The following is a 57,671-nucleotide window of genomic DNA, read 5'->3' as shown; positions in this document are numbered from 1 at the left end:
CGCGCGACAGTACGCTGCGTCGAATGACGGGCACCAGGCGTCCCGCCCTCACGTCCTGCAGCACCAGGGCAGCGCGGCCCATGGCGATGCCCTGGCCCGCCAGGGCGGCACCCAGGGCCAGCTGTGACAGGTTGAACTGCTGCCCGCCTGCCCACGGCGGTGGGGCAGCGCCTACTTGGGCAAACCAGTGTTGCCATTCCTCATACGCATCGGCGCCGTCCCATGCGCTGCTGTCATGCAGCAGCCACTCGGATGAAAGGTTTGCCGCGTCGATGATGGGCGGATGCCGTGCCAGGAATTCAGGGCTCGCCACCGGTATGAGCCATTCGTCGAGAAACACCGTCGCGTTCAGATCGCGGTAGCCACCCAGATCGAACCGCACCGCAGCCTCGACCCCGTCCCGCACCATGCGGGTGCGGTCCAGCCGGTGAAACTCTCCGAAGACCCGCAGCCCCATGCTCGGGTATTGGCGAAAAAATTCGCCGAGTCGGGGCGTGAGCCAGCTCATGGCGAAGGAGGGCGAGCAACTCAGGGTGGCCGTCGCGGTCTCTTGCGGCCGGCGCATCTGGGCCAGCGTGCTTTCGATGGCGGTAAAGCTCTCGCGCAGCACCACGGCCAGCCACTGGCCTTCGGGCGTGGGCACCAGCGCACGTGGCGTGCGAAGGAACAGGGGGCGGGACAGCCAGTCTTCGAGTTGCTTGACCTGCTGGCTGACCGCGCCCTGGGTGATGCACAGTTCGGCGGCAGCCTTGGTAAAGCTGCCGTGGCGAGCCGCTGCATCAAAACAGCGCAGCCAGGCGAGAAGGGAGGCGGAGAGGCGAATGTCCATTACTTTGACTAATGCGGTCGCCACTATAAATGCGTTGTGACAACCCCGTGACGGGCGAAGAATGCATCGCAAGGGGTGCGTTGCGACCCCCGACCAACGAACGCCTCCATTGCTGCATCGACTCGATATGTCCCCGATTCAAGAACATCCCTTGCCGGCCGGTGGCACTTTTGGCACTCCGCTGGCAATGCATCTGCGTGACGCGGAGCCCTGCCTGTGGACCAATCCCGCGCGCCAGGAAAATCCGCCGGCCGCCTTGCAGGCATTGGGGCGCAGCATTAGTCTGGATGATACGAAAGCGGCGGCCGCCCGCTTGCAGCGGTTCGAGACGTTGCTGGGCGAGGTGTTCACCGAATTAACTCCCACCGGCGGCGTGGTGGAGTCGCCCCTGTTGGCTGCCGCAGCGCTAAAGCCTGCCATCGGACTGCAGCCAGGGCAGGGTCGCCTCTTCATCAAGGCCGATCACTGCCTGCCCGTGGCGGGCTCCATCAAGGCACGGGGCGGTATGCACGAGGTGCTGGAGTTTGCCGAGCAATTGGCGCTGCAGCATGGATTGGTGCAAGAGGGCGATGACGCCCGTGCCTACCTGGCATTGGCCGGCGCCGAAGCACGCGAAGTGCTGGGGCGCTATCAGGTGGCGGTAGGGTCCACCGGAAACCTGGGGCTGAGCATCGGTGTCGTGGCCTCCGCTCTGGGGTTCAAGGCGGCAGTGCACATGTCGGCCGATGCCAAGGAATGGAAAAAGGAGCGCCTGCGCCAGCGCGGCGTGCAAGTGGTGGAGCATGCGGGCGACTACGAGCGTGCCGTGGCCGCCGGACGTGCCCAGGCCCATGCCGATCCGATGTGCCACTTCGTGGACGACGAGCAGTCTTTTTCCCTGCTATTGGGCTACAGCGCTGCAGCCCTGCACCTGCAAAAGCAGCTGGCCGAGCAAAGCATTGCGGTGGATGCCGAGCACCCCTTGATCGTCTATCTGCCCTGCGGCGTGGGTGGTGCGCCGGCGGGCATCACGTTTGGCCTGCGACAACTGCTGGGCCCGCACGTGCATTGTTTTTTTGCCGAGCCGTTGCAGTCACCGTGTTTCCTGGTGCAGATGCTGGCCGGGCAAGTCGGGGCATCGGGCGGGGCATCGCACCCGTCGGTGTATGACTGGGGCTTGACCAACCAGACCGAAGCCGATGGGCTGGCCGTGCCGCGCGCCTCGCTGCTGGCGGCCGAACTGATGGCGCCATTGCTGTCCGGTGTGTTCACGGTGGCGGACGACACTCTCTTCGCCCATCTGGTGCAGGTGCTGGACATGCTGGGCGAGCGCATCGAACCTTCGGCTGCCGCAGGCTTCAGTGGCCCGGGCATGCTGACCGGCACCGATGCAGGCCAAGCCTGGCTGCGCAGTACTGGCGTGGGTGCAGTGCTGCCCCAAGCCACTCATTTGGTGTGGACCACCGGCGGACTGCTGGTGCCCGACGCGCAATTCCAAGGGTTCGTGCAACGCGGGCGGGCTGTGCTCGCGGCACGTGGCTGACCCGTCGTTTCCCTTCCGATCCTTCGACCTTTTAGAGAGAACGCCATGAACCGCAAGAAGCTGCTTTTGTCTGCCGTGATCTGTGCCGTGGGCGCAGCTTCGTGGGCGCCTGCCATGGCACAGGAGGCGCCGTTTCCGACCAAACCCATCACGCTGGTGATTCCGTTCCCGCCTGGGGGTGCCACCGACGTGCTGGGCCGGCTGATCGGCAAGAAGATGGGCGATCTACTCGGGCAAAGCGTGGTCATCGACAACCGTGCCGGCGCGGGAACCACCATCGGGGCCGCGTATGCGGCCAAGGCTGCGCCCGACGGTTACACGCTGCTCATGAGTTCAGGCACCACCTTCACCGTGAATCCTGCCGTGCGGCCCAAGCTGGCGTACGACCCCGTCAAGAGCTTCGAGCCCATCGGCATCGCCGGGCGCACGGGGCTGATTCTGCTGGCCAGCAAGGACGTGCCTGCAACGGACCTGAAGCAGTTCGTGAGCTTGGTGAAGGCCGCGCCTGACAAGTATTCATACGGCTCCTTCGGTGCCGGTACCACGTCGCAGTTCGCGGGCGAAATGTTTTTCCATGCGGCGGGCTTGAAGATCCAACACGTGCCCTACAAGGGCAGCGCGCCTGCCATGACCGACCTGATGGGCGGGCAGATTCCTTTCACGGTCGACACCGTGTCGGCCGCCTTGCCCCAGCTCAAGGACGGCAAGATCAAAGCCATTGCCGTCACGTCGGGCAAACGCTCAGCCCTGCTGCCCAAGGTGCCTACGCTGGTGGAAAGCGGCTATCCGGGGCTGGAGATGGACACGTGGCTGGCCATGGTGGCGCCGCGTGGTTTGCCACCTGCCGTTAAATCGCGGCTGGAGTTGACCCTGGCGCAAGTGGTCTCTGACCCGGAAACCCGCGACAAGATGATCGCGGTGGGTTTCGAACCCTCCTATGCTTCGGCCAAGGCAGTGGCAGAGTTGATCGACAAGGAACTGCCCCTGATGCGCGCCATCGCCCAGCGAGCCAGCATCACGGCCGATTGATCCATCCACGGGCTGGCGCTCCGCGGTCTCCCATGCGTTGGCGGTTGATGCCAACGCAACAGAACCCGAGAGCGCTTGCCATCGAACAGGAGACAAGCACTCATGAGCACCAGCAGCCCTTTGGTCGAGCTGACCGCCAACGAACTGCGCCATCGCATCGGCACCCGCGAGGTATCGCCCGTAGAGCTGTTGGAAGCCTGCATCGACCGCATCGAGGCGGTGAATCCGTCCATCAACGCCATCACCGCCACCTGTTACGACCGCGCACGGGCCGAGGCCAAAGTGGCTGAGCAGGCCGTGGTGCGCGGCGAGCCGCTGGGCCTGCTGCACGGCCTGCCGCTGGGCGTGAAAGACCTGGAGGCCACGGCCGGGCTGCTGACCACCTACGGATCGGAAATCTACCGCGACCACATACCTGCGCAAGACAACGTGCTAGTGGCGCGCCTGCGGGCTGCGGGCGCCATCGTGACCGGCAAGACCAATATTCCCGAGATGGGCGCTGGCGCCAATTCACGCAACACGGTGTGGGGGGCCACGGGCAACCCTTTCAACCCCAACCTGAATGCGGGTGGGTCGTCGGGAGGGTCGGCGGCAGCGCTGGCTTGCGACATGCTGCCCGTGTGTACAGGTTCCGACACAGGTGGCTCTCTGCGCATCCCGGCGTCCATCTGCGGGGTGGTGGGTTTTCGGCCATCACCCGGCGTGGTGCCCAGTTCGCGCAAGCTGCTGGGCTGGACGCCTATTTCGGTCGTGGGTCCGATGGGCCGCACCGTGGAAGAAGCCTGCTTGCAATTGGCCGCCACGGCCGGCATGTCGGCCGGCGACCCCTTGAGCTATCCGCTGGATCCCACCAGCTTCCTGCTACCGGAGACCGTGGAACTGGGCCGACTGCGCGTCGCCACTACGGAGGACTTCGGTGCCTGCGCAGTGGACAACGGCATCCGCTCCGTGTTCCAGAAAAAGGTGCAGGCCATGAAGCATCTGTTCGGGGCCTGCGATGCCATCGACATCGACCTTGGTGATGTACACCGCTGTTTCGACGTGCTGCGCGCCGAGGCTTTCGTGGCCGGCATGCGTGAAGCCTATGAGCGCGATCCCGCCAGCCTGGGGCCCAACACCCGCGCCAACTACGAGATGGGTGCCGCCATGTCGCTGCTGGACAGCGCCTGGGCCCAGGCCGAGCAAACGCGGATCCTCGCCCGATTCCAGAAGTTGTTCGAGCAGTACGACGTGATCCTGTCGCCCACCACGCCCGTGTCGCCCTTTGCGTGGACACAGCTATTTGCAAGCCACATCAATGGCGAGCCGCAGGCCAACTATTACCGCTGGCTGGCACCGACCTATGTGACCACGCTCACGACCCATCCTTCACTGAGCCTGCCGTGCGGGCTGGACGACGTGGGCATGCCCTTCGGTTTGCAGATCGTGGGAGGCTTTCGCGCCGACCGCCACACGCTCGGCGTAGGCCATGCGATGGAAAAGGCCTTCAAGGGCATTGCCGGGTTGGAGCGCCCCCGACCGGATCTGGCAAAGTTGGCGGCGACACGCGCCGAACCAGCGCTGACCTCCATCGTGACGGGTGCACCAGACCCGCGCGATGCCCGCAGCCTTCCTCGCGAAGACCGCGCGGGCTCGTCAGCGCAGGTATCGGCCGTATAAGGTCAGGAGATTCAAAACCATGCAAGCAGTGGATTACGTCGTCATCGGCGCAGGCATCGCGGGTGCCTCGTTGGCTTGGCAACTGGTAAATGGCGAGGGTGATCAAACCCGACGCGCCAGCGTGATGCTGCTGGAGCGCGAATCGCAGCCCGGCTACCACACCACCGGCCGCTCGGCAGCGCTGTACATGGCCACGTACGGAACGCCCAACATCCAGGCGCTCACCCGGGCAAGTCGTGCCTTCTACGACGCCCCTCCGCCGGAGTTCGGAACCGATCCCATCCTGTCTCCACGCGGCGTGGTCTACGTGGCTGGCCCCGATCAACTCGATCTGCTGAAAAAAGCATACGAGGAAGCCCGTGCCGCTTCGCCCAATGTGGAATGGGTCGAGAAAGCCGCGTTGCTGGCGCAATTACCTTGCCTGAAATCCGACGCCGTGGCTGCGGGCATGAGCGAGCCCGAGGCTGCCGACATCGACGTGCATGCACTGCACCAGGGTTACCTGCGCGGTTTGCGGCAGCGCGGCGGCCAGGTGTTGATCCATGCTGATGTCACGGCCCTGCAGCGCGAAGGCGATGTGTGGCAGGTCACGCTGGCAGACGGCCGGCAATTGCAGGCGACCACCATCGTGAACGCAGCAGGCGCCTGGGCCGACGTCGTAGCGGGTTTGGCGGGCGTGCCTCCCATCGGGCTGGAGCCGCGCAGGCGCACTGCTTTCACCTTCCCGGTGCCTGCAGGTTGGGATGCCACCCACTGGCCAGCCGTGATCGGCATCGACGAAAGCTTCTACTTCAAACCCGACGCTGGCCAGCTGCTGGGCTCTCCTGCCAACGCCGACCCAACCCACCCGCACGACGTCGTGCCCGAAGAACTGGACGTGGCCACCGGCATCTATCACATCGAGGAAATGACGACCTTCCAGATTCGCCGCCCTTCCCACATCTGGGCAGGGTTGCGCTCCTTTGCGCCGGATGGCGACATGGTCATCGGCTGGGATGCGCATGTGCCCGGCTTTTTCTGGCTGGCGGGGCAGGGCGGTTATGGCATTCAGAGTGCCGCTGGGGCATCGCTGCTGGCAGCGCAATTGCTGCGTGGCGAGCCACTGGCCGATGAACTGGCGCGGGAGGGCCTGGTGCTGGAGGGGCTGTCGCCCGCACGGTTCTCTCTCGGCGATGGATAGGCCCCAGCGGCGCTGCGGCAAAGGGAAGGCCGCTGCCGGGCCAAGTCGGAAGCAGTGGCACTGGCGGGTAGCGCGGGGGCTGCAAAAAATAGCGCTTGTCCCACCTTTTTCCTGGCGATGGCAGGCGAAGGTACGCCATCACCACCAGCTTCCACCATGCCCAGCACACCAAAGAGCGCTGCCCCTTACGAAGGGTTCATCCGCGTGCGCGGTGCCCGCGAACACAACCTGAAAAATGTGGATGTCGAGATACCGCGCAACGCCATCGTGGTGTTCACCGGTGTCTCGGGCTCCGGCAAGTCGTCATTGGCTTTCGGCACCATCTATGCGGAAGCGCAGCGGAGGTACTTCGAATCGGTAGCGCCCTATGCCCGGAGGTTGATTGATCAGGTGGGCGTGCCCCAGGTCGACGCCATCGAGGGCTTGCCGCCAGCCGTGGCGCTGCAACAGCAACGCGGCACCCCCACCGCCCGGTCTTCCTTAGGCAGCGTCACCACCCTCTCCAGCCTGGTTCGCATGCTGTATTCCCGTGCAGGGGTGTATCCGCCGGACCAGCCCATGCTGTATGCCGAAGACTTTTCGCCCAACACGCCACAAGGCGCCTGCACGCACTGCCACGGACTGGGGCGTGTCTATGAGGTGACCGAGGCGTCGATGGTGCCCGACGATTCGCTCACGCTGCGCGAACGGGCTGTCGCAGCCTGGCCGAGTGCGTGGCAGGGGCAGAACCTGCGCGACATCCTCACGACGCTGGGACATGACATCGACGTGCCTTGGCGCGACCTGCCACGCAAGACACGGGAGTGGATCCTTTTCACTGAGGAGCAGCCGACGGTACCCGTGTACCCAGGTTCCACCATGGAGGAGGTGCGCCGAGCCAGGCGTTCAGGCCAGCAACCGAGCTACATGGGCACGTTCACCGGCGCCCGCCGCTATGTGATGCAGACCTTTGCGACGAGCCAGAGCGCCATGATGAAACGCAAGGTGTCCCGGTTCATGGTGGGAGCGCCCTGTCCGATCTGCCATGGCAAGCGCTTGAAACCTGAAGCACTGTCCGTCACGTTTTGCGGGCTGGACATCGGCGACTTCACGCATCTGCCACTGGCTGCGCTGGCAGATGTGCTCGACCCCGTGGCGAAAGGCTCGCCCGGCGAAAAGGGCGCGGGCAGGGCACTGTTCAAGGCGGCTCGCTCGCGTGCGGCCGAGCAACGAAAGGTCGATGGAGCATCTAGCCACGCAGCCGCACCCGACATTCGCCGCACGCCCAATCAGTCCGTCGAAAAACAACTGGCCGCGCAACGCATCGCGCAAGAGTTGCTGGGCCGCATTCGGGCATTGACGGATTTGGGTCTGGGGTATCTCTCCCTGGACCGGGCCACACCGACCTTGTCGCCGGGCGAGTTGCAGCGATTGCGCCTGGCCACGCAATTGGCGTCGCAACTCTTCGGGGTCGTCTATGTGCTGGACGAGCCTTCTGCAGGGTTGCACCCGGCCGATAACGCCTCGCTCCTGGCCGCCCTGGAACGCCTGAAGTTAGCTGGCAATTCGATCTTCGTGGTGGAGCATGACATCGCCACCATGCGCTGCGCCGATTGGCTGGTGGACGTCGGGCCGGACGCTGGAGAGCGCGGCGGCCAGGTGCTTTACAGCGGCCCACCCGACGGCCTTGCGGCCGTGCCAGCGTCTAAGACACGCCGGTATCTTTTCGATGCGGATTCGCGCCCTCGGCGTGCACAGCGTGCTCCGCAGGCTTGGCTGACGCTGGAGGAGGTGCATCGCCACAATTTGCGTGGGGTGGACGCGGCCTTTCCCGTCGGTTGCCTTACGGCAGTGACCGGTGTATCGGGCTCCGGCAAGTCGAGCTTGGTCAGCCAGGCCCTCATCGAGCTGGTCAGTGCCCATCTCGGCCAGTCCGTGCTTCCTGCGGATGACGACATCGAAGCCGAGGGGCCGCCCGGCAGCGCCGCCAGCGATGACGATCCAGGTGCGGCGGGAGCCTCGGACGATGCGGGTCCCACCACTGGCAGGTTGGGTGGGGCGACCGATCTGGTGCGCCGGCTGGTGCGTGTGGATCAAAAACCCATCGGCCGCACGCCCCGATCCAACCTCGCCACATACACGGGGTTGTTCGATGCGGTTCGCAAGTTGTTCGCTGCCACGCCTGCAGCGCGCAAGAAGCGCTACGACGTAGGTCGCTTTTCATTCAATGTCGCCAAAGGGCGGTGCCCTACCTGCGAAGGCGAAGGCTTCGTCAGTGTGGAGTTGCTGTTTCTGCCCAGCGTTTATTCCCCGTGCCCGACGTGCCACGGAACGCGCTACAACCCGCAGACGCTGGCTGTCACCTGGAACGGCCTGACGATTGCTGACGTGCTGGAACTCACGGTGGATGCAGCGTGCGAGGCGTTTGCCAACGAGCCCGCCGTATCGCGATCGCTGAATGTCTTGCGGGATATCGGCCTGGGCTATTTGCGCCTCGGGCAGCCAGCGACCGAGTTATCGGGCGGGGAAGCACAGCGCATCAAGCTTGCTACGGAACTGCAGCGCGTGCAGCGTGGGCACACGCTCTATGTACTCGATGAACCCACCACTGGGCTGCACCCGGCCGATGTCGATCGGCTTGTGCACCAGCTGGATGCGCTGGTTCAGTCGGGCAATACGGTGGTCGTGGTGGAACACGACATGCATTTCGTCGCATCCAGCGACTGGGTGATCGATATGGGCCCGGGGGCAGGGGCACAAGGAGGCCGCATCGTTGCAAGTGGCACCCCACATGACGTGGCAGCTTGCGCAGACTCGCGCACTGCAGCGTATTTGCGTGCCGCGCTGGACGGTTAAAACCAGGTGGTTCAGATCATGGCGATGCATGCGCCTGCTGGGTCAGCGTTGTAGCGATGTGCTAGCATGAGAATAGTTCTCATATGCAATAGTAGGTCCGCGACGCTGGACTGGAGGTAGCGATGTCAGTCGTGGACACGGCGGTGCAACTGCAGATGCATGCGCTGTATTGCGAACATCACGGATGGTTGTTTGGCTGGCTGCGGCGTCGGCTGGGTTGCGGCCACCATGCCGCCGATGTGGCGCAGGACACGTTTGTGCGAATCTTGGGCTCGCGTGATGCGCTGCTGGCGATGCGAGAGCCCAGGGCTTATCTGGTCACCACCGCCAAGCGCCTGTTGATCGACGAGACGCGGCGCCAGTCGATCGAAAAAGCCTACCTGGAAGCCTTGACGGCGGAAGCGACGTCCCACCAAGTTGCGCCATCGGCCGAGGAGGTGGCACAGACCGTTCAAGCCCTCATGCAGATCGAAGCCGCGCTCGACGGCCTTTCGGCCAAGGCGCGGCAGGCCTTTCTGCTGTGCTACCTGGAGGGCCACACGCATGCGGTGGCCGCAGGCGAACTGGGGGTGTCCACCAAGATGGTGCAGAAGTACCTGGTTCAGGCCCTGGCGTACTGTCATCGCTCTGTTCAAGGCTGATATGCGACCGTTGGATGTGGCCGACGACATTGCCGAGCAGGCTGCCTCGTGGATCGTTTTGCTCGACAGCGAAGACGAGGCGGAGCGAATTCAGGCCCGGCAAGGCTTTGCCGCCTGGAAGGCACAGAGCCCGCAACATGCCGAGGCCGCGACCCGCCTGCAGGCTTTCATCGGACAGGTGCAACAGGTGCGCGGCACCGGTTTCGAAGGGGCTCGTGCAGCCCACGCAGCGCTGGATACGGCACCACCCGGTGCGCGGCAAGGGCGATCGCACCGTGCAGTGGCCCGCGCGGCCACGGTGCTCGCGGCGGTGCTGGTGCTGGCCGTTCCGTCCTGGCACGCCATGCACAGCCATCCACCGGCCAATCTGCTGGCAGACCTGCGCAGCAGCAGTGGGGAATGGAACACCCACGCCCTGGCCGATGGTTCGAAGGTGACGCTCAGTGGCGTGAGCGCGATCAATTGGCACATGGACGACGGCCAGCGCGTGGTGGAATTGGTTCGCGGAAGCATCCTTGTGGACGTGGCGAAAGATGCGGCACGCCCCTTCTATGTACAAACCCCTGTCGGCCGGGTTCGTGCAATGGGCACGCGATTCACAGTGACCTATGGCGACGATGGCATGACGCTGGAAATGCTGGAGTCCCGTGTCGCTTTGCAGACGCCTGACCAATGGAAGGCCAATTCCCGTGGTGCCCTGGTCGTGCAGGCGGGCCAGCGCGTGCACGTGGGTTCGGAAGGTGTGGGGGCGGTAGAGGCCATGAACCCGAGCGGCGTGGAGGAGGGGTGGCGGCAGCACCAGTTGCTGGTGGACGATAGGCCACTGCCCGAGGTGCTGGACCAACTGGCCCGCCACCATGCAGGACCGCTGTATTTCGATCGCACGGCGCTTGCGCACCTTCGGGTCTCTGGCGTGCTGCCGCTGGACGACACTGCGCGGGCTTTGCAGTTGCTGCAGCAGAACTTTCCCCAGCTGCGCATGCGCTCTTTGGCGTCGCGCTGGGTCTGGCTCGACCTGCAACCGGCGTCCTGAGCCCGGGCACACGTTTTTTTCTTGTAAAAAAATCGGGTGGAGGGTTCCACTTTTCCGTTCTGGTTCGTCAATGCCAATGAACTCAACGGATAAGGACCTTTTCCCATGCGCGATGCAAAGCGTTTCAGGCCGCGTGGCTTTTTCTCGCCTTTGGCTGTTTCTCTGTCCCTGGCAGTAACGGCCTCCGCAACGGTTGCGCAAACCCGGGCGGACGCCACAGTCAGCCCCCGCAGTTTCAGCATCCCTGCCGGACCGCTGGCCCCAGCGCTCAGTCGGTTTGCGCAAGAGATGGGCGTGGCTCTGGTGATCGACGCCAGCCGCGTTGCAGGTCTCAAAACCCAGGGCCTCAATGGTCACTATGGCGTCGATGAAGGCTTTGCCCAGCTCCTCCAGGGGACCGGCTATGCCATTCAAAAGACGAATGCGGGCTACTTGCTTGCTCCCACCAAACCGGCCGTTGCGGCGGCTCGCAATGTGCCCGAGACCTTGGCGACGCCCGCCGGAAGCGCGTTGGCGTCCTCGCCCACCGCATCTGTAGCCGATACCCCAGTTGCCTCCGCGTCCATGGCCGAAGCTGAAACGATGGAAACGGTGATTGTTCAGGCCTCGCGATCCAACATCGAGGCAGAGAAGGCGCCGCAGACGGTGCAGATCATTGGCAAGGCCGACATCGAGCGGCAACTGGCGCTGTCGACCAATTCATCGGATGTCCTGAGCAATCTGATCCCTTCCTATACCCCGAGCCGGGGAAAGATGAACGGTAGCGGCGAGACGCTGCGCGGGCGCACACCCTTGATCCTGATCGATGGCGTCCCCCAGTCCAACCCTATCCGACCAACGGGGCGAGAAGCCCATACGATCGATTTTTCGATGGTCGAGCGCATCGAAGTGGTGCAGGGAGCCAATGCCGTCAATGGCCTGGGCGCCACTGGGGGCACGATCAATCTGATCACCAAGCGGCCCGAGAACGGCGCATTCAACCAGCATGTGGATGTGCAGGCCACGATGCCGACCTCGAACATCGGTAGCGATGTGATGGGCTACAAGACCACCTACCGCGCCAGCGGACGCCAGGACCGGCTGGACTATCTGTTCGCCATCGCCGCCGAGGACCAGGGGCTGTACCGCGATGCGAAGGGCCGCTCCATTGGAGCAGACAACACGCAGGGCGATCTGATGGATTCGCGCAGCTACGACCTGCTGGGCAAGATCGGCTATTGGCTGGACGACAACCAGCGCGTGCAGTTCTCGCTGAACAGGTACCGGATCAAGTCCGAGGCCAACTACATCGCCGTGGCTGGCAACCGCACTCTCGGCACCCCCACCACATCGCTGCGTGGCACACCCGAAGGGACACCGCCGTGGAACGATGTCTGGACGTCCAGCGTCAGCTACAACCACTACGATCTGGCGGGCATGGAGCTTTCTGCCATGGCCTTCCACCAGGACTTCGAAGGGCTGTTCGGCGCTGACAACTCCGCGACGTTTCAGGACGCTGCCATCGCGCCCGTGGGCACGCTGTACGACCAGTCGCGCGCTGTCTCGAAGAAATTCGGCAGCAAGGTCACACTGACCAAAGCGGACCTGTTGGATCACCGGCTCAAGTTCACGACCGGCTTCGATACGCTCGTGGACAAAGGCAAACAGGACCTGTACGGAACGGGCCGCACTTATGTGCCCGAATCGGAGTACCGAAATCTGTCGCTGTTCCTGCAGGGCGAGTACAAGCCCATCGACCGATGGACGTTGCATGGCGGTGTGCGCAAGGAGTATGCCGAATTGAGCATCGACTCTTACCGGACCCTGGCGCGCTACAACCGCGTGGCAGTGCAGGGGGGAACGCTGGACTTCAACCAAACGCTCTACAACGCAGGCGTGGTGTTCGAGCCGACGAAGGACTGGAACTTGTTCGCCAGCTACTCCGAGGGATTCGGAATGCCCGACGTGGGCCGCGTTCTGCGCGCCATCAATACGCCTGGCCAGAATGTGGACGATATGCAGAGCCTGGGACCCATCGTCACCAAAAGCGTGGAGTTGGGCGCGCGCTTCAAGCGCGGTGCCTGGGAGGCCGAGGCAAGCTACTTCCGCTCGAACTCCGACTATGGCAGCCGGGTGATTCGCGTGAACGATGCCTTCATGCTGGCACGCGAGAAGAACCGCATCGAAGGTGTGGAGGGCAGCCTGGGCTACCGCTTCAATCGGGCCCACAAAGGCAAGCTTTCGTATGCGCGCACCAAGGGCCGCTACGACAGCGACGACAACGGCAGTCTGGACGCCAAGCTCGACGGCCTGAATGTTGCCCCCGACCGCCTTCTGGCGTCGTGGACGGCCCAATGGGACGACCGCCTGTCTTCGTTCGTGCAGGTGCAGCATGCCTTCAGCAAAACCTTCGACGATCCGGCCAAGCGCTTCACCGGTTACACGTTGGTGGATGCCAGTCTGAACTACAAGCTCAACAAGGGAACGCTGCGGCTGGCTGTGGCCAACCTTTTCAATCGCGACTACATCACCTACTACTCACAGAGCGCGCTGGTCGAGCCGTTGCGCTATTTCGCAGGACGTGGCCGCACGCTGACGGTGGGCTACTCCATCGACTTCTGATGGCAAAGGCCTTGGCACAGCGGGTCGTGTTGGTGGCGATAGTGCGCGCAATCGTCGCCGTCGCGGGCGGCTACGCGGCCACTGCGCTGGGTGTGATGGGACTGGCGGCGTGCCTTTCCCGCTGGGGCATGGTCCGGTCGGACGCTGTCGTAGTCGCTGCCATGCTGGGGTTTCCGGCCTACCTCGCGGTACTGATGTGGGCCTTGGCATGTACCAGCCTCCGCAGGCTGGCAGCGGGCCTTGGCATCTGGACAGTTGCCTTCGCATTGCTCGCGTGGTTGGCCGGTGCGGGGCCATCAGTGTGAGTCGTTATCGAAAGCGCATGAGCGGCGTGCACACCTGGGTCGGCATTGTCCTCAGCGCCCTGTTGCTCGTCATTTTCTGGATGGGTACGCTCAGCGTGTTCGATCGCGAACTGGACCGTTGGATGATGCCCGCTACCCGGCTTTCTCCGCCCCAAGTTCCGCCGCGGCTCGACGCGATACTGCCGCTTGTGCAGGCGAGAGTGCCCCAAGGCGCACGCCAGTGGAGGGTTGATTGGCCGACGGTGCGCACGCCTGTGCTGCGCCTGTCTTGGCAGACCCGTGATGGTCAGCGCGAGCAAATCCATTTGAACCCCTCCACGCTGGAAGTACTGCCGGACGCGGGCACCTGGGGCGCCACCGGTTTCTTCTTTCCTTTCCATTACGGACTGCACATCGACTGGAAGGATATCGGGAAATGGCTGGTCGGCATGGCCGGCATGGGCATGCTTGTGCTGCTGGTCAGTGGGGTCTTCATCCATCGCAAGCTTCTCGCCGACTTCTTCACATTCCGCCCTGGAAAACGACTGCCGCGCAGCAGCCTGGACTTGCACAACCTGACCGGCGTGACTGGCCTCGTGTTTCACTTCGCCATTACGTTGTCGGGGCTGATCATTTTCTGGGCGACGTATTTTCCGCAGGCGCACTACGGTGTCTACGGTGCAGGGGCAAAAGCCCGGGCAACGGTGCAGGCCGAAGGCTATGGCCGCTACAGCCCTAAGTCCGCCGGTGCAAAAGTGGCGGGAGTCTCCCTGTCCACGGCGTCGCTCGATGCCATGGCCGAAGATGCCCGACGGATCTGGGGCAATGGCGCCGAGCCCTATTTCATACGCGTCTGGAGGCCCGGCACGAGCGACAGCTACGTGGAATTGCGTCGCTCTTATGCGCGTGAGGTATCGATGAATCTCGATCAGCTCTACTTCGACGCCGCAACGGGCCAGTGGCTTCACCAGTTCGAAGCCACTCCTGCGATGGCCGTACAGCGCTTCTTCTCGGGCATGCATTTCGTGCAGTTCGACCACTGGCTTTTGCGCTGGCTGTATTTCGGGCTCGGGCTGTCTGGCTGCGTGATGATCGCCACCGGCATGGTCCATTGGCTGGCCGCACGCCGGGCTGGTGCTTCTGCCGTGCATTGGCGATGGATGGAGGCACTGTGTGTTGCCAGCATGCCTGGTTTGATCGTTGCCACCTTGGCCTATCTGGCGGCCAACCGGCTGATACCGCCAAGCGCCCAATGGGAAGGGTTGGATCGGGGTGCTCTGGAAGTCGCAGCCTTTTTCGTAGTATGGGCAATGGGGTTCGTGCACGCACTCGCCCGCGGCGTGCGTGCTTGGCGCGAGCAAGCCTGGACCGTCGCACTGCTGGGTTCGCTGTGCGTTGCACTCAATGCGTGGACCACGGGGGCTTATGGCGCTGCCATAGCGCAAACGCCTGCAGCGGTATGGGGCGTAGACCTCGGTCTGCTGGCGGTGGCGGTAATGGGAGGCTATGCTGGTCGGAGGCTATCAGCCAGAGCGATGTATCCCAGGCCACAGTCTTGAATCGGGATGCAGAGCCTTTGCTACTTTTCTGACGTTGAGGCAACGTAGTCCAGTGAGGCGAAGAGGGCCAACGTCTCGGGATTACGACCCGCCGCGCATGCAATGAAGAGAACCCAATACGATGACCCTGGAAACCTTTCACCACGACGCCGCTGTTCAAAATTTGCGTGTATTGGCTGCCAGTGACGCATTGAAGGAGCGGGTCACGGAACTGTTCATTGCCAGCCTCGGAACAGGGACGCGACGGGCCATGACGCCCATCATGGCTTACTACTCGGCAAGCCAGCTACCGAACCATCCATGGGAGGCGTTCGATTTCGCGGCCCACCAGCGTCGCTACTACGACGAAGCTTCTGTTCCCTGTGCTATTTGCGGCATTCCCAAAAGTCATTCCGACAGCAGAGATGCCCAGATTGCGGACTTTGCCAGGGCGGGGCGCTGTTCGATGACACCCTCTTTTAGCCATCAGATCGATCTGGAAGACGTGGGAAACATCGACCTGGCGTATCACGCCGAGCATGCCGAAGTCTTGTGGGCACTGCTCAGATTCGTCGAATCAGTGCCGGTGGATGTCTCATCCTCCGAGTTGGAAAAGCGGCTTTCCGCTGCAAAGCTGATGCCCAAAAGCAATCTTGCGGCCCGGCTCTGGTGCCTGCGAATTCTTTCGGAACTGGGCGTTGTCACCAACGCCAGTGTTCCGGATTATTCGGGTGCTTTTCAGTTCTACAGTTTTCTGCAACGTATCGAGAAAGAGAACGAAGCTTTTGCGCACCTGCCCCATCGCGCCGATCCCGTTTGGCCACTCTCTGCTGGACGGGGCAGCCCGGCGGTGAACTGGGCGCTGGCACACCGGATCTTTCCACAGTTGAGCCGTTAGGCTGACTGGCAGTGCGTCTTCCGGTTCATCGCTTTACCAAGCCGTTCCCTGACCCTGCAGCGCGCGACGTGCCAGGAGGAAGGTCGCTGCATTCCAACTCTGTCCTGCCATGCCCGCCGGTGCCAATGTGCGGCCATGGAACCACTCGGTGAATCGCCAGTCGTCGAGCGCGTTGATGCGTGCAAGCTTCACCAGCTCCCCCCAGCCTTCGCCCTGCAGGCCCAGCTTTGCAAGTGCCATCACCCAGAACCCCCCCACAAAGGGCCAGATTCCTCCGTTGTGATACTGGTGGACCAGATTCTGCTGGTGCCTGCCCATATAGGCCCGCCACAGGTCGTGCTGCTCCGACAGAGGATGCAGCACCACCCGCACCGGGTAGGGATCTTCAGCATGCGCGGCTCCGATGACATTGGCAATGCTGTGCGCCATGGCTTCGTCGGCCACGCCGCACTGAATGGCCAGGAGGTTGCCGAATACGTCGCCTTCGTCGCCGACCACCGCCAGGTTCACGAAGCTCAGATACAAGCCGATATCCCGGCGCCCGCGGCGCGCGTAATGCTGTAGCAGGCGAGCGCGGTGGTATTCGTGCAAGTCGCGTTGGAAAGGGTTGAAGAGATGGTTGAAGTGGTGGTGCGTTTCGTCTGAATGGCACAGCGCAAATCGGCGCTTCACATCGAACCATAGTGCGTTGGTGTACAGCACATAGCCCGACCTCGGCATGATGTCCGCCCAGTCGCTTGCCTCGTTTTGCTGTAGCAGGCGAAAGTGCTGGTGTTCCTGCGCTAGCAGCCACTGGAGAGCGCGCTCGACGCTGTCAGCCCAGCGGTCCGCTCCCACATCGCCATGCCTTCGCACATGGTCCACGGCGATCAGCCACCACAGCGTCGCATCGATGCAGCCCAGGTACCAGAAGTCGGCGTCTTGCCCTTCCGGATCCACGTATTTTGGAATCTGCCCGTTGGTCGCCTGCTGTGCTGCCAGCGCGTCCAAGCTGGCCACGGCGCCTTCTTCGAGCGCCGGAACTCCACTGCCGCACATGGCCATGACGCAAATGGCGGCATCGCGTCCAAAAATCCGTGTGTAGCGCCGTGCCACCGCGGCTGGAGTGCGGCTTGCGGCCAGGATGCCGTGCTCTGTGAGATTGGTTTCCAGCAGCGCAAGCGATGCCTCTGAACAGGTATCGATCAGGGTCAGTGAGGAGGAATCAATGGTGTGGTCGGTCATGGCCATCCAGCACGGGGGCTACTTGTTGAAATGGCGAGGTCATCAGGCTAGCGCTACGACGCGCTCGTGGCTACCCCAGGCTTTTACCTGATGCTTACAGGACACGTCGGAGGGGAGTTGGCGACGGAGCATGAGATGCCAGCAGCGCTAATCATGACTTAACGAGGCCTTGATCGATGCCCCTTGTTAGCAGCAGATGGATATTTCAAAGAAATCCATTTAATAGCCATTAGAGAAAATGAGATATGCGAAGAATATTTTCTGTTGCGAAGCATAAAAAAATCTTGTGATTAATTTTTACATGCATAAATAATTTTCTGAATTTCAATAAACGAAAATTTCTCAAAATTCCCCACCATGCATAAGCCATTGAGCTAATTGAGAAAATTGAAATAGAGCTCCTTGTCGGTAACATTTTGTCAAGTAAGATTTTGACGCGTGAAGCTGCTGCCTCGATGTCTTTTTGCTATTGGCAATGAATATTTTATGGGTTTAAAAAAATTAAATTATTTCGAAAATGAATAATAAGGGTAAACCCTTGGTTGATAACTTTAGTTCCCTACTAAAATTTTAAACATAAATGCATTAAGGCGATAAAGCCTAGATGGCAAAAAAGGGAGGATTGATGCTGAAATGCGAACAGGTGCGCTCAATGTGGTCATTGAGCGGTATGGTTATTTGTCATTCGTCGCGCACGCCAGTTGGCTGTCTCAATGGGCGGCAGTGCTTTCGTGCTCGCGCACCATTGGCTTCTCGCAGGGGTGGCGTAAAGCGTCCGCCCTGATCCCATCGAAGGGTGGGCGCCTTTGGTCTTGAACAGGTCCATATTTCCCCCGCTTTTTCTTTGTCGCCATCGCTTTCGCGAATGCGCTTGCGTTCCGCCTCTTGCTGAGGGGGTGTCATCTTCGTTTCATTGAAGTGATGCCATGCCTGACAACGATGGGCGAGACGCCGCTCGGTGTTCAGCGCATTGGTTTCTCAGCGGCCATCGGATGGGTCCATTGGGTTCACCCGCGACTGGTTCGTGCTGAATGTCCTGATTGGCGAAAGACGAATGCAAGCGCCTAACAACCGGCCGCTAAAGCGCCGGTGAAGTGGTCCGGACATCAAGTCCGACCGCCCCTCCAGAAATCCGTACTGCCTTGAATGGGCAGCGTCGGGGCTGGCTGCGTCCATACGACAGGGAGAATTGCATGAATACGCTCGATCAGTTTGGTGGCTTCGCCCCTTTATTGGCAGGACAGATGGCGATGTGGCTGGGCGTGCAATTCGCCTCGCCTGACACCAACTTCAATCTGGCCGAGGCCATCGACATCGATGGCGCAGTGGACCCTGCACTGTTCGCTGAAGCTGTGCGCCGAGTGACCGCGGAGGTGGAAGTCACGCGCCTGAATTTCGTCGATGCGGGACAGGGGCCGAAACAGGTTTTGGCGCCAGTGTTCACTGGCGACTTGCCTTTTCTCGATTTCAGTGGCACTGCTGATCCGCAAGGAGAGGCCCAGGCGTGGATGCATGCGGATTTCAGCCGCACGATTGATCTGGCGACAGGGCAGTTGTGGCTCTGCGCACTGATCCGCGTCTTGCCCGGACAGCATATTTGCTACCAGCGAAGCCATCACATCTTGCTGGACGGCTTCGGCGGTGGCTTGGTCGCGCGGCGCATCGCTGTACTTTATACGGCGCTGGCACAACGAGGTGACATCCCGTCCGCTTCACGCCTCGCACCGCTGGCCCAGTTGGCAGAGGAAGAACACGCCTATCGCGAGTCAGGCCGGTTTCCAAGGGATCGCCAATATTGGCGGGACCGTTTTGCCGACGTACCGGAACCTCTTACCCTCGCGTCGCGCCAATCGGTTAACAAGGGCGGTCTTTTGCGGCAGACCGTGCATCTGCCGGCGGCCAGCGTGCAGGCACTGCAGTCCGTTGCCCAAGCCTGGGGAAGCACGCTGCCTCAGATGCTCATCGCTGCTACGGCGGCCTATCTGTATCGCTCGACAGGGGTCGAAGACATGGTGATCGGCATCCCCGTGACTGCGCGCCACAACGATCGCATGAGACAAGTCCCCGCGATGGTGGCAAATGCGTTGCCGCTGCGCCTCGCGATGCGCCCGGACTTGCCTTTTCCCGAACTGGTTCGCGAGGTAGGGCGCCAGATGCGCCAGATTCTTCGCCATCAGTGCTATCGCTACGAGACATTGCGCAGCGATCTGAATCTGCTGCTGAACCATCGCCAGTTGTTCACCACGGTCGTGAATGTCGAGCCTTTCGACTACGACTTCCGTTTTGCCGGGCATGCCGCCAAGCCCCGCAATCTGTCCAACGGCACGGCCGAGGACCTGGGCATCTTTCTGTACGAGCGCGGCAACGGCCAAGACCTGCAGATCGACTTCGATGCCAACCCAGCGCTATATACCGCTCAGACGTTGGCAGACCATCAACAAAGGCTGCTGACCTTGATCGCCGCGGTGATTCGGCAGCCTGATCAGTCGGTGGGTCGGATCGAACTGCTGGCTGAACAGCAGCGCTGGCAGGTCCTGTCGGAATGGAACGACACCCGTCATGCGGTGCCAGACCGACACTTGGCAGAAAGTATCGAAGCCGGGCTGCTGGCAGAGCCGCAGGGGATCGCACTGCGTTACGAGGGACAGGTGTTGAGCCGTGGGGAACTCGACCGGAGAGCGAACCGGCTGGCGCACTTGCTGCGGGCGCGCGGCGCTGGACCTGAACGCGTCGTGGCTTTGGCACTGCCGCGGTCGCTGGACCTGATGGTGGCCCTGTTGGCCATTCTGAAGACCGGGGCGGCCTATTTGCCGGTAGACCCAGACTTCCCGCCAGACCGGATCGCTTTCATGCTTGGCGATGCGCAACCGGTGTGCCTGATCACGACTCAGGCGCTGGCACCGTCCCTGCCGACCGCCTTGTTCTTGGTCATCCTGGACGGTTTCGAAACCCTTTCACAGTTGGCACAGTTTGCAGAAACCCGGCCGCAGCCGCTATCCGAACTCCATACGGCCCAGCCGGCATATGTGATCTACACATCCGGGTCGACGGGCAATCCTAAGGGGGTTGCTGTCTCGCACCACGCCATCGTGAATCGGCTGCGGTGGATGCAGGACCGATACGGCCTGCAGACGGATGACCGGGTACTGCAAAAAACCCCCTCCAGCTTCGACGTGTCGGTGTGGGAATTTTTCTGGCCGTTGATCGACGGAGCCACATTGGTTCTGGCCAAACCCGGCGGCCACAAGGACGCGGCATACCTCGCTGAACTGATAGTCAGCGAAGGCATTACCACCCTGCATTTCGTACCTTCGATGCTCGAGGTTTTCCTGCTGGAGCCTTCGGTCTCCGGCTGCGCCAGCCTGAGGCGCGTGATCTGCAGCGGGGAAGCGTTGTCTTCCGCCTTGCAGCGCAAGTTTCAGCAGCAACTGGGCTGCGAACTTCACAACCTGTATGGCCCGACCGAGGCGGCCGTCGATGTCACCGCTTGGGAATGCATGCGCGCGTTTCCCACGGACCCGGTGACTGAGGGAGTACCCATCGGTTACCCGATCTGGAACACTCAGATGCTGGTGCTGGACAGCGGCCTGCAGCCGATACCGATGGGTGTGACGGGCGAGCTGTACATCGCAGGCACAGGCTTGGCCCGGGGCTATCTGGGCCGTCCAGTGCTGAGCGCTGAGCGCTTCGTAGCCAACCCGCATGGTGAGCCGGGCAGCCGCATGTACCGCACGGGGGACTTGGCCCGCTGGCGTGCAGATGGAAGCCTGGACTTCCTGGGGAGAGCGGACCACCAGGTCAAGATTCGCGGCCTTCGCATCGAGCCGGGAGAGATCGAGTCGGCGCTTTTGCAGCATCCGCAAGTGGCACAAGCGGCAGTGATCGCGCGCGAAGACGTGGCGGGAGACAAGCGCTTGGTGGCGTATGTAGTGCCGGCCGGGCTGGACGAACTCGTTGCTGGCGAGTTGCGCAGCCATCTGGCGCTATCGCTCCCGGACTACATGGTGCCTTCGGCCTTCGTGCCCTTACCTGCGCTGCCACTGGGGCCGAGCGGCAAGCTGGACCGCAAGGCGTTGCCTGCGCCAGAGGTGCAAAGCGCTGCTTCTTACGCAGCGCCTCGTACGCCCACCGAGCAAAAGCTGGCGGACTTGTGGGCCGAAACCCTGCACCTTCCCCGGGTCGGCATCCATGACAATTTCTTCGAACTGGGCGGGCACTCGCTCATGATCGTGCAGCTGGTTTCGATGATCCGCCAGCAGTTCATGATCGATCTGCCGTTGGATACGCTGTTCCAGGTGTCCACCATTGCAGGGTTGGCAGAACGGTTGGATCAAGAGTCCGTCGATCGACCTCGCATGGCTCCCATGGCGCGTCCGGCACGGATTCCCTTGTCATCAGCACAGCGCCGCCTGTGGCTCATGAATCAGCTCGACGGGCACAACCCTGCTTACAACATGCCCCTGGCATTGCGCCTGTCCGGGTTGCTTGACCGCGCAGCGTTGCATGCAGCCTTGGCTGATCTGGTGCATCGCCACGAGAGCCTGCGCACGGTCTACCCCCACGAAGGCGGTCTGCCCTACCAGCAAATTCTGGACGGCGCCGAGGCGCAACCGACAGTGATCGAGACCGATGCCAGCGAAGACGATCTTGCTGTGCTGCTGCACGCAGCCGCTGGCCACGCCTTCGACCTGTGTCTTGCCATGCCTCTGCGGGTATCGCTTTTCCGATTGACCGATGACGAGCATGTGCTGCTCTTGCTGACCCACCACATTGCAGGCGATGGCGCTTCGCTGCTGCCGCTGGCCCGCGACCTGAGCGTGGCCTACGGCGCGCGTGGTGGTGGCGTGGCGCCAAGCTGGGAACCGCTGCCGCTGCAATACGCAGACTACGCGCTTTGGCAGGCGGCACTCCTCGGCAGCGAAGACGATCCCCACAGTCTGGCCGGCCGCCAGCGTGCCTTTTGGCAGGACGCTCTGCGTGATCTGCCCGAGCAGATGACCTTGCCGGTGGACCGCCCCCGTCCGCTGGTGCCAAGCCATCGGGGCGATGTCGTGCTCGTGCATATTCCGGCCAATGTTCATGCGCGCATGCTTCACTTGGCCCGCGACGGACAGGCCAGCGTATTCATGGTGTTGCAAGCGGCATTGGCAGGCTTGTTGAGCCGATTGGGTGCCGGTCACGATATCGTGATTGGAAGTCCGGTCGCGGGGCGCAGCGACCATGCGCTGGACGGGTTGATCGGCTGCTTCGTGAACACCCTTGTGCTGCGCACCGACACGTCGGGCGAGCCTGGACTGCGTGAACTCCTGTCGCGCGTGCGCACCACGAATCTGGCGGCTTACGCGAATCAGGACTTTCCTTACGACCGTTTGGTGGAGTTGCTGCGGCCGGGTCGCTCACGGGCCAATCTTCCACTGTTCCAAGTCATGCTCGGCTTCCAGAACAGCAGCAGGCTTTCATTCAGCTTGCCAGGTCTTTCGATCACTCCGCAGCCGGTGGACATCGACACCGCGAAATTCGACCTGTCCTTCATCCTTACCGAGCAGCGCACCAATGAAGGCTTGCCGGGCGGGATTGAGGGCGGCATTCAATACAGCACCGATCTGTTCGATCGCGCGACGGTGGAATCGCTTGCAGCACGCTTGGTGCGCTGGTTGGAGCAAGCCTGCGATGCCCCTGACGAAGTACTGGGCCGCCTCGACATTCTGCAGGAGCAAGAGCGAAGCCGCCTGCTGCAGGACTGGAGCGGCTCGGTGCACCCCGTGGCTGTTCAGAGCATCGCGACGATGGTGGAAGGCCATGCCAGGAAGAGCCCTCAGGCGCCCGCACTGATCCTGGAAGGCTCCACCGTCAGCTATGGGGAGCTCGACGCACGGGCCAATCGACTGGCGCACCTGCTTCAAGGGCGAGGCGTTGTTCCGGGCGCTATCGTCGCAACGGTTTTGCCGCGCTCCCTCGACCTGATCGTTGCCCATCTGGCCATCGTGAAGGCGGGCGCAGCGTATTTACCGCTCGATCCCAATCACCTCGCGGGACGCAGCGCTCTCATATTTGAAGAGGCCGCAGCGGCAGCTGTTCTGACCCATGCTTCGATGCTTCCACGGCTGAGCGGAATTCCCCATTGCCTGGTGCTGGACAGCGACCTGATCGTCGCTGCCTTGGCGATCCAATCCGACAGCCCGCTGGTGAAACTCGGTGGAGCGCAACGGTCGAGCCCACATCCCCAGGAGGCGGCTTATCTCATCTACACCTCTGGCTCTACCGGTATTCCCAAAGGGGTCGTGGTGCCGCACGCGGGCTTGAACAGTTTGGCGATGGCCATGGCGGAAAGGATGTCCATCACTTCGGATTCACGGGTGCTGCAGTTTTCTTCCAGCGGTTTCGATGCTTCCGTGATGGACCAGCTGATGGCGTTTTACGCTGGAGCTGCTCTGATGGTGCCTGGGCCCGCTCCATGGCTGGGACAGGATTTGGCAGATGGGCTTGTCCGCCACTCGATCAGCCATGCACTGATTCCTCCTGCTGCGCTTTCCACGGTACCGCCCGGCGATTTCCCGGCCCTTAAAACACTGGTGGTGGGCGGTGATGTCTGTGCACCAGCGCTTGCGGCGCGATGGGCGGCAGGCCGCCGCATGATCAATGCCTATGGACCCACGGAGATCACGATCTGTGCCAGCTTGAGCGAGCCGATGCAGCCCGATGCTGCTCCGTCGATCGGACACCCGATCCTCAACACGCGCATGTACGTGCTGGACGACGGTCTTCAGCCGGTACCGATGGGTGTGACGGGCGAGCTGTACATCGCAGGCACAGGCTTGGCCCGGGGCTATCTGGGCCGTCCAGTGCTGAGCGCGGAGCGCTTCGTGGCCAACCCGCATGGTGAGCCGGGCAGCCGCATGTACCGCACGGGGGACCTGGCCCGCTGGCGTGCAGACGGAAGCCTGGACTTCCTGGGGAGAGCGGACCACCAGGTCAAGATTCGCGGCCTTCGCATCGAGCCGGGAGAGATCGAGTCGGTGCTTTTGCAACATCCGCAAGTGGCACAAGCGGCAGTGATCGCGCGCGAAGACGTGGGGGGAGACAAGCGCCTAGTGGCGTATGTGGTCTTTGCCGGTCCAGACGAGATCGCTACCGGCGAGTTGCGCACTCACCTGGCGCTGTCGCTGCCAGACTACATGGTGCCTTCGGCCGTCGTGGTTTTGCCCACGATGCCGCTCAGTTCAAGCGGCAAGCTCGATCGGCAGGCGCTGCCGATTCCTTCGGCGCAACACGCGCAGGGCGATCAACCTTATGCAGCACCGCGCAATTCCACCGAAGCGGCGCTGGCCACGCTGTGGGCCGAAATTCTGAACGTGCCGCAGGTCGGCATCCACGACAACTTCTTCGAAATAGGTGGCCATTCGCTGATGGCGATTCAGCTCGGCATGCGGATCAGGGAAAAGATTCACCCGGAGTTCCCCCATGCCGAGGTCTACAACCGCCCGTCGATCGCGCAACTGGCAGGCTGGATCGATAAAGAGGGTCATACCGCCGAGGCGCTGGATCTATCGCGCGAAATCGATCTGCCAGAACACATCCGCGGTTCTGCAGCGGTTCCCAGTTTGGCGCCAACGCGGGTGTTTCTCACCGGAGCCAGCGGCTTCGTAGGCAGCCATTTGCTGGCTGCGTTGTTGCGAGACACTTCCGCCAGCGTGGTGTGCCATGTGCGCGCCGCCGACGGCGCGCAGGGGCGACAGCGCCTGCAACGCGCCATGGCTGACCGCCAACTGGGCCAGGCGTGGGACGACAAGCGCATTCAGGTGGTTACCGGCGATCTGGGGTCCGAGCAACTCGGGCTGGATGACAGCGCGGTGCGCCTGGTTCGCGATGGTTGCGATGCCATCTACCACTGCGCGGCGCAGGTGGATTTCTTGCACCCTTATGCAAGTCTCAAGGGACCAAACGTCGACAGCCTGGTCACGCTGCTCGAATGGACCGTGCAAGGACGTGCCAAAAGCCTGCATTACGTCTCGACGCTGGCCGTGATCGGGCAGAACGAAGAGGGCGGCACGGTCACGGAACGTTCGGAGCTGGCTTCCTGGAGCGGCCTGGTGGACGGATACAGCCAGAGCAAATGGGTCGCCGACGGGATCGCCCGGCAAGCGCAGGCCCGGGGGCTACCCGTAGCGATCTACCGGCTGGGAGCCGTTACAGGAGACCACGACCACGCCATCTGCAATGCTGCCGACCTGATCTGGCGGGTGGCCCATCTGTACGCAGATCTGCAGGCGATTCCCGACATGGACCTGCCCCTCAACATGACGCCGGTTGACGATGTCGCACGCGCCATTCTGGGTCTGGCGGGGCAGGCTTCTTCGTGGGGGCAGGTGTTCCATTTGATGAGCCCTGCACCTTTGCGCGTACGCGACATTCCGCCCGTTTTCGAGCGGTTGGGCCTGCGTCTCGAATCGGTGGAACTGGAGCATTGGCTGCGCCGCGCGCACGGGCGCCTGGCTGAAGGGCAGGATCGCGACTTGGCCGCCGTGCTGGCCATCCTGGACCGCTACGACGCCTCAGCCAAGCCCCCCAAAGTCTCTGGCGTGGCCACCCATGCGCAACTGGAAGCCATCGGTGCTGCGATCCGGCCGGTGGATCGCGATCTGTTGCACCGTTACTTCGTCGATCTGGGCATCGACACCAAGGCACGCCGTGCCTTGGAACCCAGCATTTCATAAAGAGGAGGAAACCATGGCACGTTATCTCATCGCAGCGACCCCTTTACCGGGGCATGTGCTTCCCATGCTGGCGATCGCCCAGCATTTGGTGAGACAGGGGCATGAAGTGCGGGTGCACACCGCCAGCCACTTCCGGGAGCAAGCGTTATCGACGGGCGCTTCGTTCACGGCGTTTCACAGATCCATCGATTTCGATCACCATCAGCTGGACCAGCGGTTCCCGCAGCGGCTGCAACTGGCTTCTGCCCACGCACAACTGTGTTTTGGACTCAAGCACTTCTTCGCCGACGCCATGGCGCCCCAAATGGAGGGGCTGCGCGGCATTCTCGAGCACTTCGAGGCGGACGCGATTTTGGTGGACACCATGTTCTGCGGAACGTTTCCTCTGCTGCTGGGCCCTCGTGAAGATCGGCCGCCCATCGTGTCCATCGGCATTTCGGCGCTGGCACTGTCCAGCCGGGACACCGCTTTCTTCGGGACGGCACTGCCGCCTTCCTCCACTCCCGAAGGGCGCGTGCGCAATCAGTCCATGAACCGGAATCTCCAGCAGGCGATGTTTGGCGACGTGCAGCGCCATTTCGACGGGCTGTTGTTGCGCCTGGGATCGCGGCCGCTGCCGGGGTTCTTCGTCGATGCAATGGTGACATTGCCGGATCTGTACCTGCAGCTGACTTCCGCGGCATTCGAATACCCAAGAAGCGACTTGCCAGCTTCCGTGCGGTTTGTCGGTCCGCTGCTGGCGCCCGCGCGCTCCGGGTTCAATCCGCCTGACTGGTGGGGTGAACTGGACGATGGGCGCGCGGTCGTGCTGGTCACGCAAGGCACGCTGGCCAATCAGAACCCTGCGCAACTCATCGCCCCTGCGGTGCAGGCGCTGGCAAAGTTCGACGACATCCAGGTGATAGCGACCACGGGCGGGCCGGTACCGCCAGGCCTTGCGGCCGCGATGCTCCCTGCCAATGCCCGGGTCGTACCCTTTTTGCCGTACGACCAGTTGCTGCCCAAGGTGCATGCGATGGTGACCAATGGCGGATATGGGTCGGTCAACCATGCGCTCAGCCTTGGTGTGCCTCTGCTCGTGGCAGGTGGCACCGAGGAAAAGCCGGAAATTGCCGCGCGGGTGGCTTGGTCGGGTGCGGGTATCAACCTTTGCACCGGTCAGCCGAGTGCGCGTCAGATCAGCGACGCCGTGCGCAAGCTGCTTGACGAGCCCTCGTATCGGCAGCGGGCTCAGGCATTGCGCCAGAACTTCGCGCAACACTGCGCCTTGACCGAGATTGCAGAGGCTCTGGCCATCGTCCAAGAAACCGCCTCCGCCCCTGCGGAATTTGCCTGAACCTTAAGGAGATCCCTGATGAGCAATCCCTTCGACGACGAGAACGCCAAATTTCTGGTGTTGATCAATCCAGAAGGCCAGCATTCCTTGTGGCCTGCTTTCATTGACGTGCCGGCTGGCTGGGACGTAGCTTTGCCAGCAGCCGACAAAGCGGCTTGCCGGACGTTCATCGAAACCGGCTGGACCGACATGCGCCCACGATCACTCGTTGCCGCGATGGGGGGATGATCGAATATGGGTCGCGGGCGCTAGCGGCGGCGGGTGGCTCGGCGATCTTCTCAATCGCCGAGGTCCGGGCGCACATCGAAGAGTTCATCACCCGCCCAGCGCTGCTCCGCCGGCACTGCACCGCTTGGCTGTGCACGCATCGCCACATCGGGGCTCAACTGGCTCAGCACGCGAGGGAAAGCGCGGCAGTAGGTCTTTGACACCCCTGCGAGCTCGGCAAGCTGACGATATTCGATGAATTGGCCCGAAGGAACTTGCTGAACGATGTTCGCGACGCGCAGTTTCCAGTCATCGCTCATGGGTGTAATGGGCGATGGGCTTAGGCCAACAAGGTCGCCCACTCGAAGTGTTCCGCCTTCGAGAACCCGTGCCAGCACGCCACGGCGACGCTTCAGTGCTTTTGCCAAGCCCGGTTGATGACGTTCCAGCCGCACGCATGGCTCGCACTGGAACGTGATCCACAACACCACATCGGCACCGATCCGTAGCAGGGAACCCGAGCGGAGTTCATTGGTCGGGAAGTCGATCAACAGGCTCTCCCGAAGCGAAAAGGCTGGCAGATCGAGTTCACCATAGACGCGTTCTTCTGCGATCAACATCTGGCGCGGCGAGTGCATGCCGGCGTGCCTGTCGCCGGACAACCCCTCATGGGCGACCGCAACCGCCTCTTGAACAGATTGCGGCCCAGGCGAGCCTGGGCTGCGCAGGCGCAGCGCTTTCAATCTCCCTACATGGCGCCATTGCCTAAGGGGTGAAAGGGGGCTGTCGGAGAAAGCGTTCTGACCAATTCGCGTCATGGCTGCATTAAGGCTGCTGGTGGGAGGGCGGAGGCAGAGGCAAAGGCTGTGGTCTTACTACCCCGTGGCATGTCCGGGTCCACAGGCTGCAGCGTAACTGCCCAAGCATGGGCGCCGATCCATTCGGTCAAGAGCGCGCGCAATTCCTACAACCCTGCTGGAGGTCATCCCAGCAAACTGGGCCGCCGCCACAGGCCGAGAAGGAAGCCCGATGAACTCCAGCCACCTCCCGTCCGCAGTGCGCAGCGAGCACGCTGCTGATGCCTGCACCTCTGTCCACTCCGTGCATTTGCGCGTGAATGGGCAGCCTCACGACATCGAAATTCCCAGTTGGGTCACGCTGCTCGACCTGCTGCGAGAGCGCCTTCACCTGACGGGCACCAAAAAAGGCTGCGACCACGGGCAATGTGGCGCATGCACGGTGTTGGCCGATGGACAGCGCATCAACGCTTGCCTCACGCTCGCCGTCATGCAGGAGGGGATAAATATCACCACGGTGGAAGGACTGCCCGCGCTGGCCGGGGAGGAAGCCAGCGGCAATGGGCTGCACCCCTTGCAGCAGGCCTTCATGGACCATGACGCCTTTCAGTGCGGCTATTGCACACCAGGGCAGCTTTGTTCAGCGGTTGGCTTGCTGAACGAGGGTGGAGCCCGAACCGCCAATGATGTGCGAGAGCGCATGAGCGGCAACCTGTGCCGTTGCGGAGCCTACCCTCAGATCGTGCAGGCCGTTTCGCAGATCGCGGGAATCCGCGTCGGGTCTGCCGCATTCCCTGGTTCCGCCGGCCCGTTTACTGAAAGCCAGCCATGAGGGGTTTCCAATACGCGGCCGCGACTGCAACCGATGCCGCTCTTGCGGAGATGCCCAGTGAAGTCCCCGATATCGGGGACACCGCACCGCATGCCAAATTCATCGCCGGGGGCACCAATCTCATCGACCTGATGAAGGAAAACGTCATGAGGCCACAGCGCCTCATCGATGTGAGCCGCCTGCCGCTCGCAGCCATCGAGCCATTGCCCGACGGAGGTGTGCGCCTGGGGGCCATGGCGCGCAATGCCGCCACAGCGCGCCACCCTTTGGTAAGGGAGCGGTACCCCTTGTTATCGGCCGCCATTCTTGCCGGGGCCTCTCCCCAGATTCGCAACATGGCGTCCAACGGAGGCAATCTGCTGCAGCGTACCCGGTGCTATTACTTCTACGATGTCGGTGTACCTTGCAACAAGCGTCAGCCCGGCACCGGTTGCCCGGCACGCGACGGATTGGCCAGGCAATTGGCCATTCTGGGCACCAGCGATCACTGCGTGGCCACCCACCCTTCAGACATGTGCGTGGCCCTGGCGGCGCTGGACGCCGTGGTGCATGTTCGGTCGTCGCGGGGCGAACGCGAAATTCCGTTTGCAGACTTTCACCGGCTGCCAGGCAATGCTCCGCATCGGGACACCACTCTGGCCGGTGACGAACTCATCACGCACATCGACCTGCCTGCCAACACTTTGGCGCCCCACAGCACCTACCTCAAGATTCGAGACAGAGCGTCCTATGCCTTTGCGTTGGTTTCTGTCGCGGCGGCCTTCGATCTGGACAGCGCCGGCCACATGCGCAACGCCCGCGTGGCACTGGGAGGCGTCGCCCACAAGCCGTGGCGCAATCCCCTCGCGGAGCAGCAACTGGACGGCGAGTTGCCCGACGCCACGGCCTTTCAGAGGGCGGCAAACACGTTATTGCAAGACGCCCGCGGACATGGAGCGCCAAGTGGCCCAGGGAACAACCGTTTCAAGATCGAACTGGCGCGCCGCGCTGTGGTTCGCGCCCTTGAAATGGCGCGCGATGGTGAATTGACCAACACCGGCGAACTCGGTGCCGGACATCTGCAGGAATTTCAGCCATGAACGCTCCTCACGACTTTGATGCGAATGCCCACAAAGCGCTGCCGCTCTCTCAGCAGCCCATGGCGGAGCCAGGAACGGGCACGGTAAAAACTGGCATGCCGGTTTCACGCATCGACGGGCGCCTCAAGGTAACGGGGCAGGCGCGCTACGCGGCAGAGCCTTTCTGCGAGGAACTGGCCTATGGTGTGGTGGTGAACAGCACCATCGCGAAGGGGCGAATTCTCAGCCTGCGGAGTGACCGCGCCCGCGCGGTACCCGGCGTGCTGGACATCATCACGCACGCGAACCGCCCCTCGATGCGGTCTCTCGACCTCTTCTACAAAGACATGACGGCCCCCGCCGGGTCGCCTTTCAAGCCGCTGCACGACGCGTGCATCCGTTACAGCGGACAACCCGTCGCGCTGGTGGTGGCAACGACCTTCGAGGCAGCACGCTGCGCTGCTGCGCTTATTGAGGTGGACTACGAGGTGGAAAAGCACGAGACGCACCTGATGCGCAATCTCCATCGCGCGCACGTGCCGAGCCGGCTCAAAGCCGGCTATTCGCCCCCACCCAAGCCCCGGGGCGATGCGCCAAGGGCGTTCGACGCAGCGCCAGTGAAAATCGACGCGCAGTACTACAGCGGCGTCGAACACCACAACCCCATGGAAATGCACGCGTCGACTGTGCTGCGCAGTCCGGATGGACATCTCACCATTTACGACAAGACCCAAAGCCCGCAGAACAGCCGATGGGTGGTGTCCCATGTGTTCGGCTTGTCTCAGGACAAGGTGACCGTTCGCAATCCCTTCGTCGGTGGCGCCTTCGGTTCAGGGCTGCGGCCCCAGTACCAGCTGATCTTGGCGGTGATGGCTGCGCTGCATCTGCAGCGCTCGGTGCGCGTCGTGCTCACGCGGCAGCAGATGTTCACGTTCGGACATCGGCCTGAAACCTGGCAGCGGGTGCGACTGGCTGCGGACCGCGATGGCACCCTGCGGGCTGTCATGCACGAGGCCGTGGCCGAGACCTCCCGGTTCGAGGACTATGTGGAAGTCGTGGTGAATTGGTCGGGGCAGCTTTATCGGTGCGACAACGTGCGCCTGGACTATCGGCTGGTAGCGCTCGACCAATACAGCCCGCTGGACATGCGGGCACCGGGCGCCGCGCATGGCGTCCATGCTCTGGAAGTGGCCATGGACGAATTGGCTTACGAACTGCGCATGGATCCCTTGGATTTGCGCCTGAAGAACTACGCGGAACGCGACGCTTCGAAAGATCTGCCTTTCTCCACCAAGGAATTGCGCGCCTGCTACCAGCAAGGCGCGGAACGTTTCGGTTGGGCGCGCAGGCCGCTGGAGCCACGCTCGATGCGGGAGGGCCGGGAATGGGTTGGCTGGGGCATGGCGACAGGCACCTGGGATGCCATGCAAATGCTTGCGCGTGCCCGCGCCGTACTGCATGCGGACGGGCGTTTGGTCGTCAGCAGCGCGGCATCCGATATCGGCACGGGCACCTATACCGTGATGGCCCTGATCGCCGCAGAGGCGATGGGACTGCCACTGGAGCAGGTAACTTTTGAACTGGGCGATTCCAATTTGCCGTTGGCGCCCATCGAGGGCGGATCGTCGCACGTGGCCACCATAGGGGCTGCGGTGGAAGGCGCGTGCGAGAAGCTGCAGCGATTGCTTTGGGCCCTCGCACGACGCAACCCTGCACTGGGCTTCGGCCGCGTGCTGCTTCAAGATGTTGAATTCAAGAACGGCCGCATGCGGCGGCGCGATGCGCCCCATGACGAGGAAGGCGTCGCCCTGGCCGACATTCTTGCGGCGCAGGGGCGTTCGATGGTCGAGGTGCGGCACCTTCTGCTTCCCAATGTGCTTCGGCAAAAGAAGTTCGTGAGGGCGACACATTCCGCAGTGTTCTGCGAAGTGCGCGTGGATGAGGAACTGGGGACGGTCCGCGTCACGCGGGTAGTCAGTGCGATTGCCGCAGGCCGCATTCTGAGCGCCAAGACCGCGCACAGCCAGATCACCGGTGGCGTGGTGTGGGGCATCAGCCAGGCCCTGCACGAGGAGACGCAGACCGACCATGCGCTGGGCCGTTTCATGAACCACAACTATGCGGAATACCACGTTGCAACCAATGCGGACATTCCGCCCATTGATGTGATCTTCGTCGACGAAGACGACCGCATCGTCAGCCGGATGGGCTCCAAGGGGGTGGGCGAAATCGGCATCGTGGGTGTGGCGGCTGCAGTGTGCAACGCGATCTTTCACGCGACCGGACGCAGGGTGCGGTCTACACCAATGACGCCGGACAAGGTGATGCTCCCCGCGCACGATGCCTCATCGCTGGCCCTTGATGGCGAACCAGCAGCGGCCATGGGCGAGCCTTCTCAAGCTGTTCGTACCTCGTCCTGACTTCGAAACCCGTGATGGATGTAGGCGCGCTTGCGAGTGGGTGAAGCGGTCACTCTGCTCTGGCACTGCGCTCGTCTAACAACGCTTTAAGGCGCTCGAGCAGGCGGTCCATTTCCACAGGTTTGGAGAAATGGTCGTCGAATCCCGCCGCCAGCGCGGCCTGCCGATCCGATTCGCTTCCGTAGCCAGTCAATGCCACCAGAGGTAGCGCGTGGGTTAGAGGCTGCGAGCGGACTTGGCGGGCGAGTTCATAGCCGCTGATTTCCGGCAAGCCGATGTCGAAAATCGCTGCGTCAAAAAAATCGGCTTTCAAAAGCGCCAGGCCTTCCTGGGCGCTGTAGGCAACCTTTACCTGGTGGCTTTCCATGCCTAACCACTCGGCCAGCAGGTCGGCGGCATCGCGGTTGTCGTCCACCAAGAGCAATCGCAGCGCTGGCGTTCGTTCCTGTCCCTCAGGGGCATCGGGCACAGCGGGAGTTTCAGACTCGATGTGCAAAGGCAGTCGCAGAGTAAAGGTGCTCCCCTGGCCGGTTCCCTCACTGTGCGCCTCGATCGTTCCGGCGTGCAGCGTCGTCAAGCTCTTGGCGATGGCTAGCCCGAGGCCCAGGCCGCCCGAAGCGCGTTCCAAGGCCTGTTCTGCCTGCACGAAACGTTCGAACACCTGGGCAAGCAGATGGGGTGGAATGCCGATGCCCTCATCGGTCACGCGCAACATGGCCCACTGGGCGTCGCTTTCCACGCGCACACGGATTGGCGCGTCCTGTGGACTGAATTTGGCCGCGTTGGTGAGCAGGTTGCAAACGATCTGGACGAGCCGCAGCAGGTCACCCTGCACCAGCACTTCAGATTCAGGCAGGTCGAGATGTGGCAAGGCGCTGCGCCCTTGCAGCGCGGGCGACGTCAACTCGATGGCGCGCTCCACGACCTCACGAAGGTCTACCGGTTCGAGCGACAGCGTGATCTTGCCGGACACGATTCTGGAGATGTCGAGCAAGTCGTCCACCATGCGCGAGAGGTGCTTGACCTGGCGCCCGATGATTTCCCGCTCTCGGGTGAATGCAGCGGGATCGCGTCGGGCAATCAACTGCAGCGCCAGCACGATCGGCGCCAACGGATTGCGAAGCTCATGGCCGAGCATGGCGAGAAACTCGTCTTTCGCCCGGTTGGCGGATTCCGCTTGCCGCTGGGCCTTGCGCGCCTCCGACAACAGTAAGGCGTTGTCCAGGGCCAGGGCGGCACGCTGTGCCAGCTCACCGATCAGCGCGATATCCTCGGTCTGAAAGGTCCACCCTGGTTTGGCCCTCAGCACAGCCATCGTGCCCAGCGTGCGGCCACGGGCCACCAGGGGAACAATGCAGCCCGCATCCGTCCTGATGCCGGGAACCAGCGCTTGCAGATCGAAATTTGCACCTTGCGCATTGCCGGTTGCTTGCGCAGCGTGGATGCTGGGTTTTCCTGTTTCTATGGCGATCGCAAGTGCCCGCGGAGCTGTGTCCCCCGCACTTGGTGCCATGGCCTTTTCGGCATGTTCGCCACCGATTTCTACGGGACGGCTGTGGATCAGTCTCTGTCGCAATACGCCCTGGTCATCGAGCAAATCGATGCGGCACGCATCTCCGACGGCGGGGACGACCAGGTGCGTAATCGTCGACAGCGTGGAGGCTTCCTCCAGTGACCCCGAAAGCAACGCACTGGCATGGACCAGCAACCCCAGCCGCTGCTCGGCCGCTTGGGCGGCAGACCGTGCGTGGCTTTCGAGCTGCAACAATCTTTCGCGCTCCGCCTCGCTGCCGGCACGCTGCACGGCGGCAGATTCCAGCGCCCGGGCCACTGCATCGATCTCTGTGATGCGCGACATGCCGGAGGACCGCTGTTCGCCCCGGCCCAGTGCATCGGCGTCGTCGCGCAGGCTCCGCATGGGTACGGTGATGGATCGGGACATCCACCAGGCCCCCGCCCCGCCGAGAGCGAGCGACGCGAACAGACCCAGCACGTAGGCCCCGGCCGTGCGCCACCAGGAACTTTCTGCCTGCGACATCGAGGTGCCAAGAACGAGCGTCCAGCGGCCTTCGTCGATGCGAGCCAGCACTGTCTTCGCGCGCACGCCATCGACATTCGTGCTGGTGCCCACCAACTCTCGCTTGTCGCTGCCGAGGGCCTGGAAAAGCGGCTTCAGCGACTCGCTGGGGGCGGAGCCCCTCCACCGCTCGTCATCGGTCGTGCGTGCGATGCGAACCTGGTTGGCATCGAACACGGACACATACCAACCTTCGGGAATCCGCTGCCCCCGAAGTACCGCAGCAATGGCTTCCGGCCGGATCACGGCGGTCAGTACATACCTCACCACTCCGTCCCTAACCACAGGCACACGCACAGGGAAAGCAAAATTGCCGGCCGCCCCGCGTGCCATCGCACCGGCGACAGGGCGCCCGCTGCGCACCGTTTCCTCGAAACTGAATCTTTCGATCACCCGGGGAGCCACTCCGTTGCCGTTGCCGTTGCCGCTGTCGGTGGAGAAGACTACCCGGCCTGACGGGTCTGCCAGCAGCAATCCGCGCCACTCCGGATGGGAGGCGCGTACTGCATGGCTGAGTGCCAGTGCCTGTTCCCTGCCTTCGCCTTCAGCCGTTGCCAACGGTTCTGCCAACGCAAGCGTCTGCAACGCAGAAATGGTCAGTCGCAATTCGCCTTCCACAGCGGTGGCCAAAGCGCGTGCCACCCCCAGGCTGGACGCTTCGTTTTGCGCGCGCTGGCTTTCAAAGAGTGCAGAAAGGGAGATGGCGCACACGACCGCCAGCGGAAAGATCGCCGCCACGGCCACGAGCAGGAGTTGGGTCTGGAGAGGAACAGTGCGCACAGGGATGTTGAACTCGGTAAACCCACCGCCACAACCAAAAAGGCACGGTGGAGCTTCGGATGGCCGGTCCAACGGGATCACCGAGGGCGCAGCGCTGTCAAAAACGCAGCGGCATGTTATCTCCACCGCAGTGATTTACAGCAGTCTCAACGAGGCAAATTTCGAATCACGCTGTCCGCACCTTCTCTATTTGTTGCAAAATGTTCGGTTGATCCGCTCAGCGGAATTCAGGAGGGGAAAAGGGATGGCGAGACGTCACAAACAAAGTGCCGCAGAAGGATTGGTCGAGCTCATTGCGCAATTTCCATGGTGGGTCGGAACGGCGTTGGCTGCGGCGGCTTATTGGGCGCTGCACAGCTTGGCATCGCAGCCTATGCCGCCGGCCCGCACATCGCAGGAAATAGCCTCCTTGGTGACTGGAAGCATGTGGCGGGGATTGGCCTACGGTGCCCAGTTCGTGGTGCCGCTTCTTTTTGGACTGGGCGCTTTGCTGTCGTTCATGAAGCGGCGCGAACGCAGCAAGCTTTTGAACGACTGCGGCACGGCCAATTCCAGCGCACAGGCTTTGCAAGGCATGTCATGGCAGGATTTCGAAAAACTGGTGGGTGAAGGATTTCGGCGGCGGGGCTATTCGGTTCAAGAGCGAGCAGGCGAGGGCGCCGACGGCGGAGTGGACTTGGTTTTAACGAAAGATGGCGAGAAGTCTTTCGTCCAATGCAAGCATTGGAAAGCCTTTCAGGTCGGTGTTCCCGTGGTTCGTGAGTTGTACGGCGTCATGGCCGCACATGGGGCTTCGGCAGGCTTCGTGGTGACCTCCGGGCGCTTCACCCATGAGGCGACAGCCTTTGCCAGTGGCCGCAACATCCGGCTCATCGATGGCGCCACGCTGCTGCAGCTCATCCGGGAATCCGACAGTGATCGCAACCCCCGGCCACAAGTTGCGGTTGAAGGCGCTGCCCCAACGCAACTGCAGCAACCGGTATGTCCCAAATGCGGCGGCGCAATGGTTCAGCGCATTGCCAAGCGCGGGCCATCGGCTGGCAACGCGTTCCTGGGCTGTTGCCACTACCCGTCCTGCCGGGGAACGCGCAGCAGTTGAGTCAGTGCTTGACCCGTTTCAAGACAATGGCTTCGCTCGGCTGTCGCGAGGAATGAACCGTTGCACGAACTCCGGCTGAAAGCAGCGCTGGCTACCATCAGCGAAATCCACGGTCACGGAAATCGCATCGACCGCGGCCACGGTGCCTTGCCCATAGCGCTTCACGCGCACGCTGGCTCCCCGCTCGAATGTTTTATTTTCAACGGGCGCAGGTTGCACCGGCGCTACCGCTTGCAGCGTTGAAGGAGGCGCAGACTGCTCGCCATCGCTGCCTCCAAGGCCTCTAACCGTTTCAGCAGCGCGCTCGGCCAGGGTCTGCTCTGCCAGTTTCGCCATTCGGACGCAGTTGTCACACGTGCTGCATCGCTGCGGAGAGTCCGAGGGATCGAAATATTCAAGCAACACTTGCCAACGGCAACGGCCCGTTTGCGCGTAAAAAACCATGCGTTCCAGCGCTTGCTGGTCTTGCTCGCGTTTGTCTGCGTAGGACTGCATGAGTGCGCGCACTGTGGCCGGCTCCAGTTCGGACCGGCGCAAGGAAAGTGCGCCATTCTTCGTCTTGGCAACGATCTTGTGCCGCTGCAGCAGGCCCAGCCCGACCTGTAGCTTGCTGCGTGGCCGATCCAGGCGGGCTTGCAAACTGTCGATTGTCCAGGCGTTCTCGCCTTGAGGCGCCGGGTCGTGCAGGGCTTGGTAGAGCGCGTCGAGGTCATCCGCACTGGGGTAACGGCCCGCCAGAAAGAACTGCTGCACCGACTTGTCTTTGCGCATGAAGAGCAGGGTGCAGTCCGCAGGCTCGCCGTCTCTTCCGGCGCGACCTGATTCCTGGTAGTACGCGTCCAGCCCGCCGGGCATTTGGTAGTGCACGACGAAGCGCACATCCTGCTTGTCGATGCCCAGGCCGAACGCATTGGTAGCAACCATCACGCGCACATCTCCGCGCATGAACGCGTCTTGGGCGTCGCTTCGCTCCTGCGCAGGCATACGGCCATGGTAAAGGCCGGCCGACACATCGGCGGCGCACAGAGCGGCGTGGACTTCCTGGGCTGCTTTCACCGTGGCCGTGTACACCAGTCCAGCCCCTTCAGCAGCCTGGATGATGTCGATGAGGCGACTGCGCTTTTCCGCTTCGGTGGCGAGGGCCTCTGCTCGGTAACGGAGATTGGGCCGATAGGTCCCCGTGTCCACCACGCCGGTTGCAGGAATGCCCAGTTGCCGGCGGATGTCTGCTGCCACCGGTCCAGCGGCGGTGGCGGTCAGTGCCAATATGGTCGGCCGGCCCAGTCGCGCTGCAGCACCCGCGATTTCCAGGAATGCCGGCCGAAAATCGTGGCCCCATTGCGAAATGCAGTGCGCTTCGTCCACGGCGAGCAGACCGACCTTGCCGCTGTCGGCCAGCAGGGCCAGAAAATCTGCATCTGCCAACCGCTCTGGCGTGGTCAAGACGATGCGCGCGCTGCCATCGGCGATGGCCTGTTCGGCCTCGCGCGTTTCCTGGGGGGTGAGCGCGCTGTGCAATTGCACGGCAGGTACGCCACGTTCACGCAGCGATTCGCATTGGTCCCGCATCAAGGCGATCAACGGGGACACCACGACGGTCCGGCCCTCGATCAACAAGGCCGGCAATTGATAGCACAGTGATTTTCCGGCCCCAGTGGGCATCACGGCCAGTGTGTTCTCGGACTGCAGGACGCGTTCGATCACCTCGCGCTGGCCTGCGCGCAGTTCGCGCAGCCCGAATGTGTTTTTCAGCAGGGACCGAACGCGGGAGGCAGAGGGCGCGCGGGTTGGCCGCGCCTTGCTGGAGTGGCGGGGGGAGGCAGGCATGGGCTCAGGCGATGGGTGGGGCATGAGGCTCCATGCTCGCCAGCGGTCTGGGCAGGCGGCGTCGGACGTTGCTCACGTCCGGTGTCATCCGCCGCCCTCCGCTGTCTGTCCTGTCCGAACGGCGTCAGAAGCGTGCCTGGAGCCCCACAGTCACTGTGCGCGCCGTGCCAGGTGCAACCCAGAGGCGGCTGTACGAGCTGCTGTAATAGGTGGTGTCGAAGACGTTGTCCACGTCCAGCGTCAGGCGCACCGCAGGGGTCACCCGCCAGTACGCCACCAGTTTGGCGGTGCGGTAGCTCGGAAGGTCGAATGCAGCCGATCCAGCGTCGGCCTCGGCCTGCGTGCGCGCCTGGCCCAGTCTGCGTCCCACATGGGTTACACCGCCGCCGATGCCGTAGCGCTGACCGTTATCGAAAGCGTTTTCGTACACCGCCAGAACACTGCCATTGACCTTGGGCACGTTCAGCAGCCGACCCCCGACCTCCAGCGTGTTGTCGCGTGTGATTTCCACATCGTTCAGCACCAGGCTGGCATTGACCCGCCAGCGGGCAGTTACCTGCCCAGCAAAATCAAGCTCCAGGCCACGGCTTTGCACTTCGCCAGCGGCCACGGAATAGCCGGAGTTGAGTGGATCGGACGTAAGCACATTGCGTTTGCGAATGTCGAACAAGGCGGCCGTCGCGCCCATGCGTTGGTCGGCGCTTTCCCATTTGGCGCCAACTTCCAAAGAGCGACCGGTTTCCGGATCGAAGGCCTGCGCGGCGCTGTCCGAGCCGACGTTCGGCCGGAACGAGCGCCCGGCGTTCGCGTAGACCGTCCACTGCGCCGAGGGCAGCCAGCTCAGCCCGATGCGTGGCGAGGTGGCCGACGGGTCCTGGTGAACCGTGGACCCGTTGCGGCGGTTTTCCAGCGATTGCTTGTACTGGTCCACTCGCACGCCGCCGACCAGCCGCCATTGTGGTGCCAGCTTGATGGCGTCCTGAAAGTAAAACGCGGTGTTGCGCTGGCGCTCCAGCGTATCTGTGTTGGGCAGCGGCGTGGGCCGCGTCTGACCATAAGTGGGTGCCTGGATGTCGATGGCATAGGGCGCCGCGGCCGTCGGGTTGGCGCGGAGCATCAGGGTGTCCATATGGAACTTGAAGCTTTCCATGCCAAACAGCAGTTCGTGCGCAATGCTTCCCGTTTCCACGGTACCTTGGATTTCTGCCTGCAGGGCGATGTCATCCGATGCGAAGTCTCGAAAACGTCGCTGGCGCGATAGCAAGCCATTGGCCTGCAGCGCGCTGGCTTCGGTGGAAAAGCCTTGCACCGAGGTTTCCCGGTACGACAGACCCAGCCGGCTGCGCCACTGCGGTGTCCATTCGTGTGACAGGATGAACTGGTGGGTCTGGTTCTCCAGCGTCACATCGCCGTCGCCGGGCTCGCCCAGAAAGCGGCTGCGCGGAATGGTTCCCAGCTGGTTGTTCACGGCCACGACGCCCCGGTCCAGCGGCGTTGCATGGCGCAGGAATTCACCCGCATATTCCAGCACCGTGTCGCGTCCCAGCTTCCAAGTGAAAGCCGGTGCGACCACGCGCCGCTCGGAGCTCACATGGTCGCGAAAGCTGTTTCGGTCCTCTGCCGCGACATTCAATCGATATGCAAAGTTTTCGCCGATGGGGCCGGTGCTGTCGAACGCGCCGCGCTTGAGCCCCTGGCTGCCGACCGAGCCTTCGACCGAGTTGGCCGCCTTCCAGAGCGGGCGTTTGCTCACGATGTTCAGGGTGCCGCCGGGCTCGCTGCTTCCGTAGAGCGCAGCGGCCGGGCCTTTGAGGAATTCGATGCGTTCCACGCCGGCCAGATCGCGCGGGGCATTGAATCCGCGGTTGGAGGAAAAGCCATTCATCAACGTGGCCATGCCGGTGTTTTCATTGCCGGGCAAACCGCGGATCGCAATGTTGTCCCACAGGCCGCCGAAATTGTTCTGGCGGGAAACGCCGCCCACATAGTCGAGCACGTCATCGAGCCGCGTAGCCCCCAGATCGTCAATGGCCTGGCGGGTGACCACGCGAACCGATTGGGGCAACTCCCGCAGTGGCAGGTCCGTTTTCGCGCCAGCGGCTTCTTCTGCGTGGTATGCGCCGGATTCTGTGCGGCCCACGATCTCCACCGTGGACAACTGGGGTGCGTTTTCTGCTGCGGGTTGCGCCATGGCCGATCCGCATGACAGGGCCGCCATGGCAAACGTAAAGGGAAGGGGAGCGCGCGCTCCCCGGTAAGGGTGGAAGGACATGAAAAAGTCTCAGAAAGGAGGTCATCGGCCGCGAATCGCCGCGCCGGATGGGCGTGCACGGTCCCGCCTGTGGCGACATGGCACCACAGGCGGGAGGCAAATTGGGTCAAAAGCTGCGCTGGATGCAGCGCACTTCGTCAGGCGAGCCGGACGGGGGGATCGCGCGAGGCAAAAGGCCAGCGATCCGGTGTGGGTACGAAGGCAAAGGCCGCCTCAGGCTGCGGGCAACGGGCAACGGCACCGTCGGCGGCCATGGCCGCCTGTATTCCACCCGGCAGGACCGATGGCTGCGCAAACGCCATGCAACCCGCGCAAGGGCCGTGCTCTTGCGCATGGATCGGCTTGCTGGCTGGCGGCGCGTCGTCTTGCGCTGCGATGACTGCAGCATCTTGCCCCCCGCGGGCTGCGGCCTGGAAATGTTCCGCCTCGTGGAGGGGCAACCCGATGCACGTGTGGACGAACACGGCAATCAGGACCAGGCGGAGGAGGGCGCGGCAACGGTTCATGGCAAGGGGCGCCGAATCATAGCGGCGTCCGCAGCCCAGTCACGCCGGGGCGTGAAGTCTCAGGTGTTCTCGTTCGCCAGGACCACCTGATTGCGTCCTTGTTGCTTGGCTTGGTACAGGGCCTGGTCGGCACGCTGGACGAGATCGGTTTCGCGGGTGTCCCCCAGGCTGCTGAAGCTCATGCCCAGGCTCACGGTGATCTGGCCCACGGCAGGAAAGGGGCTCTGGCTCACGGCCAGGCGGATCTTCTCGGCAACCACCCGGCCTTCCTGCTGATCCTGGGGTTCCGGCAGCAAGACCACGAACTCTTCGCCGCCATAGCGCGCCACGAAGTCGGTAACACGCACACTGCCCGCAATCACCCGCGCCAATTGCTGAAGCACCGCATCGCCGGCCTGGTGGCCATGCTGGTCGTTGACGTTCTTGAAATGGTCCGCATCGATGAGCAGCAAGGCGAAGGTGCGCCCCGTGCGGTGAAAGAGCTGCACGTACTCGTGCAATTTCTCGTCGAACCTGCGGCGGTTGTACAGACCGGTGAGGGCATCGTGGACTGCCAGATTCTCCAACTCCTGGTTGGCGCGGTGCAGTGCCTGCGTGCGTTCCGCCACGAGTTCTTCCAGTGAGGTGTTCAACTGGGACAGTTCGCGTTCGCGCTCCAGCAGCGAGGCCGTCATCGATTGGAACGAATGGTTCAGCTGCGTGATTTCCGACGCGTGTTCGTCGCCCGGATACACCGGCGTGCCAGCACGGCTTTCGATCATGCGGGCGGCGCGCGCCAGTTGTTCGATGGGCCGGCTGATCCGCGCTGCCAGGCGGTAGGCGACCAGCGCACAGCCCAGGGCTGTGAGCAGGCCGAGAAGAATCAATTGCTGGCGCAGCGCTTTCACGGGCGCCAGCGCCTTGTCCAGCGGCTGGCGCACCACGATGCGCCAGCCCAGATCAGTGTGCGCCACGGTGGGTACTTCCACCACGCTGGTGAGGTATTGCGCCCCGTCATTCCATTCCAGGCGCTCCGACTCTGCCTGGGCACTGGCGCCATGCGGAAGGTGCAATTGCCCGGCATGCCGGAACGGGTAGAGGATGCGTCCCTCCTTGTCCGCGATCAGCACCTCGGCACCATGCTGTCCCACGCGGTTCACCACGATGGATTCCACCGTCTCGGTCACCCAGGACCAATGGGCGTGGGCGCCCAGCACACCCCTCAGTTGGCCCTGGTCATCCAGGATCGGGGCTGCAAAATCGATGAACCGCAGCGGCTGGTCGGGGTTCAGGTTGGGCAGTTGCTTGGCCAGCAGCACGGCTTCATGCACATCTCCTACGAACAATCCGGACCGGGCTGATTGGAACCATGGCCGGTGCTCCACCTGTGCGCCCACCAGAACGCCATCGGTGGCTTGCGCCACGCGACCACCCGCTTCGGTGACGCCGATCCAGGCGTATTCGTTGTGGGTCGCCTTGCGTAAATCCAGTGCTTGCCTGATCTCCGGAGCGGAGAGGTCGCCGCGCGTGAGCAGCGTCAACTGGCGCAGCAGGTCGATCTCCTGCGCTCGCTCACGCAGATTGGTAGCCAGCAGATCGGCGGCCGAACGGGCGCTGGTGTGCAGCAATTCGCCCCCGAACCGTGCCAGCTCTGCCGTGGCGATGTGGCCCACGTAAAGCCCCACGCCCAGCAGGCTGGCCAGCGACAGCCCGCCAAACAGCAGGGTGAGCTGTCCCCTGAAGCTATGGTGCGAGTGCGCTGCCTTATCGGTGGTTTCCATACGCCTTTCGTTTTTCCCCGCATCGGGGCGGGCTCTCTACAATGCCGGCCCTTTGGTCCTGGAATCCCTGCCCATGCATATCGTCGTCAACGAAGAACTGAAGGCCTATATCGACCCGCTGAGCCCCGATGAACATGCGGCCCTGGAGCGCAGCCTTCTGGCAGAAGGCTGCCGCGATGCGCTGGTGCTGTGGGGCGATGTGCTGGTCGATGGCCATAACCGGTACGGTATCTGCCAAAAGCATGGGTTGCCGTTCCAGACGGTCCAAAATCAAAATTTCCGCTCCATGGAAGACGTCCATCTCTGGATGATCGATCAGCACCTGGGCCGACGTAGCGTATCGGACTTTCAGCGCGGCGTGCTCGCTTTGCGTAAGCGCGAGATTCTGGCGGATCGCAATGCCCGCACCAGCAGTCCGGAGGCGGTCGAAGGTGCGCCGGGCGCTGGGGAGGGCTTGCCCAACGAGGCTGCCGATCGCCAGGAACCGTCCGCACAGGCCGCCCAGGCGCCCGGGATCGAGCCGCAGCCGCTCTCCAATCGGGAGGCCATTGCCAAGGCTGCGCGCCTCAGCAGCAGCCAGGTAGTGATGATCGAAAAGATCCGAAAGCAGGCGGCACCGGAAGTGGTGGCCGCCGTGAAGTCGGGCACGCTGTCGATCAATGCCGCCGCCGCCGTGGCCACCCTGCCGCAGGAAGAGCAGCGGGCCGCAGCCATCGCGGGCGGCGACGAGCTCAAACAGGCGGCCAAGCGCGTCCGTGAAGCCAAGCGCAAGCCGCGCGAAGAAGCCGATGCCTCCTCGGAAACCCTGCAATCATTGCGCGAACGCGTGGCGGAACTGACCGCCGAAAACGATGAGCTGCGCCGCCACTTGGCGCAGTGGCAGGCGAAGGCGGGCGACTAGAGACCGGGGGAGAGCACCCCGGTCTTTTTCTTCACGGTGCTTCTTCTGCTGAGCCGGTATCCGTACCTGGCGTGCGGACGTTATCTCCGGGCCTTTGGGGCTCTATGATTTGGGCCCACTCCGTTCAGTGCCCATGACCTCAAACGCCCCCTCCTTCCAGATCCAGCGAGGCTTGCCCATCGGCTTGTTCGCCGGTTTCATGTTGGCCGCGTTGGCCACCGCCTTCATCGCCCTGTTCACCTACCAGTCGCAGCAGGAGCGTGCCGAAGCAGTGGCACGCATCAATGCGGCCGTGGAGTCGCTGTCGCAGATGCAGACGGTTCTTTCCATCACGAAAGACGCCGAAACGGGCCAGCGCGGCTATTTGCTCACGGGCGAGACCCGTTATCTGCAGCCCTACACGGCAGCGCAGGCTGCGCTCAAGCCCGAGATGGGCCGGTTGCGCGCGCTGGTGCAGGGATCGCCTGACCAGTTGCAGCGGTTCGAGCATCTGCAGGCCTTGGTGGCCCAGAAGATGGGGGAACTCGATGAAACCGTGAATCTGCGGCGCCAGGGCAATGCGGAAGGGGCGGCAGATGTCGTGCGCACGGACCGGGGCCGGGCCACCATGGACGCCTTGCGCAACACCTTGCGCGAAATGCTGGTCGCCGAGCGCGCCGAGCTGGACAACCGGCGCAGCGAATGGGACAGCGCGGCCCGCTTCGGCGCCTATTTCACCTGGACCAGTTCCCTGGTCCTTTTGCTGCTGATCCTGGCGTCCGCCATTCTCGCGATGAGGGACCACCGTTCCAAGTCCCAGGAAGACTGGATCAAGAGCGGTCTGGTGGGTCTCGGCAACCGGCTGCAGGGCGATCACCGCCTGAGCGATCTGGGCCCGATCGTCATGAACTACCTGGCCGACTGGCTGGGCGCGCGGGTGGGCGCGGCCTATGTGGCGGAAGGTGGGGGCGTGTTCCAGCGTTTCGGCAGCTATGCACTGGCCGACCCGCAGGCCGGAGCGCGGGTGCTGAGCGGCCAGGGCCTGCTGGGGCAGGCTGCCGACTCGCGCCAACTCATGCATGTGAAAGAGGTGCCAACGAACTACCTGCCGATCTCGTCGGGAGTGGGGCACAGCACGCCGGCCGAGATCGTGCTCGTGCCTGCGGTGCACAACGGTGCCGTGCACGCGGTGATCGAGTTCGGTTTCTTTCGCACGCTGCGCGATGCTGACCTGGAGCTGCTGTCGCGCGCATCGGACCTGTTGGCGACGTCCATCCGCTCCGCCATCGACCGCACCAAGCTCGAAGCGCTGCTGGAAGAAACACAGCGGCAGGCCGAAGAATTGCAGGCGCAGCAAGAAGAGCTCCGCGTGAGCAACGAAGAGCTGGAGCAGCAAAGCCGGGTGCTGCAGGAATCGCAGGCCCAGATGGAGGCGCAGCAGACCGAGCTGGAGCAAAGCAATGCCCAGTTGGAAGAGCAGACGCAGCAACTCGAATACCAAAAGCAGCAACTGCTGCGCGCGCAGGACGCCCTGTCGCAAAAAGCCAATGACCTGGAGCAGGCGAGCCAGTACAAGAGCGAGTTCCTGGCCAACATGAGCCATGAACTGCGCACCCCGCTGAATTCGAGCCTCATCCTGGCCAAACTGCTGGCTGACAACAAGGCCGGCAATCTGACGGGCGAACAGGTCAAGTACGCCCAAACCATCCACGGAGCAGGCAACGATCTGCTGGCACTCATCAACGACATCCTGGATCTGTCCAAGATCGAAGCGGGGCAGGCCACCATTTCCGTCGAACCGATGGATGTCACCCGCGCAGTGAACGCCTTGGTGGACCCGATGCGTCCCATCGCGCACGACAAGGGCCTGGAACTGCATTGCGCCGTGGAGCCGGGCACGCCTCCTATCCTGCAGACGGATGTGCAGCGATTCGGCCAGGTGCTGAGAAACCTCCTGTCCAACGCGATGAAGTTCACCGAGCAGGGCAAGGTCGCCCTGCGTGTCTTCGGCAACGCCGATGGCACCGTGTCCTTCGCGGTGAGCGACACAGGCATCGGTATTCCCGAGCACCAGCAGGAACTGATCTTCGAGGCATTCCGGCAGGCGGATGGCAGCACCCATCGCCGCTATGGCGGCACCGGGCTGGGCCTGTCGATTTCGCGCGATCTCGCGCACCTGCTCGGCGGCAACATCACCGTGCAGAGCACGCCAGGCCAAGGCAGCGTCTTCACCCTGGTGTTGCCGCTGGTGGCACCGGTGCGCGCGCCACAGGAGCCGGCACGGCCCACTGCACAGGCGGCGCCGGCTCCCTCGGCCCCGCCACCGGCCAGCCGCTCCAGCGCCGGCCTTCCGGCGCCCGAAGCCGGAGGCGCGCAGCGGCCGGCGCCAGCGACGACCGACGTGCGCCGATCACCCAATGCCGTGCCCGACGACCGCGACCAGTTGGAGCCCGGCCGGCGCACCATTCTCGTGGTGGAGGATGACGTGCGGTTTGCCCGCATCCTGCTGGATCTTTCACACGAAATGGGCTTTCAGTGCGTGGTCACTCACACTGGCGGCGAAGGCTTGGCCGCAGCACTGGAATACATGCCGAGCGCCGTCGTGCTGGACATGAATCTGCCGGATTTCTCTGGCCTCGGAGTGCTGGACCAACTCAAGCGCAACCCCATGACGCGCCACATTCCGGTTCATGTGGTTTCCGTGGCCGATTACTCCCAGGAGGCCATGGGCCGTGGCGCCATCGGCTACGCGCTCAAGCCGGTCAAGCGCGACGAACTCGTGCAAGCGCTGGAGCGCATGGAGGCCAAATTCACGCAGGCCATGCGGCGCGTGCTGGTGGTGGAAGACGACGAGCGCCAGCGCGAAAGCATGCACCACCTGCTGGCCAACGGGGATGTGGAAATCGTCGGTGCGGAGACCGCGCAACGCGCGCTGGAGTTGCTGCGCACCAGCACGTTCGACTGCATGGTGATGGACCTGAACCTGCCCGACCTGAGCGGATACGAACTGCTGGAGCAGATGGCTGGGCAGGAAGACGTGGCGTTCCCGCCCGTCATCGTCTACACCGGCCGCTCGCTGTCGCGCGACGAAGAGCAGCGGCTTCGGCGCTTTTCCAAGTCCATCATCATCAAGGACGCCCGCTCGCCCGAACGCCTGCTCGACGAAGTCACGCTCTTTCTGCACCAGGTGGAATCCAAGCTGCCGGAAGAACGCCGGCAAATGCTGCAGATGGCCCGCGACCGCGAATCCACCTTTGAGGGGCGGACCATCCTGGTGGTGGAAGACGACGTGCGCAATATCTTTGCGCTGTCCAGCGTGCTCGAACCCACGGGTGCCAAGGTGCAGATCGCGCGCAACGGACGCGAGGCGCTGGAAGCGCTGGAGCGGGCGCAGTCCGGTGATGCCGCCACGGTGGACCTCGTGTTGATGGACATCATGATGCCGGAGATGGATGGCTTCACGGCGATGAACGAGATCCGCAAGCGCCCCGAATGGCGCCGCCTGCCGATCATCGCGCTCACGGCCAAAGCCATGAAGGACGACCAGGAGAAATGCCTGGCCGCCGGCGCCAACGATTACATCGCCAAGCCGCTCGATGTCGAAAAGCTCCTGTCGCTGGTTCGCGTGTGGATGCCCAAGTGACCGATGACTCCGTAGCGCAGCAGCGCAAGAAAACCTTCGATATCGAGCAGCACTTGCTGGTCGAGGCGATCTACCGGCGCTACCACTACGACTTTCGCGGCTACGCGCAGGCTTCGCTCAAGCGCCGCCTGCAGACTGCGCTCACCCGGTTCAACTGCCGCACGGTGTCGCAGCTGCAGCATCTGGTGCTGCACGACCCCGAGGTGTTTCCCGCCATGCTGGAATACCTCACGGTGCAGGTGAGCGAAATGTTCCGCGACCCGACCTATTTCCGGGCGTTGCGCGAAACCGTGGTGCCGGTGCTGCGCACCTATCCGTCGCTCAAGATATGGGTGGCCGGGTGCAGCACGGGGGAAGAGGTCTACTCGCTCGCCATCCTGCTGCGCGAGGAAGGGTTGCTGGAGCGCACCCTCATCTACGCCACCGACATCAATGCCAATGCCTTGCAAAAGGCCGAAGCCGGCATCTACGCCATCGAACGCGTACCTTCTTTCACGGAAAACCACGCCAGATCGGGCGGAAAAACGTCGCTGTCGGAGCACTACACGGCGGCCTACGGGCGTGTGGTGCTCGACAAGAGCTTGCGCCGGCACATCGTGTTTTCCGACCACAGCCTGGCCACCGACAGCGTGTTTGCCGAGGTGCAATTGGTCTCCTGCCGCAACGTGCTGATCTATTTCGACCGCGACCTGCAAAACCGGGCGCTGGGCCTTTTCAGCGACGCGCTGTGCCGCAAGGGGTTTCTGGGGCTGGGTTCGAAGGAATCGCTGCGGTTCTCCGCGCATGCCGGCGGCTTCGACGAGCTCGTGCCGCAGGATCGCATTTACCAGAAGAAGGGTGGCGCATGACCGGAGCAGCCCGTTCGGACCGCTTGGAGGCGGTGGTGATCGGCGGCTCGGCCGGAAGCATCGAAGCGCTGTCCGTGATGCTGCCCGCACTGCCGGCGGACCTTCGCGCTTCGGTGTTCGTCGTGCTGCACCTGCCCCGCGAGCGACCCAGCCTGCTGTGTGAAATTTTCCAGCCCAACTGCGCCGTGCCCCTGCGCGAGGCCCATGACAAGGAAACCGTGGAGCCCGGAACGGTGTATTTCGCGCCGCCCGACTACCATCTGCTGATCGATTTCGGTCCCTCGCTGGCGCTGTCGGTCGACGAGCCTGTGCATTTTTCGCGCCCTTCCATCGACGTGCTGTTCGAGTCCGCCGCAGATGCCTATGGCGAGCGCCTGCTGGGCATTTTGCTGTCCGGCGCCAACAGCGATGGGGCCCAGGGACTGGCGGCTGTACAGACCTTGGGTGGGACGACCGTGGTGCAGGACCCGGACAGCGCTCCCATGGCCTTCATGCCCGAGTCGGCGATGCGTGCCTGCACACCCGACCATGTCCTTCCTCCCCAGCGCATCGCCTCGCTGCTGACCACCCTGTTTCCCCGGAGAGCCTTTTCGTGATACCCGCCCCCAGCCCGCCGTCCCCCTTGCGCAGCTCTGCGCCGGTGAAGTGCCTGATCGTCGACGACGTCGAGGAAAACCTGATCGCTCTGGAGGCCTTGCTGCAGCGCGACGATGTTCAGATTTTGAAAGCCGCGTCGGGCTCTGAAGCGCTCGAGCAGCTCTTGGTGCACACCGACGTCGCGCTGGCGCTACTGGATGTGCAGATGCCCGAGATGAACGGCTTCGAGCTGGCGGAGTTGATCCGCGGCAGCGAGCGCACCCGCCATGTGCCGTTGATCTTCATGACCGCAGGCTCGCGTGACAGCAACTGGCAGTTCAAGGGCTACGAAACCGGTGCGGTCGACTTTCTGTACAAGCCCATCGATCCGCACATGCTGGTCAACAAGGCCAACGTGTTCTTCGATCTGCAAAAGCAGAAGGTCGCGCTCGCGCGCGAACTCCAGGAGCGCACCGAAGCCTTGCGGGTGAACGAGATGTTCATGGCCGTGCTGAGCCACGACTTGCGCGGGCCGTTGAGCGCCATCCTCGCCAGCGCCCTGGTGCTGCAGCGGCCGCAGGATGCCGACAAGGTGCGGTCCATCGCGGGCAAGATGCAGTCCAGCGCCCAGCGCATGGGCCGCATGATCGAAGACCTGCTCGACGTGACGCGGGCGCGGCAGTCCGGCGGTCTTCCGGTGAAGACCGGGCCGGCGGATCTGGGCGAATTGGTGCAACGGCCTGCGCATGAGCTTCAGGCCAGCCATCCTGGCCGGCGCATTGAAATCATCCAGGAGGGCAATCTCGCTGGCCAGTGGGATGCCGAGCGCCTGTGCCAGGTGGCGGCGAACCTCATGGGCAACGCCATCCACCACGGCGACCCGTCCGAGCCGGTGCAGGTGCGCCTGGACGGCACGGCGCCCGAACGGGTGGAGCTCACCGTGCGCAACGCCGGGGTGATTCCTGCGGCGCTCATTCCCCATCTGTTCGATCCGTTCCGGGGGCGGGAGCGCGAGCCGGGACAGCACCAGGGACTGGGGCTGGGGCTGTACATCGTTCACCAGATCGTGCAGCGGCATGGTGGCCGCATCGACGTGTGTTCGCGTGACGGCCACACGGCGTTTCATGTGCAGTTGCCGCGGCGCCCTGCCACAAAACCTGCCGGGCGCTAAGCGTTGCGCCGAGCCCGGTGGGTATGGGTATCGGGGGGCGCCCTTCAACCGTTCAACGATTGCCGATCGCCACAAAGGCGGCCACGCCGAAGACTTGGACTGATAGGTGCGAAGGTCAAGTGCGAAGGTCGGGTGCGAAGGCCCCGGCCGTCCGATGATCGGTCTGTAGAGACCAGATCTGGCGGATTAGTTGGCGCCGCGCAACTGTTCGCGGATCGAGTCCATCAGGTCTTCGAGTTCTTCCAGTTCGAAGGGCTTGAGCAGGGCGCGCACATTCGGGCCCAGCGTGTCCAAGCCATGGCTGAACTGGTAGCCCGAGCACAGCACGATCCAGCGCTGCGGGTTTTCCGCCACCAGTTGACGGCACAGGTCGGTGCCCGACATGCCTGGCAGGCTCACGTCGGTGACCACCAAGTCGTATGGACGCTCTGCGTCCATCTTCAAGGCCTCTTCGGCCGTGGCGCACAGGGCCACCTCGCGGTCGTCGCCCTCCAGCAGCATGCCGATGGTTTCGCGGAGTTCCGCGTTGTCCTCTACGTAAAGGATGCGCAAGGGAAGGGTCATGCTGTGGTCGGTCCGGTCGATCGGTCTGAAAAGGTCTCGGTCTGGCAAGGCGGTGCCAGCAGAAGTCAGGGGCTGCGAGTGCATGCTGGTCGCCTGGATCATGCCAGCGTGCGCACGGAGGGTTCGCGCACCCATTGTCGCGTGCATGCGGCTTTGATGAAAGCACCGGTATCGGCAGGGTCCAGCACGCCGGCATCCGGCTGAATGCCGGCCGCTTTCAGGATCGGCTGCGATCCCTTGCAGGCGGCGATGGCCTTGAGGTGGCCAAAAGCGTCGCGGAACCAGTCCACCGCGGCGGCTTCGCGCGCCAACTGCGCGCCGGCCTCCGGCGAAAGCACCGACGCCACGGCGTCGAAAACGGTGGAGGGAGTGCCGGCGAGCTGGCCGTCGGCCGGCAGCAGCGAGCCATCGGCCAGCACGGCACCACCCACCTTCGGTGCCACGATCTTGACCGTGGCGCCCGCCTTTTCGGCGGCCTTGCGCAGCGCCGCGATGGGTGCAGCGGCCGATCCGTCGGCCACCAGAATGCCCACGCAGCGGCCCTCCAGGGTCGGCTTCATGCGGTCGATGATCCGCAGGGCGGGCGACAGCGGAAGGTCCTGCACCGCAGCGGCGGCGGGGAAGGGCGCTGGCAGTTCCGCAAGGCCCAACCCATCCGCCACGCGGCTGGCCAGGCTTTCGTCCACATTGCGCAATTGCGCCACCACGGCGACCCGGACGGCAGGCGTTTCCACCTTGGACAATTCGAACACCAGAGCCGATGCCATGTGCGCCTGCTCCAGCGGGCTCTGGCTTCGGAAGAACATCCGCGCCTGGCTGTAATGGTCGGCAAAGCTCTCGGGCCGCACGCGCCCTTTCGCGCCGCTATCGGGCGTCTCGGCGAAATGGCGTGTGCCCTGGGCCAGCGAAGCGCGGGGCGTATCGCCCTGCAGGCTGCTGGGCTCATAGGCCACGCGGCCCTTGGGCACCTGCATCTGCATGTGGCCATCGCGCTGCATGTTGTGGAAGGGGCACTTGGGTGCGTTGATGGGGATTTGCACGAAGTTCGGGCTGCCCAGGCGCGACAGCTGCGTGTCCAGGTACGAGAACAGACGCCCCTGCAGCAACGGATCGTTGGAGAAGTCGATGCCCGGCGGCACGTTCGCAGGGCAGAACGCCACCTGCTCCGTTTCGGCGAAGAAGTTGTCGGGCCAGCGGTTGAGCACCATGCGCCCGATCATCCGCAACGGAATCAACTCTTCTGGAATGAGCTTCGTCGGGTCGAGGTGGTCGAAGGGGAAGTCGGCAGCTTCCTCTTCGGTGAACAGTTGCACGCCCAGCTCCCATTCCGGGAAGCTGCCGGCCTGGATGGCCTCGAACAGGTCGCGCCGATGGAAGTCGTTGTCGGCCGCTTGCAGCTTCAAGGCTTCGTCCCACACCGTGGACTGGATGCCGAGCTTGGGGCGCCAGTGGAATTTGACGAACGTGCTCTGGCCTTCGGCATCCAGCAGGCGGAACGAGTGCACGCCGAAGCCTTCCATGGTGCGCAGGCTGCGTGGAATGGTCCGGTCGCTCATCGCCCACATGATCATGTGCATGGCTTCGGGCATGAGCGAGATGAAATCCCAGAACGTGTCGTGCGCGCTGGCGGCCTGCGGAAAGCCCCGGTCGGGTTCCATCTTCACGGCGTGCACCAGGTCGGGAAACTTCATCGCGTCCTGGATGAAGAACACCGGAATGTTGTTGCCGACCAGGTCCCAGTTGCCTTCTTCGGTGTAGAACTTGACCGCGAAGCCGCGCACGTCGCGCGGCGTGTCCACCGAGCCCGCGCCGCCGGCCACGGTCGAGAAGCGGCAGAACAGCGGCGTCTGCTTGCCCACCTCGGTCAGGATGCGGGCGGTCGTATATTGCGCCAGCGATTCGGTCAGTTCGAAAAAGCCGTGGGCCGCCGTGCCGCGGGCATGCACGATGCGTTCTGGAATGCGCTCGTGGTCGAAATGCGTGATCTTTTCGCGGAGGATGAAATCCTCCAGCAGCGTGGGGCCGCGCGGCGTGGTCCGCAGGGAGTTCTGGTTGTCCCCCACGGGGATGCCCTGCTGTGTGGTGAGCACCGGGTGCGTGCCCCCGGCTTGCTGCTGCAACTCGCCTGCATTGCCACGGAGTTCTTCACCGTCGTGGGCCTTGGAGGGGGAAGCCGCAGCCTTCTTCACGGGACGTTGAACTGCCGGTGCTTTTGCCATTGGAGCCTTTGTGGTGATTGCCGTGGGAGCGCCGATCTTTTTCCGCCAACGTCAACGCCGGTGTAGGACAAATGCGCTTCGGCTGAGCTGCCAGCCGGCATGTGGCCGTGTTCCGCCACACGGGCTGGCGTGCTTATGCGATGTCCACTGACAAGGCGGTTTTCGGGCCGACCCGATACTGTGTTGGCGTCCGCGGCAGCATCGATCGGCTGAGCTCTGGCAGGCGCAGGCTTTTCACCATCTACCACCACGGCAGGCCCCATGATCCGAATGAAACTCCAGTTGGAGTTGGAGTACGCGGTAGGCGATCCCGGCGCGGACTTCGTCTTCAACATCCATGCAGCGCAAACGCGCTGCCAGACCGTCCAGGACGAGAACCTGGTCATCAGCCAGGACATTCCCACCCAGTTGCACACCGACCCGACCACCGGCACACGGTGCCTGCGGCTGCATGCGGAACCCGGGCCCCTCACGCTGTCCTATGCGGCCACGGTGGACATCGACCACCACACCGCCGACCCCTCGCTCATCCCCGAAGTCGGCATCCGCCATCTGCCGGCCGATGTGGTCAGCTATATTTTTCCCAGCCGCTATTGCCAGTCCGACCGGCTGGTGACGCTGGCCACCCGCGAGTTCGGCCACCTCTGGCAGGGCTACAGCCGGGTGCAGGCGATCTGCGACTGGGTGCGAAACCATGTGCTGTTCCGCTCGAACACGTCCAACTCGACCACGTCGGCCGTCGATACCTTCGTGGAACGCGTCGGCGTGTGCCGCGATTTCGCGCACCTGATGATCGCGCTGTGCCGCGCGGTGAACATTCCGGCCCGCATCGCCACCGGCACCGACTACGGCGCCGACCCTGCGCTCGGACCGCCCGATTTCCACGCCTACGTCGAGGCCTATCTGGGCGACCGCTGGTACCTCTTCGACCCGTCTGGCACCGCCATTCCGATGGGCATGCTGCGCCTGGCCACCGGGCGCGACGCGGCGGATGTGGCCTTCGCCACCATCTTCGGCAGCGTGCAATCGCAGCCTCCGAAGATCCGGGCCTGGGCGGTGCAGGACCCGTCTCGCGGCTTTCAGTTGCCGCAGCACTCTTCGCTGGCGCTTTCCACCGATGCGCCGCAGACCTCGGGCGCTGCGCCAGCGTCGTCTGGCGGGCACGGTGACCTGCGGGGCGACGGTCGTCCAGCCATGGCTGGATGAGCCGCGATCGGTGACATGGGCTGCCGCCATGCGCGGCAGTCTTCTCCTTTCAAATTGGGCAGCACACAGCGGCGAAATCTGAGCCAAACCGGCAGCGCGCCGCCGGTTTTATTGGCATGTTTGCTATTTATTTGATAGCAATTGATCGCATCCTGCTGTTCCTGCTGCCTTCACGCCAGCACGCGAACGCAGGTTCCTCTTCGCAGATTCACCCGACGCTTCGCGTCAACACGGCTTTTCCATTGGGCTTCGCGTTCGAATGCAGCCTCACGGAGCGGTGAGCCAACCCTTCTTCTCCCCCCAGATTTCGCAAGGCTCGCCTGGACCTTCAGTGCTGTGAGCCGCGCTCGCGTGGGCCGGGCCGGCAGGGGCCATGAACCTCTCCTTCGCCACGCTGCCCATTCCGCCTGCAGGCCCTCCATGCCAACCACCATCGTTTCTGCGCCGTCGCCTTCCCGCATTTCATCAGCGGCGGGCGACAACGTTGAGGCTTTGCGACATACCGAGCAGCCCCCCAGGTCGCCCGGCGTACACGCCATGCCTGCTGCCGCCATCCTTCCGCGATCAAAGAGCCTGCCTGCTATCTCCTCCCGCCTTGCAAGCGCGGACGGCCTGCCGCCGCGCTCGCTGGCATCGCCGTCGAGGCAAGGCGGGCAGCAGCGGCTGGCCGACCCTGACAAAGGGCGCCTCGCTGTTTCCGCAGCGCCATCCACCCCTGGCTGGGGAGCGGCTTTGTCGCGCGGAAGGCATCTGCTCCAACCCAACGTCGCTTTGCTGAGGGCCGGGGCCCGGCAGCTTGCGTTTCCTGTCCTGTGGATGGGCGGCCAGATGCAGATGCACCCGGAAAGGACGGCGTTGGTGGTCAACGCCTTGCAGCAGGCGTCCTCTACGACCGGCGTGCCGCAGCGTCTGGAGGCCGCGGCCGATCTGCTGACCCACGCGGCGGGTACGCTGGTGCGGCAACTGCAGGAGCGCAACGATGTCGATGCCGCCGGGCGCATCGCTGCGGCGCTGGTGGACCTGGATGCCGCGCGGCTGGCCGGTGAACTGCTGGGTGAGGCGATCTACGGCCTGTTGAAGCAGCTTCCGGACCGCTATGTCGTGGGCCTTCAGATGTTTTTAGGAATCGGTGCGGTCGCCGCCCATTGGCACTTCTCGCGCAGCGCACGGACGATCCCGGGCTTGTCCGTGGAGTTGCCGGGTGCAACGTTGGCGGCGCCAAGAGACGCGCCGCGACGTTCGCCGACGACGCTGGGCCGCGTGGCCTTGGCGAGCGCGGTGGTGGCGCTGAACCAGGCCGGACAGGGCGTTTTGGGCGAGGGCTACGCCACAGGCGTGGCCGAGTCGTTGTCCGGGCACGTTCGGGAAGCCCTCGGCCAATGGCGGACGCGTGCCCAGTCCGCTCGATAGCGCCGTCCGAAAGGAGGCGGTCACCCCGCCTTGCGGAACGTCAGATTCACCCGGGCAGCGCCCCAATCGGCCTGTTCGCCCTGCGGGACCGGCAGCACGCCGTGAAAGCGCAGCCGGTCTTCTCCGCCCCACACCACCACGTCCGCATGGCGCAGCGGCACGCGCAAGGCCCGGTCGCCGCGCGCCAGGCCGCCCCACAGAAAGGTGGCCGGCAGCCCGAGCGATACCGAAACGATGGGCGCGCCCAGGTCGCGCTCGTCCCGGTCCTGGTGCAGGGACAGCCGGGTGCCCGGAGCGTAGCGGTTGATCAGGCAGGCATCGGGGACGAAGCCTTTGAAGCCTGCTTCGGCCGCCGCTTCGCCCGCCAATGCCTTCAGCGCCGCAGGCATGGCGGGCCAGGGCTGGCCGCTGTCGGGGTCCACCGCCGAGTAGCGGTAGCCGCGCGTATCGCTCACCCAGCCGAGCGCGCCGCAGTTCGTGGTGGCGACGTACATGCGCCGGCCGCCGGGCGTGGCCATGTGCCGCCACGGCGCCTGCTGTGCGATGGCTGCGATCTGTGCCGGCAGGGCCTTGGCCACCGGCTGGGCGAACCCGCGCAGCAGCACCGCGCCAGGCCCCAGCGTGAGCCGGGTTGCGGCGGGCGATTCATCGGTGTCGAACAGGTCGTCGGTCATCAGGTGATTACGCCGCGTGATTACGCCGCGTCGTGGAACACGATGCCCATCGTATGCCGCTGCCCCGAGCGCACGCGCGACACGCCGTGGCGCATCTGCACGCGGTAGGGGCCACGCGTGCCCTGCACCGGCCGGTGGTGCACGGCGAACACCACCGCATCGCCCTGGCGCAGCGGCACGACCTCGGGCCGCGATTGCATGCGTGGGCGTTGCTCGGTCAGCACGAACTCGCCGCCCGTGAAGTCGGTCCCCGGTGCGGAAAGCAGCACGGCCACCTGCAGCGGAAAGACCTGCTCGCCATACAGGTCCTGGTGCAGGCAGTTGTAGTCGCCCGGGCCGTACTGCAGCAGCAAGGGGGTGGGGCGCGTCTGGCCAGCCGCATGGCAGCGCTGGATGAACGCCGCATGCTCCGTCGGAAAGCGCTCTTCGAGCCCCATGAGCGCCTGCCACCGGTTGGCGATGGGCGCAAGGTGCGGATAGAGCCCGGTGCGCAGCGCCGCGACCGGGTCGGGCAGCGGGTACTGAAAGTATTGGTACTCACCGCGCCCGAAGCCATGGTGCTCCATGACCACGCGGCTGCGAAAGTGCGCGCGCTGTGCATACAGGGCCGCCAGGGCGCGGCAGTCGGCCGGGGGCAGCAGCGCGTCGATCACGGCGCAGCCATGGCCGTCCAGCGCCTGCGCCACGGCGTCCCAGTCGATGCCGGGCAGGAGGGAGGGCGCGGTCATGGCCGGGCCTCCTTGTCCAGCAGCGCCCGCTTGCGCTCCACGCCCCAGCGGTAGCCGGAGAGTGCGCCATCGGTGCGCACGACGCGGTGGCACGGAATGGCCACCGCCAGCGCATTGGCCGCGCAGGCCTGCGCCACGGCCCGCACCGCGCGCGGTGCGCCGATGCGTTCGGCAATCTGGGCATAGCTGGCCGTCTGCCCCGGCGGAATCGCCTGCAACGCGGTCCACACCCGTTGCTGAAAAATCGTGCCCTGCACGTCGAGCGGCAGCGCCAGCGAGCTTCCCGGTGTATCGACGAAGCCGATCACCTGGGCCATCCATTGCTCGAACGCCGCGTCGGTCCCCAGCAATTGCGCGCGCGGGAAGCGGTCTTGCAGCTCGCGCACGAGCGCATCGGGGTCGTCGCCCAGCAGCAGGGCGCACAGGCCCCGCTCGCTCGCGGCCGCCAGCACCGCACCCAGGCTGCACTGCCCGACGGCGAAGCGGATGCGCACCTGAGCACCCCCGCTGCGGTAGCGGCTGGGCGACATGCCGAGCAGGCGGTCGGCCTCTTCATAGAAGCGCCCCTGCGAGCCATAGCCCGCGGCGTAGACGGCCTCGGTCACCGTACCCGCGCCCGCCAGCCCATCGCGCAGCTTCGCGGCCCGGTGCGCAGCGGCATAGGCGCGGGGCGTCAGCCCTGTGGCCGCCTTGAACACGCGGTGCAGATGGTGCGGGCTGAGCCCGGCGGCCTGCGCCAGTTCCGCCAGCGGTGGGGGCGGCTCGCTGGCCTCGATCAGGCGGCACAGCCGCGC

37 protein-coding genes (2 of these 37 cut by a window edge) are annotated in these 57,671 nt (G+C 63.7%); 25 read left to right on the top strand and 12 right to left on the bottom strand.

Annotated features, from left to right (window positions below; all coding sequences use genetic code 11):
- Positions 1–829: the 5' portion of a LysR substrate-binding domain-containing protein gene (locus BLT03_RS11145; protein ID WP_092743545.1), read on the bottom strand. It extends 134 nt beyond the left edge of the window; only the first 829 of its 963 coding nucleotides appear in the window; its start codon is at positions 827–829; its stop codon lies beyond the left edge, outside the window.
- A gap of 127 nt (positions 830–956) precedes the next feature.
- Between BLT03_RS11145 and dsdA the strand changes: the two genes are divergently transcribed.
- From dsdA to BLT03_RS11095, 11 genes are all read left to right on the top strand, one after another.
- Positions 957–2,351 (top strand): D-serine ammonia-lyase, encoded by a 1,395-nt coding sequence (dsdA, locus tag BLT03_RS11140; RefSeq protein WP_092743543.1) that lies wholly within the window; start codon positions 957–959, stop codon positions 2,349–2,351.
- Positions 2,352–2,396: 45 nt separating this feature from the next.
- The gene (locus BLT03_RS11135) at positions 2,397–3,380 is read left to right on the top strand and encodes a Bug family tripartite tricarboxylate transporter substrate binding protein (protein WP_092743541.1); all 984 of its coding nucleotides are present in this window, start codon (positions 2,397–2,399) and stop codon (positions 3,378–3,380) included.
- Between the two features lie 102 nt (positions 3,381–3,482).
- Entirely contained in the window at positions 3,483–5,039 is a 1,557-nt protein-coding gene (locus BLT03_RS11130; protein ID WP_092743539.1) for an amidase, read from the top strand.
- A gap of 19 nt (positions 5,040–5,058) precedes the next feature.
- The gene (locus BLT03_RS11125; protein WP_092743537.1) at positions 5,059–6,219 is read left to right on the top strand and encodes an NAD(P)/FAD-dependent oxidoreductase; all 1,161 of its coding nucleotides are present in this window, start codon (positions 5,059–5,061) and stop codon (positions 6,217–6,219) included.
- A 156-nt stretch (positions 6,220–6,375) separates the two neighbouring features.
- Positions 6,376–9,054 carry an excinuclease ABC subunit UvrA gene (locus BLT03_RS11120; protein WP_092743535.1) on the top strand — a complete coding sequence of 893 codons (2,679 nt, stop codon included), beginning with the start codon at positions 6,376–6,378 and terminating at the stop codon, positions 9,052–9,054.
- Positions 9,055–9,176: 122 nt separating this feature from the next.
- Positions 9,177–9,695: a sigma-70 family RNA polymerase sigma factor gene (locus tag BLT03_RS11115; protein ID WP_092743533.1), complete on the top strand. Its 519-nt coding sequence runs from the start codon at positions 9,177–9,179 to the stop codon at positions 9,693–9,695.
- A gap of 1 nt (position 9,696) precedes the next feature.
- The gene (locus BLT03_RS11110) at positions 9,697–10,728 is read left to right on the top strand and encodes a FecR family protein (protein ID WP_092743531.1); all 1,032 of its coding nucleotides are present in this window, start codon (positions 9,697–9,699) and stop codon (positions 10,726–10,728) included.
- Positions 10,729–10,833: 105 nt separating this feature from the next.
- Positions 10,834–13,329 carry a TonB-dependent receptor gene (locus BLT03_RS11105; protein WP_092743529.1) on the top strand — a complete coding sequence of 832 codons (2,496 nt, stop codon included), beginning with the start codon at positions 10,834–10,836 and terminating at the stop codon, positions 13,327–13,329.
- The gene (locus BLT03_RS24455; protein ID WP_175537720.1) at positions 13,329–13,634 is read left to right on the top strand and encodes a hypothetical protein; all 306 of its coding nucleotides are present in this window, start codon (positions 13,329–13,331) and stop codon (positions 13,632–13,634) included. Before BLT03_RS11105 ends, BLT03_RS24455 begins: the two co-directional genes overlap by 1 nt.
- A gap of 17 nt (positions 13,635–13,651) precedes the next feature.
- The gene (locus BLT03_RS11100) at positions 13,652–15,172 is read left to right on the top strand and encodes a PepSY-associated TM helix domain-containing protein (protein WP_245711327.1); all 1,521 of its coding nucleotides are present in this window, start codon (positions 13,652–13,654) and stop codon (positions 15,170–15,172) included.
- 121 nt (positions 15,173–15,293) lie between these two features.
- Positions 15,294–16,049, top strand: a complete 756-nt coding sequence (locus BLT03_RS11095; protein ID WP_092743525.1) for a hypothetical protein — start codon at positions 15,294–15,296, stop codon at positions 16,047–16,049.
- 33 nt (positions 16,050–16,082) lie between these two features.
- Here the strand turns inward: BLT03_RS11095 and BLT03_RS11090 are convergent, their stop codons facing one another.
- The gene (locus BLT03_RS11090) at positions 16,083–17,273 is read right to left on the bottom strand and encodes an amylo-alpha-1,6-glucosidase (RefSeq protein WP_092743605.1); all 1,191 of its coding nucleotides are present in this window, start codon (positions 17,271–17,273) and stop codon (positions 16,083–16,085) included.
- Positions 17,274–18,466: 1,193 nt separating this feature from the next.
- Here BLT03_RS11090 and BLT03_RS11085 point away from each other — a divergent pair.
- From BLT03_RS11085 to BLT03_RS11075, 3 genes are read left to right on the top strand one after another with little or no spacing between them, the layout of a single operon-like run.
- On the top strand, positions 18,467–25,987 hold the full coding sequence (locus BLT03_RS11085; RefSeq protein ID WP_092743523.1) for a non-ribosomal peptide synthetase: 7,521 nt from the start codon (positions 18,467–18,469) through the stop codon (positions 25,985–25,987).
- Positions 25,988–26,000: 13 nt separating this feature from the next.
- Complete coding sequence (locus tag BLT03_RS11080; RefSeq protein ID WP_092743521.1) at positions 26,001–27,323, top strand: glycosyltransferase; 1,323 nt, start codon at positions 26,001–26,003, stop codon at positions 27,321–27,323.
- A gap of 18 nt (positions 27,324–27,341) precedes the next feature.
- Positions 27,342–27,551, top strand: coding sequence for an MbtH family protein (locus BLT03_RS11075; RefSeq protein ID WP_092743519.1), 210 nt, complete (start codon positions 27,342–27,344; stop codon positions 27,549–27,551).
- Between the two features lie 50 nt (positions 27,552–27,601).
- Here BLT03_RS11075 and BLT03_RS11070 read toward each other — a convergent pair whose 3' ends face one another.
- Positions 27,602–28,348 carry an MOSC domain-containing protein gene (locus BLT03_RS11070; protein WP_139160373.1) on the bottom strand — a complete coding sequence of 249 codons (747 nt, stop codon included), beginning with the start codon at positions 28,346–28,348 and terminating at the stop codon, positions 27,602–27,604.
- A 211-nt stretch (positions 28,349–28,559) separates the two neighbouring features.
- On the opposite strand from BLT03_RS11070, the gene BLT03_RS11065 reads away from it, so the two are divergent.
- From BLT03_RS11065 to BLT03_RS11055, 3 genes are read left to right on the top strand one after another with little or no spacing between them, the layout of a single operon-like run.
- Positions 28,560–29,159 (top strand): (2Fe-2S)-binding protein, encoded by a 600-nt coding sequence (locus BLT03_RS11065; protein ID WP_092743515.1) that lies wholly within the window; start codon positions 28,560–28,562, stop codon positions 29,157–29,159.
- Complete coding sequence (locus tag BLT03_RS11060) at positions 29,156–30,238, top strand: FAD binding domain-containing protein (protein ID WP_092743513.1); 1,083 nt, start codon at positions 29,156–29,158, stop codon at positions 30,236–30,238. The genes BLT03_RS11065 and BLT03_RS11060 overlap by 4 nt, the downstream gene beginning before the upstream one ends.
- On the top strand, positions 30,235–32,637 hold the full coding sequence (locus BLT03_RS11055; RefSeq protein ID WP_092743511.1) for a xanthine dehydrogenase family protein molybdopterin-binding subunit: 2,403 nt from the start codon (positions 30,235–30,237) through the stop codon (positions 32,635–32,637). Before BLT03_RS11060 ends, BLT03_RS11055 begins: the two co-directional genes overlap by 4 nt.
- A gap of 49 nt (positions 32,638–32,686) precedes the next feature.
- On the opposite strand, the gene BLT03_RS11050 is transcribed toward BLT03_RS11055, so the two are convergent.
- Complete coding sequence (locus BLT03_RS11050) at positions 32,687–35,494, bottom strand: hybrid sensor histidine kinase/response regulator (RefSeq protein WP_139160372.1); 2,808 nt, start codon at positions 35,492–35,494, stop codon at positions 32,687–32,689.
- A 244-nt stretch (positions 35,495–35,738) separates the two neighbouring features.
- Here BLT03_RS11050 and BLT03_RS11045 point away from each other — a divergent pair, with 244 nt between their 5' ends.
- Entirely contained in the window at positions 35,739–36,593 is an 855-nt protein-coding gene (locus BLT03_RS11045; RefSeq protein ID WP_092743507.1) for a restriction endonuclease, read from the top strand.
- An 18-nt stretch (positions 36,594–36,611) separates the two neighbouring features.
- On the opposite strand, the gene BLT03_RS11040 is transcribed toward BLT03_RS11045, so the two are convergent.
- The 3 genes from BLT03_RS11040 to BLT03_RS11025 form a co-directional block, all read right to left on the bottom strand.
- Positions 36,612–38,420, bottom strand: a complete 1,809-nt coding sequence (locus BLT03_RS11040; protein ID WP_175537730.1) for a RecQ family ATP-dependent DNA helicase — start codon at positions 38,418–38,420, stop codon at positions 36,612–36,614.
- Between the two features lie 124 nt (positions 38,421–38,544).
- Complete coding sequence (locus tag BLT03_RS11035) at positions 38,545–40,638, bottom strand: TonB-dependent siderophore receptor (RefSeq protein WP_434802349.1); 2,094 nt, start codon at positions 40,636–40,638, stop codon at positions 38,545–38,547.
- 619 nt (positions 40,639–41,257) lie between these two features.
- Positions 41,258–42,958 carry a sensor domain-containing diguanylate cyclase gene (locus BLT03_RS11025; protein WP_092743496.1) on the bottom strand — a complete coding sequence of 567 codons (1,701 nt, stop codon included), beginning with the start codon at positions 42,956–42,958 and terminating at the stop codon, positions 41,258–41,260.
- A 73-nt stretch (positions 42,959–43,031) separates the two neighbouring features.
- On the opposite strand from BLT03_RS11025, the gene BLT03_RS11020 reads away from it, so the two are divergent.
- The 5 genes from BLT03_RS11020 to BLT03_RS11000 all read left to right on the top strand — a co-directional run bounded on the left by BLT03_RS11020 (position 43,032) and on the right by BLT03_RS11000 (position 50,076).
- Positions 43,032–43,859: a plasmid replication/partition related protein gene (locus BLT03_RS11020; protein ID WP_092743493.1), complete on the top strand. Its 828-nt coding sequence runs from the start codon at positions 43,032–43,034 to the stop codon at positions 43,857–43,859.
- Positions 43,860–43,992: 133 nt separating this feature from the next.
- Positions 43,993–47,481, top strand: coding sequence for a response regulator (locus BLT03_RS11015; RefSeq protein ID WP_092743491.1), 3,489 nt, complete (start codon positions 43,993–43,995; stop codon positions 47,479–47,481).
- Positions 47,478–48,329: a CheR family methyltransferase gene (locus BLT03_RS11010; RefSeq protein WP_092743603.1), complete on the top strand. Its 852-nt coding sequence runs from the start codon at positions 47,478–47,480 to the stop codon at positions 48,327–48,329. Before BLT03_RS11015 ends, BLT03_RS11010 begins: the two co-directional genes overlap by 4 nt.
- Positions 48,326–48,925 carry a chemotaxis protein CheB gene (locus tag BLT03_RS11005; protein ID WP_092743489.1) on the top strand — a complete coding sequence of 200 codons (600 nt, stop codon included), beginning with the start codon at positions 48,326–48,328 and terminating at the stop codon, positions 48,923–48,925. Before BLT03_RS11010 ends, BLT03_RS11005 begins: the two co-directional genes overlap by 4 nt.
- On the top strand, positions 48,922–50,076 hold the full coding sequence (locus tag BLT03_RS11000) for a hybrid sensor histidine kinase/response regulator (RefSeq protein WP_217640157.1): 1,155 nt from the start codon (positions 48,922–48,924) through the stop codon (positions 50,074–50,076). The genes BLT03_RS11005 and BLT03_RS11000 overlap by 4 nt, the downstream gene beginning before the upstream one ends.
- 186 nt (positions 50,077–50,262) lie before the next feature.
- Here the strand turns inward: BLT03_RS11000 and BLT03_RS10995 are convergent, their stop codons facing one another.
- Both BLT03_RS10995 and BLT03_RS10990 read right to left on the bottom strand, forming a co-directional pair.
- Positions 50,263–50,640 carry a response regulator gene (locus tag BLT03_RS10995; protein ID WP_434802346.1) on the bottom strand — a complete coding sequence of 126 codons (378 nt, stop codon included), beginning with the start codon at positions 50,638–50,640 and terminating at the stop codon, positions 50,263–50,265.
- A gap of 98 nt (positions 50,641–50,738) precedes the next feature.
- A complete protein-coding gene (locus BLT03_RS10990; protein WP_092743487.1) occupies positions 50,739–52,859 on the bottom strand; it encodes a catalase in 2,121 nt (706 codons plus the stop codon).
- Between the two features lie 261 nt (positions 52,860–53,120).
- On the opposite strand from BLT03_RS10990, the gene BLT03_RS10985 reads away from it, so the two are divergent.
- Together BLT03_RS10985 and BLT03_RS10980 are read left to right on the top strand one after the other, a co-directional pair.
- Positions 53,121–54,065 carry a transglutaminase-like domain-containing protein gene (locus BLT03_RS10985; RefSeq protein WP_092743485.1) on the top strand — a complete coding sequence of 315 codons (945 nt, stop codon included), beginning with the start codon at positions 53,121–53,123 and terminating at the stop codon, positions 54,063–54,065.
- Positions 54,066–54,923: 858 nt separating this feature from the next.
- Positions 54,924–55,475, top strand: coding sequence for a hypothetical protein (locus BLT03_RS10980; protein ID WP_139160371.1), 552 nt, complete (start codon positions 54,924–54,926; stop codon positions 55,473–55,475).
- 20 nt (positions 55,476–55,495) lie between these two features.
- Here the strand turns inward: BLT03_RS10980 and alkB are convergent, their stop codons facing one another.
- The 3 genes in view from alkB to ada are tightly spaced (at most 20 nt apart) and all read right to left on the bottom strand, a layout consistent with a single transcriptional unit that may run on beyond the window.
- On the bottom strand, positions 55,496–56,149 hold the full coding sequence (gene alkB / locus BLT03_RS10975) for a DNA oxidative demethylase AlkB (protein ID WP_092743480.1): 654 nt from the start codon (positions 56,147–56,149) through the stop codon (positions 55,496–55,498).
- 20 nt (positions 56,150–56,169) lie between these two features.
- On the bottom strand, positions 56,170–56,877 hold the full coding sequence (locus BLT03_RS10970; protein WP_092743478.1) for a 2OG-Fe(II) oxygenase: 708 nt from the start codon (positions 56,875–56,877) through the stop codon (positions 56,170–56,172).
- Positions 56,874–57,671, bottom strand: the 3' portion of a protein-coding gene (ada, locus tag BLT03_RS10965; RefSeq protein WP_092743476.1) for a bifunctional DNA-binding transcriptional regulator/O6-methylguanine-DNA methyltransferase Ada. The gene runs 330 nt beyond the window's last position; 798 of the gene's 1,128 nt are visible here — the last part of the coding sequence; its start codon lies beyond the right edge, outside the window; its stop codon occupies positions 56,874–56,876. The genes BLT03_RS10970 and ada overlap by 4 nt, the downstream gene beginning before the upstream one ends.

Origin of the sequence: Paracidovorax valerianellae (assembly GCF_900102625.1) — a bacterium.
Lineage (GTDB): Bacteria > Pseudomonadota > Gammaproteobacteria > Burkholderiales > Burkholderiaceae_C > Paracidovorax > Paracidovorax valerianellae.
Note: the sequence above shows the minus strand (reverse complement) of the source record. Positions and strands in the feature narration are given on the sequence as shown.

Excerpts from the sequence above, each read along its gene's own strand:
- dsdA (WP_092743543.1), top strand. The coding sequence starts at position 957 with ATGTCCCCGATTCAAGAACATCCCTTGCCGGCCGGTGGCACTTTTGGC.
- BLT03_RS11135 (WP_092743541.1), top strand. The coding sequence starts at position 2,397 with ATGAACCGCAAGAAGCTGCTTTTGTCTGCCGTGATCTGTGCCGTGGGC.
- BLT03_RS11130 (WP_092743539.1), top strand. The coding sequence starts at position 3,483 with ATGAGCACCAGCAGCCCTTTGGTCGAGCTGACCGCCAACGAACTGCGC.
- BLT03_RS11125 (WP_092743537.1), top strand. The coding sequence starts at position 5,059 with ATGCAAGCAGTGGATTACGTCGTCATCGGCGCAGGCATCGCGGGTGCC.
- BLT03_RS11120 (WP_092743535.1), top strand. The coding sequence starts at position 6,376 with ATGCCCAGCACACCAAAGAGCGCTGCCCCTTACGAAGGGTTCATCCGC.
- BLT03_RS11115 (WP_092743533.1), top strand. The coding sequence starts at position 9,177 with ATGTCAGTCGTGGACACGGCGGTGCAACTGCAGATGCATGCGCTGTAT.
- BLT03_RS11110 (WP_092743531.1), top strand. The coding sequence starts at position 9,697 with ATGCGACCGTTGGATGTGGCCGACGACATTGCCGAGCAGGCTGCCTCG.
- BLT03_RS11105 (WP_092743529.1), top strand. The coding sequence starts at position 10,834 with ATGCGCGATGCAAAGCGTTTCAGGCCGCGTGGCTTTTTCTCGCCTTTG.
- BLT03_RS24455 (WP_175537720.1), top strand. The coding sequence starts at position 13,329 with ATGGCAAAGGCCTTGGCACAGCGGGTCGTGTTGGTGGCGATAGTGCGC.
- BLT03_RS11100 (WP_245711327.1), top strand. The coding sequence starts at position 13,652 with ATGAGCGGCGTGCACACCTGGGTCGGCATTGTCCTCAGCGCCCTGTTG.
- BLT03_RS11095 (WP_092743525.1), top strand. The coding sequence starts at position 15,294 with ATGACCCTGGAAACCTTTCACCACGACGCCGCTGTTCAAAATTTGCGT.
- BLT03_RS11090 (WP_092743605.1), bottom strand. The coding sequence starts at position 17,273 with ATGACCGACCACACCATTGATTCCTCCTCACTGACCCTGATCGATACC.
- BLT03_RS11085 (WP_092743523.1), top strand. The coding sequence starts at position 18,467 with ATGAATACGCTCGATCAGTTTGGTGGCTTCGCCCCTTTATTGGCAGGA.
- BLT03_RS11080 (WP_092743521.1), top strand. The coding sequence starts at position 26,001 with ATGGCACGTTATCTCATCGCAGCGACCCCTTTACCGGGGCATGTGCTT.
- BLT03_RS11075 (WP_092743519.1), top strand. The coding sequence starts at position 27,342 with ATGAGCAATCCCTTCGACGACGAGAACGCCAAATTTCTGGTGTTGATC.
- BLT03_RS11070 (WP_139160373.1), bottom strand. The coding sequence starts at position 28,348 with ATGACGCGAATTGGTCAGAACGCTTTCTCCGACAGCCCCCTTTCACCC.
- BLT03_RS11065 (WP_092743515.1), top strand. The coding sequence starts at position 28,560 with ATGAACTCCAGCCACCTCCCGTCCGCAGTGCGCAGCGAGCACGCTGCT.
- BLT03_RS11060 (WP_092743513.1), top strand. The coding sequence starts at position 29,156 with ATGAGGGGTTTCCAATACGCGGCCGCGACTGCAACCGATGCCGCTCTT.
- BLT03_RS11055 (WP_092743511.1), top strand. The coding sequence starts at position 30,235 with ATGAACGCTCCTCACGACTTTGATGCGAATGCCCACAAAGCGCTGCCG.
- BLT03_RS11045 (WP_092743507.1), top strand. The coding sequence starts at position 35,739 with ATGGCGAGACGTCACAAACAAAGTGCCGCAGAAGGATTGGTCGAGCTC.
- BLT03_RS11040 (WP_175537730.1), bottom strand. The coding sequence starts at position 38,420 with ATGCCTGCCTCCCCCCGCCACTCCAGCAAGGCGCGGCCAACCCGCGCG.
- BLT03_RS11035 (WP_434802349.1), bottom strand. The coding sequence starts at position 40,638 with ATGGCGGCCCTGTCATGCGGATCGGCCATGGCGCAACCCGCAGCAGAA.
- BLT03_RS11025 (WP_092743496.1), bottom strand. The coding sequence starts at position 42,958 with ATGGAAACCACCGATAAGGCAGCGCACTCGCACCATAGCTTCAGGGGA.
- BLT03_RS11020 (WP_092743493.1), top strand. The coding sequence starts at position 43,032 with ATGCATATCGTCGTCAACGAAGAACTGAAGGCCTATATCGACCCGCTG.
- BLT03_RS11015 (WP_092743491.1), top strand. The coding sequence starts at position 43,993 with ATGACCTCAAACGCCCCCTCCTTCCAGATCCAGCGAGGCTTGCCCATC.
- BLT03_RS11005 (WP_092743489.1), top strand. The coding sequence starts at position 48,326 with ATGACCGGAGCAGCCCGTTCGGACCGCTTGGAGGCGGTGGTGATCGGC.
- BLT03_RS10995 (WP_434802346.1), bottom strand. The coding sequence starts at position 50,640 with ATGACCCTTCCCTTGCGCATCCTTTACGTAGAGGACAACGCGGAACTC.
- BLT03_RS10990 (WP_092743487.1), bottom strand. The coding sequence starts at position 52,859 with ATGGCAAAAGCACCGGCAGTTCAACGTCCCGTGAAGAAGGCTGCGGCT.
- BLT03_RS10985 (WP_092743485.1), top strand. The coding sequence starts at position 53,121 with ATGATCCGAATGAAACTCCAGTTGGAGTTGGAGTACGCGGTAGGCGAT.
- alkB (WP_092743480.1), bottom strand. The coding sequence starts at position 56,149 with ATGACCGACGACCTGTTCGACACCGATGAATCGCCCGCCGCAACCCGG.
- BLT03_RS10970 (WP_092743478.1), bottom strand. The coding sequence starts at position 56,877 with ATGACCGCGCCCTCCCTCCTGCCCGGCATCGACTGGGACGCCGTGGCG.